The organism is Pseudomonas sp. LBUM1657 (genome assembly GCF_059716075.1).
In genome coordinates this window covers 3047097-3104546 of record NZ_CP166799.1, presented here as the reverse complement: position 1 = coordinate 3104546, position 57450 = coordinate 3047097, and the positions used below count along the sequence as shown (strand labels likewise).

At 59.8% G+C, this 57450-nt stretch carries 50 protein-coding genes and 1 pseudogene (2 of these 51 running past the window's edge); 35 read left to right on the top strand and 16 right to left on the bottom strand.

Going from position 1 to position 57450, the window contains the following annotated elements:
- Positions 1–1227, bottom strand: the 5' portion of a protein-coding gene (locus ACA055_RS14245; RefSeq protein WP_497684413.1) for an MFS transporter. 114 nt of this gene lie to the left of the window's left edge; only the first 1227 of its 1341 coding nucleotides appear in the window; its start codon is at positions 1225–1227; its stop codon lies beyond the left edge, outside the window.
- Positions 1228–1564: 337 nt separating this feature from the next.
- On the opposite strand from ACA055_RS14245, the gene ACA055_RS14240 reads away from it, so the two are divergent.
- The 3 genes from ACA055_RS14240 (at position 1565) to ACA055_RS14230 (ending at position 3318) form a co-directional block, all read left to right on the top strand.
- The gene (locus tag ACA055_RS14240; RefSeq protein WP_497684221.1) at positions 1565–2467 is read left to right on the top strand and encodes a LysR family transcriptional regulator; all 903 of its coding nucleotides are present in this window, start codon (positions 1565–1567) and stop codon (positions 2465–2467) included.
- A 131-nt stretch (positions 2468–2598) separates the two neighbouring features.
- Complete coding sequence (locus tag ACA055_RS14235; protein WP_497684220.1) at positions 2599–2745, top strand: hypothetical protein; 147 nt, start codon at positions 2599–2601, stop codon at positions 2743–2745.
- A 15-nt stretch (positions 2746–2760) separates the two neighbouring features.
- On the top strand, positions 2761–3318 hold the full coding sequence (locus ACA055_RS14230) for an oxidoreductase (RefSeq protein ID WP_497684412.1): 558 nt from the start codon (positions 2761–2763) through the stop codon (positions 3316–3318).
- Between the two features lie 483 nt (positions 3319–3801).
- On the opposite strand, the gene ACA055_RS14225 is transcribed toward ACA055_RS14230, so the two are convergent.
- Entirely contained in the window at positions 3802–4452 is a 651-nt protein-coding gene (locus ACA055_RS14225; protein ID WP_497684411.1) for a methyl-accepting chemotaxis protein, read from the bottom strand.
- 1698 nt (positions 4453–6150) lie between these two features.
- Between ACA055_RS14225 and ACA055_RS14220 the strand changes: the two are divergent.
- From ACA055_RS14220 to ACA055_RS14205, 4 genes and pseudogenes are all read left to right on the top strand, one after another.
- Positions 6151–6274, top strand: a pseudogene (locus ACA055_RS14220) (4-hydroxy-2-oxovalerate aldolase); the annotation flags it as partial.
- A gap of 246 nt (positions 6275–6520) precedes the next feature.
- Entirely contained in the window at positions 6521–8062 is a 1542-nt protein-coding gene (locus ACA055_RS14215) for an efflux transporter outer membrane subunit (RefSeq protein WP_497684219.1), read from the top strand.
- Positions 8055–9200, top strand: coding sequence for an HlyD family secretion protein (locus tag ACA055_RS14210; protein WP_497684218.1), 1146 nt, complete (start codon positions 8055–8057; stop codon positions 9198–9200). The genes ACA055_RS14215 and ACA055_RS14210 overlap by 8 nt, the downstream gene beginning before the upstream one ends.
- A complete protein-coding gene (locus ACA055_RS14205) occupies positions 9190–10218 on the top strand; it encodes a DUF2955 domain-containing protein (RefSeq protein WP_497684217.1) in 1029 nt (342 codons plus the stop codon). Before ACA055_RS14210 ends, ACA055_RS14205 begins: the two co-directional genes overlap by 11 nt.
- On the opposite strand, the gene ACA055_RS14200 is transcribed toward ACA055_RS14205, so the two are convergent.
- Complete coding sequence (locus tag ACA055_RS14200; RefSeq protein ID WP_497684216.1) at positions 10203–10658, bottom strand: hypothetical protein; 456 nt, start codon at positions 10656–10658, stop codon at positions 10203–10205. The genes ACA055_RS14205 and ACA055_RS14200 overlap by 16 nt on opposite strands.
- 183 nt (positions 10659–10841) lie before the next feature.
- On the opposite strand from ACA055_RS14200, the gene ACA055_RS14195 reads away from it, so the two are divergent.
- Positions 10842–13220 carry a DUF3772 domain-containing protein gene (locus tag ACA055_RS14195; RefSeq protein WP_497684215.1) on the top strand — a complete coding sequence of 793 codons (2379 nt, stop codon included), beginning with the start codon at positions 10842–10844 and terminating at the stop codon, positions 13218–13220.
- 1 nt (position 13221) lies between these two features.
- Here the strand turns inward: ACA055_RS14195 and ACA055_RS14190 are convergent, their stop codons facing one another.
- Positions 13222–14124, bottom strand: a complete 903-nt coding sequence (locus tag ACA055_RS14190) for a helix-turn-helix domain-containing protein (RefSeq protein WP_497684214.1) — start codon at positions 14122–14124, stop codon at positions 13222–13224.
- A gap of 161 nt (positions 14125–14285) precedes the next feature.
- Between ACA055_RS14190 and ACA055_RS14185 the strand changes: the two genes are divergently transcribed.
- The 10 genes from ACA055_RS14185 to ACA055_RS14140 all read left to right on the top strand — a co-directional run bounded on the left by ACA055_RS14185 (position 14286) and on the right by ACA055_RS14140 (position 25718).
- Positions 14286–15644, top strand: coding sequence for a glutamine synthetase family protein (locus ACA055_RS14185; protein ID WP_497684213.1), 1359 nt, complete (start codon positions 14286–14288; stop codon positions 15642–15644).
- Between the two features lie 181 nt (positions 15645–15825).
- The gene (locus ACA055_RS14180) at positions 15826–16914 is read left to right on the top strand and encodes a polyamine ABC transporter substrate-binding protein (protein ID WP_497684212.1); all 1089 of its coding nucleotides are present in this window, start codon (positions 15826–15828) and stop codon (positions 16912–16914) included.
- The gene (locus ACA055_RS14175) at positions 16911–18212 is read left to right on the top strand and encodes an NAD(P)/FAD-dependent oxidoreductase (RefSeq protein WP_497684211.1); all 1302 of its coding nucleotides are present in this window, start codon (positions 16911–16913) and stop codon (positions 18210–18212) included. Before ACA055_RS14180 ends, ACA055_RS14175 begins: the two co-directional genes overlap by 4 nt.
- 236 nt (positions 18213–18448) lie before the next feature.
- A complete protein-coding gene (locus tag ACA055_RS14170; protein WP_497684210.1) occupies positions 18449–19045 on the top strand; it encodes a paraquat-inducible protein A in 597 nt (198 codons plus the stop codon).
- Complete coding sequence (locus tag ACA055_RS14165; protein ID WP_497684209.1) at positions 19042–19713, top strand: paraquat-inducible protein A; 672 nt, start codon at positions 19042–19044, stop codon at positions 19711–19713. The genes ACA055_RS14170 and ACA055_RS14165 overlap by 4 nt, the downstream gene beginning before the upstream one ends.
- On the top strand, positions 19694–21349 hold the full coding sequence (locus ACA055_RS14160; protein WP_497684208.1) for a PqiB family protein: 1656 nt from the start codon (positions 19694–19696) through the stop codon (positions 21347–21349). The genes ACA055_RS14165 and ACA055_RS14160 overlap by 20 nt, the downstream gene beginning before the upstream one ends.
- Positions 21350–21366: 17 nt before the next feature.
- The gene (locus ACA055_RS14155; RefSeq protein WP_497684207.1) at positions 21367–21927 is read left to right on the top strand and encodes a PqiC family protein; all 561 of its coding nucleotides are present in this window, start codon (positions 21367–21369) and stop codon (positions 21925–21927) included.
- Between the two features lie 108 nt (positions 21928–22035).
- Positions 22036–23049 (top strand): iron ABC transporter substrate-binding protein, encoded by a 1014-nt coding sequence (locus tag ACA055_RS14150; RefSeq protein WP_497684206.1) that lies wholly within the window; start codon positions 22036–22038, stop codon positions 23047–23049.
- 3 nt (positions 23050–23052) lie between these two features.
- Positions 23053–24651, top strand: a complete 1599-nt coding sequence (locus ACA055_RS14145) for an ABC transporter permease (protein WP_497684205.1) — start codon at positions 23053–23055, stop codon at positions 24649–24651.
- Entirely contained in the window at positions 24648–25718 is a 1071-nt protein-coding gene (locus tag ACA055_RS14140; RefSeq protein ID WP_497684204.1) for an ABC transporter ATP-binding protein, read from the top strand. Before ACA055_RS14145 ends, ACA055_RS14140 begins: the two co-directional genes overlap by 4 nt.
- A 9-nt stretch (positions 25719–25727) precedes the next feature.
- On the opposite strand, the gene ACA055_RS14135 is transcribed toward ACA055_RS14140, so the two are convergent.
- Positions 25728–26573 carry a site-specific integrase gene (locus tag ACA055_RS14135; RefSeq protein ID WP_497684410.1) on the bottom strand — a complete coding sequence of 282 codons (846 nt, stop codon included), beginning with the start codon at positions 26571–26573 and terminating at the stop codon, positions 25728–25730.
- Positions 26574–26981: 408 nt separating this feature from the next.
- Positions 26982–27947 carry a LysR family transcriptional regulator gene (locus ACA055_RS14130; protein ID WP_497684203.1) on the bottom strand — a complete coding sequence of 322 codons (966 nt, stop codon included), beginning with the start codon at positions 27945–27947 and terminating at the stop codon, positions 26982–26984.
- 307 nt (positions 27948–28254) lie between these two features.
- Here ACA055_RS14130 and argH point away from each other — a divergent pair, with 307 nt between their 5' ends.
- From argH to ACA055_RS14075, 11 genes are all read left to right on the top strand, one after another.
- Positions 28255–29682, top strand: a complete 1428-nt coding sequence (gene argH / locus ACA055_RS14125) for an argininosuccinate lyase (RefSeq protein WP_497684202.1) — start codon at positions 28255–28257, stop codon at positions 29680–29682.
- A 156-nt stretch (positions 29683–29838) separates the two neighbouring features.
- Positions 29839–30717, top strand: coding sequence for an amino acid ABC transporter permease (locus tag ACA055_RS14120; protein WP_497684201.1), 879 nt, complete (start codon positions 29839–29841; stop codon positions 30715–30717).
- 10 nt (positions 30718–30727) lie between these two features.
- Positions 30728–31492, top strand: coding sequence for an amino acid ABC transporter ATP-binding protein (locus tag ACA055_RS14115; protein WP_497684200.1), 765 nt, complete (start codon positions 30728–30730; stop codon positions 31490–31492).
- A gap of 53 nt (positions 31493–31545) precedes the next feature.
- Complete coding sequence (locus ACA055_RS14110) at positions 31546–32370, top strand: ABC transporter substrate-binding protein (RefSeq protein ID WP_497684199.1); 825 nt, start codon at positions 31546–31548, stop codon at positions 32368–32370.
- 148 nt (positions 32371–32518) lie between these two features.
- On the top strand, positions 32519–33367 hold the full coding sequence (locus ACA055_RS14105) for a polysaccharide deacetylase family protein (RefSeq protein ID WP_497684198.1): 849 nt from the start codon (positions 32519–32521) through the stop codon (positions 33365–33367).
- Complete coding sequence (locus ACA055_RS14100) at positions 33360–34247, top strand: polysaccharide deacetylase family protein (protein WP_497684197.1); 888 nt, start codon at positions 33360–33362, stop codon at positions 34245–34247. Before ACA055_RS14105 ends, ACA055_RS14100 begins: the two co-directional genes overlap by 8 nt.
- A complete protein-coding gene (locus tag ACA055_RS14095; protein WP_497684196.1) occupies positions 34244–35593 on the top strand; it encodes an MmgE/PrpD family protein in 1350 nt (449 codons plus the stop codon). The genes ACA055_RS14100 and ACA055_RS14095 overlap by 4 nt, the downstream gene beginning before the upstream one ends.
- Positions 35594–35743: 150 nt before the next feature.
- Positions 35744–36922, top strand: a complete 1179-nt coding sequence (locus ACA055_RS14090) for an MFS transporter (protein ID WP_497684195.1) — start codon at positions 35744–35746, stop codon at positions 36920–36922.
- Positions 36923–37081: 159 nt separating this feature from the next.
- The gene (locus ACA055_RS14085; protein ID WP_497684194.1) at positions 37082–37789 is read left to right on the top strand and encodes an HPP family protein; all 708 of its coding nucleotides are present in this window, start codon (positions 37082–37084) and stop codon (positions 37787–37789) included.
- Positions 37790–37942: 153 nt separating this feature from the next.
- Entirely contained in the window at positions 37943–39049 is a 1107-nt protein-coding gene (locus ACA055_RS14080; RefSeq protein ID WP_497684193.1) for an enoyl-CoA hydratase/isomerase family protein, read from the top strand.
- A 3-nt stretch (positions 39050–39052) separates the two neighbouring features.
- A complete protein-coding gene (locus ACA055_RS14075; protein ID WP_497684192.1) occupies positions 39053–40204 on the top strand; it encodes an acyl-CoA dehydrogenase family protein in 1152 nt (383 codons plus the stop codon).
- Positions 40205–40313: 109 nt separating this feature from the next.
- Here the strand turns inward: ACA055_RS14075 and ACA055_RS14070 are convergent, their stop codons facing one another.
- From ACA055_RS14070 to ACA055_RS14045, 6 genes are all read right to left on the bottom strand, one after another.
- On the bottom strand, positions 40314–41087 hold the full coding sequence (locus tag ACA055_RS14070) for an enoyl-CoA hydratase (protein WP_497684191.1): 774 nt from the start codon (positions 41085–41087) through the stop codon (positions 40314–40316).
- Positions 41088–41101: 14 nt separating this feature from the next.
- Positions 41102–42229, bottom strand: coding sequence for an acyl-CoA dehydrogenase (locus ACA055_RS14065; protein ID WP_497684190.1), 1128 nt, complete (start codon positions 42227–42229; stop codon positions 41102–41104).
- 151 nt (positions 42230–42380) lie between these two features.
- A complete protein-coding gene (locus ACA055_RS14060) occupies positions 42381–43574 on the bottom strand; it encodes an acetyl-CoA C-acyltransferase (protein WP_497684189.1) in 1194 nt (397 codons plus the stop codon).
- 12 nt (positions 43575–43586) lie between these two features.
- Entirely contained in the window at positions 43587–44348 is a 762-nt protein-coding gene (locus ACA055_RS14055) for an SDR family NAD(P)-dependent oxidoreductase (protein ID WP_033054749.1), read from the bottom strand.
- A 16-nt stretch (positions 44349–44364) separates the two neighbouring features.
- Entirely contained in the window at positions 44365–46029 is a 1665-nt protein-coding gene (locus tag ACA055_RS14050; RefSeq protein ID WP_497684188.1) for an AMP-binding protein, read from the bottom strand.
- A 258-nt stretch (positions 46030–46287) separates the two neighbouring features.
- The gene (locus ACA055_RS14045; protein WP_497684409.1) at positions 46288–47304 is read right to left on the bottom strand and encodes an AraC family transcriptional regulator; all 1017 of its coding nucleotides are present in this window, start codon (positions 47302–47304) and stop codon (positions 46288–46290) included.
- Between the two features lie 176 nt (positions 47305–47480).
- Here ACA055_RS14045 and ACA055_RS14040 point away from each other — a divergent pair, with 176 nt between their 5' ends.
- Positions 47481–48665, top strand: coding sequence for an MFS transporter (locus ACA055_RS14040; RefSeq protein ID WP_497684187.1), 1185 nt, complete (start codon positions 47481–47483; stop codon positions 48663–48665).
- Positions 48666–48668: 3 nt separating this feature from the next.
- On the opposite strand, the gene pssA is transcribed toward ACA055_RS14040, so the two are convergent.
- A complete protein-coding gene (pssA, locus tag ACA055_RS14035; protein WP_497684186.1) occupies positions 48669–50012 on the bottom strand; it encodes a CDP-diacylglycerol--serine O-phosphatidyltransferase in 1344 nt (447 codons plus the stop codon).
- 216 nt (positions 50013–50228) lie between these two features.
- Here pssA and ACA055_RS14030 point away from each other — a divergent pair, with 216 nt between their 5' ends.
- Together ACA055_RS14030 and ACA055_RS14025 are read left to right on the top strand one after the other, a co-directional pair.
- A complete protein-coding gene (locus tag ACA055_RS14030; protein WP_497684185.1) occupies positions 50229–50792 on the top strand; it encodes a TetR/AcrR family transcriptional regulator in 564 nt (187 codons plus the stop codon).
- A gap of 56 nt (positions 50793–50848) precedes the next feature.
- The gene (locus ACA055_RS14025) at positions 50849–51325 is read left to right on the top strand and encodes a nuclear transport factor 2 family protein (protein ID WP_497684184.1); all 477 of its coding nucleotides are present in this window, start codon (positions 50849–50851) and stop codon (positions 51323–51325) included.
- Between the two features lie 123 nt (positions 51326–51448).
- Here ACA055_RS14025 and sfnG read toward each other — a convergent pair whose 3' ends face one another.
- Positions 51449–52543 (bottom strand): dimethylsulfone monooxygenase SfnG, encoded by a 1095-nt coding sequence (gene sfnG / locus ACA055_RS14020; RefSeq protein ID WP_497684183.1) that lies wholly within the window; start codon positions 52541–52543, stop codon positions 51449–51451.
- Between the two features lie 368 nt (positions 52544–52911).
- Here sfnG and ACA055_RS14015 point away from each other — a divergent pair, with 368 nt between their 5' ends.
- Together ACA055_RS14015 and ACA055_RS14010 are read left to right on the top strand one after the other, a co-directional pair.
- Positions 52912–54150: an acyl-CoA dehydrogenase family protein gene (locus ACA055_RS14015; protein ID WP_497684182.1), complete on the top strand. Its 1239-nt coding sequence runs from the start codon at positions 52912–52914 to the stop codon at positions 54148–54150.
- Between the two features lie 180 nt (positions 54151–54330).
- Positions 54331–55110: a TSUP family transporter gene (locus tag ACA055_RS14010; protein WP_497684181.1), complete on the top strand. Its 780-nt coding sequence runs from the start codon at positions 54331–54333 to the stop codon at positions 55108–55110.
- Here ACA055_RS14010 and nudC read toward each other — a convergent pair.
- Both nudC and ACA055_RS14000 read right to left on the bottom strand, forming a co-directional pair.
- Positions 55078–55908, bottom strand: a complete 831-nt coding sequence (gene nudC / locus ACA055_RS14005) for an NAD(+) diphosphatase (protein ID WP_497684180.1) — start codon at positions 55906–55908, stop codon at positions 55078–55080. The genes ACA055_RS14010 and nudC overlap by 33 nt on opposite strands.
- A gap of 7 nt (positions 55909–55915) precedes the next feature.
- Complete coding sequence (locus tag ACA055_RS14000) at positions 55916–56728, bottom strand: crotonase/enoyl-CoA hydratase family protein (protein ID WP_497684179.1); 813 nt, start codon at positions 56726–56728, stop codon at positions 55916–55918.
- 603 nt (positions 56729–57331) lie between these two features.
- On the opposite strand from ACA055_RS14000, the gene glgA reads away from it, so the two are divergent.
- Positions 57332–57450, top strand: the 5' portion of a protein-coding gene (gene glgA, locus ACA055_RS13995) for a glycogen synthase GlgA (RefSeq protein WP_497684178.1). It continues 1468 nt past the right edge of the window; the window shows 119 of its 1587 coding nt (coding positions 1–119); it begins with the start codon at positions 57332–57334; its stop codon lies beyond the right edge, outside the window.

Here is a 57450-nt window from a genome sequence, read left to right as displayed (position 1 = left end):
GCTCGCCTGCAGCGGCAGTGACGAAGCGTGCAGTGCGCCGCCCAGCAAGGGACCGATGATGGCGCCGGTGCGACCGACACCCATCGCCCAACCAAGCCCTGTAGACCTGATATGCGCGGGGTAATACTGCACCGTGCAGGCGTTGGCCAGGATCTGCGTGCCAATGGTGCACGCCCCCGCGATGGCGATGAGCAGATAAAGAACCGGTAACGGCGCCTTGAGCGCTAACAGGCTCAGGGCTAACGCTCCGCAACTGAAAAACCCGAACAAGACTTTTGCGATGCCAATTCGATCCCCCAGCCATCCTCCGGCCACCGCGCCAATAATCGCGCCGACGTTTAGCGCCAGCAGAAACGCCAGGCTGGAGTTCAATCCATAGCCTGCGGCAGTCATGAGTTTTGGCAGCCAGGAGCTCAGTGCATAAACCATCAGCAAACAACAGAAAAACGCCAGCCACAGCATGAAGGTGTTCAATTTGCGCCCGTCCTGGAACAGCTGTGCAATCGATACAGTCGTGCCTTTGGCGACCATCTGGCTCAACTGGTCATTTGCGGTTGGTTCATAAGACGGCGCGGCTTGTGCCAACAGATTTTGGGCTTTGACGGTCTGCCCAGTGCGCAAAAGGAAATCCATCGACTCTGGCAATTGTCGTATCAGCAATGGCAAGGCCAACAGGGGAATCAGCGCGACATAGAACACGGCTTGCCATCCCCATTGCGGGATCAGCACCATGCCCAGGCTCGCCGATAGCATTCCGCCTAACGAGTAGCCGCTGAACATGATCGCGACCAACGTGCTGCGGGATTTCTTCGGCGCGTACTCGTTCATCAACGCGACAACGTTGGGCATCACCCCGCCGATCCCAAGGCCGGCAATGAACCGGCATAACGCAAACGCCTCGGGGCTCTGGGCCAGGCCGTTGATCGCTGTCACTCCACTGAAGATGGCGACACACATCATGATGGTTTTACGTCGGCCAATACGATCCGACAATGAACCGAAAAACAACGCACCCAGCATCATGCCCACCAGCGCGCAACTGCCCAGGGCTCCAGCCTGCAACGAACTGAGGCCCCACTCGGACATCAATGAGGGCAGCACGACCCCGTAGATGACCAGATCGTAACCGTCGAAAATGATGATCAGCGCGCACCAGAACAGCACGCGCGCATGGAAAGTATTGAAACGTGACCCGTCAATCAGGGCTGATACATCAATCGTACGCATGGCATCGCTCTTCTTGTCATTGTTATAGAGCCGGAAGATCTGACGCCTCCGGTTATTGCGCGGTGCCCAATGGGGTGATGCAGAATGTGCAGCACTGGGCATGGAGTCGATCATGGACAAACGATCAAGCGTGATAAATGCAGCCAGGTGAATAGGCATTATTTCGAACGTGAATAAAGATCGAAGGACAGTAAAAGTCCCATCGATCTCACGATGGACGCCGCTGCCTGGCACTTGTTAGGCTTTGGCTCTTGCAGCGGCGATTTCAGAGCGGTGCAGACCCAACAACGGGCAACAATCTATCGCCCGCATGAGAGCGCAATCTGCACGAGGCGTTATGGAATTACGTGAACTTGATCTCAATCTTCTGCTGGTATTCAACCAGTTGCTGATCGACCGCCGGGTATCGACGGCGGCGGATAATCTCGACCTGACCCAGCCCGCTGTCAGCAATGCGCTGAAGCGATTGCGTGTCACGTTGAACGACGAGCTGTTCGTTCGCACTTATCAAGGAATGGAGCCCACGCCCTATGCCCGGCAGTTGGCTGAACCGGTTGCACTGGCTATTCAGACCTTGCGTGATGCACTGAGCCGACAGGACACGTTCGACCCGCTCAACTGCAATCGCAGATTTACGATGGCAATGACTGACATTGGTGAAATCTACTTCATGCCTCGGCTGATGGACGCGCTGGCTGAACGTGCCCCAGGTTGTTCGATCAGCACACTGCGCAACACCTCCGATACCTTGGCTGAAGGGTTGCAGAACGGTGCGATCGACCTCGCCGTTGGATTACTGCCGCACCTGCAAGCGGGGTTTTTTCAGCAGCGCCTGTTTCACCATCGCTATGTCTGCATGTGCCGCAAGGACCACCCCGCTACCAGGGAACCGTTAACGCTTGAGCGTTTTTGCAGTTACGAGCACGTTCGTGTCGTAGCGGCGAACACGGGGCACGGCGAAGTCGATACCTTTCTGGCACGGGCTGGCATCGAGCGAAACATACGTCTGGAGGTTCCCCACTTCGTCGCAGTCGGCCACATCCTCCAACGCACCGACTTGATGGCAACAGTGCCTGAACGATTCGCCAGCAGTTGCGAACAGCCCTTCGGGCTCGCGGTGCTACCGACTCCGGTGGAACTGCCCAACATCGAAATAAACCTGTTCTGGCACGCACGCTATAACAAGGATCCAGCGAATCGTTGGCTTCGCCAGCTGATGTTTGAGTTGTTCTCGGATTAAGTCACCTGAGCGAGTACCACTGCGACGCCAAAGCAGGGTTCTTCAACGCCTCGGCATGAATGTTCAATACTCATGCCGTCTCTCATTCCATGCTCGAACCTCAAAACAAAAAAAATAATGAGGAGATGGCAATGGCGCACCCAGACATCCGAAATCTTGTGGCTTCAGACAGCCCTGCCGCGGCGCTCTACCAGCCCGGGCGGATCGGCACCCTGCAATTGCGCAACCGTTTTGTGCAAGCGCCGATCTTCACTCAGTTCGCCAGCACCTTCGGCTAGGTTGACGATAAGCTCATCGAATACCATCGGGCCCGCGCCCGTGGAGGAGTTGGTTTAATCATCACCGAGAACACCTCTATCGATTGGGAAGTCGGACGTACAGCGGGCCACCCGATGCGAATCGACCACGACAGGTTCATTGGCGCACTCAGCAATCTGGTCGACGCGGTCCACGGCGAAGGGGCGAAGATTGCAGTGCAATTGCACCACACCGGGCGCCAGAATTCCCAGGGCAATACGGAACGTAACGAGCCGCCACTCGCGCCGACAGCAGGCATCACCAGCGCCTTCGGCACCCCACCGCGAGCAATTGAAGAACATGAAATTCCCGGGCTGATCGACAAGTATCTCCAGGGTGCCCGACGCGCTATGGCTGCTGGCTTTGATGCCGTTGAGCTGCACGGTGCACATGGCTATTTGCTCGGTCAGTTTCTCTCACCTTTTACAAATAAACGCACTGACCGCTGGGGTGGGTCCCTGGAGAACCGTGCCCGTTTTGCACTCGACGTCGTGCGCGGAATTCGCGAACAGGTCGGTGCAGATTTCCCGATCCTGTATCGCCGCACGACCTGACCCCCTTAACTCGGAACACAGTAAAACGCCGGATAACCTTAGGGTTGTCCGGCGTTTTTCGTTAACCGTTCAATGGATTCAGCTTGGCGAGCGTGTGGCGTGGAACGAGCTGGTCTGCCAGCCCTCGGCACCAAGCGCGCAAACCGCTTCTTTGGCTGTGCTCGTGCTGTTGGTGTTCTACGCCCCTAAATTTGGCACACCGACCGCCGCATTCTTAAGCATTATTGCCTCCCTGGTGGTTCCTGGCAGGCAATCCGTTGGGCATAGACAATGCCTACATCGCTCTTTTCACCCCATTAGTGATCATGACAATTGGCCACGTAATGCGACGCGGAACACCGCCTGAGTCGGTTTCGCCAACTGATCTCGACAGTGGTCATCACAAGGCATCGATTGCTGGCCATGCTGGCAGGTGGCGCCTGAACATTTGCTGCTAATGCACAAGAACAAGACTCTGCAGGTGACAGGAGTTCTGGTTCATCCTTAAGCGACCGCAATTTGTTCGTTGTTACTACTCACCTCAAACTGCCCCACTAACTTTTGCAGTTTGTTGGCATTGAGCCTCACGGTTTCCGCACTGCTTTGCAGCACCACCACCGTCTGACGCATCTCTGTGGAGGACTGGTCAACCTGCTTGATCGTCTTGCCATAGTCGAGACTTCGTTTGTTGAGTTGCTGAATGATCGCAAACATACTTTCCACGGATTGATGCAACTGCACGTTCTCTGAAGATGCATCTTCAGCCAGGCGCAGGCTGTTATCGACATCCTTGACGCCCTCCTCCATGAAGCTGACGGCTTTTTGTGTTTCGTTCTGCAGGCCTTCAACCATCTGCCGAATGTCGTCGGCAGCGCGTGATGTGCGTGAGGCGAGACTACGCACCTCATCGGCGACCACCGCAAAGCCTCGTCCATGTTCACCCGCGCGTGCAGCCTCAATGGCAGCATTGAGTGCAAGCAGATTGGTCTGGTTGGTAATGTCGCTGATCAGGCCGGTGATCTTGCCGATCTGGGTCATGCGACTGTCGAGCAACTGTACGCTCGAAGAAGAACGATCGACCACGTCGCGAATGGACTGGGTGCCGGCCTGCACGGCAAGAAACTGTTCGCGGGCACGGGTAACGACTTCATCCATTGCCACCTTCATTTGTTCAGCACTGGCGGAGGCTTGCTGGATCTCGCCCAATTGATCTTCGACGATAATCATCATGCGATGCACCGCTTCAGCAACCTCGGCAGACGTCACGCTGGCCTCCTGACTGCGGCCCAGCATCATCTGATTGGTGGTGCCGACGTTGCGACTGGCCTTCACCACTTGCCCGACAACCGAGTCCAGATTATCGATGAAGCTGTTGATCCAGCGCCCCATGTCGCCGGTCTCATCGTTGGCCATACGCGTAGTATCCAGACGCCGGCGGAGGTTGCCCTCGCCCTCGGCGATGGACCTGATCACACTTGTCATCTCGTCCAACCTGGCCGCAAGACGTTTGGGTCCCAACAGGCTGAACAAGACAGTGGCACACACCATGCTCAAGACTTCGACGATATCGATCAGGTTCTGCGCTAGACCGCTGTAATGCTGGACGATGAAATTGCAGGCAAAGAGGCCAGTCATGATCGCGAGATAAGGCTTCATCAAACCGAAGCTAATAGAGCGCCGGCGGTAGACCTCCTCCAGATCGGCCTCACACATCATGCCCCAGCGGTCAGGTGACCCCGGCAACTGGAAGGTAACGCCCTTGCCGACCACCGGAATGTGCCGGTAGTCCGAGTAGCCGGGATAGGTCACGAACAAGTTGGAGCGCGTGCGGATGGTTTCGCGCACACCCGGGTGCAGTTGCTGCGTCGCCGGGTCGGTAAAGCGCAGTTCCAGTTCGGTGTGTCGCTGGATCTGCACCGACTTCCAGGGGGTGTGCACGCCGCTTTTCAGATTTTCACCGTGGGTGAACGTACCGTCTTCGAAACGTGAGCGCGACAAGGCGGTTCCCGGTGCAATAGCGGGATCAAACCGTGATTGCGCCATGAACAGATAGTTGTCGCCCGACTCGGCAAAAATGTGCCCGGCTTCGCGCTGGATAAGATCGCCTAACACATCGTTGGGGACGCGACCGCAGAGGCAACCAAGGATTTTTCCGTCGGATTTCAAGGGCTGATAGAACATCAACGTGACTTCATCGTGGAAGCGCGAAGACGATGGACCGATTTGCAAGGTCAGTGGATCGCTGTAAGGACCATGGAGAAACGGCGCCCTCAATCCCTCTGCCAATGCACGGGTATTCTCGAGCTGATTTTTACCGCGTGCTTTCCAGGTCGAGACGATGACGGTGCCGCTGGCATCAACGACAAACAACTCCGAAAAGTCTTGAGCCTGGTTGAGCTTGTCCATCAACGAAGAGCTGTCGAGATGAGCGAACTCACGACCGAGATTGTCCGCCAGTTCAGAGAGGTGTTCCCACTGTTCGTGCGTCCAGTTATGCAGCAGTTGCACACGGGTTTCAGCGATGGCCTCAAATGTTTGTTCTATCGCCGGATAAGCCGACTGATTGAGCCAGCAGGACCAGCTCATCGCAATTTTCCCTGTTTTGCCAAACCAGGGTAACCAGCGCTTCTCACTAGAGGACAACCGCATAGAATTACTTGATAGCGACATTCACTTCCCCAACTGCGACATTCAGATGGGAAATTAACAGCAAATACCAGGCCAGTTCGTAAGCACGCTAATTATTGTTAATAGATTTTCTGGCGAAGCTGCACACATTTCCCTTACTTCATCGCACCTGTTGAAAAAACGCGATACCGAATGTTTCAACTTGGTGCGAAATGCACAGCGCGCGCCACTGCCGAGCGTCTGGGTTGGAATCACGGCACTGATTTTTACACCCTGATGCACGCCGCAGATGACATCGTTCCCCCTCCAGGAACGGCCGGCACGGGTGGACCGCGAAATGTTGGCGCTGGTTGTGCCAGTGCCTGCAGTTCACACATATTCAGTTAATCTCGACAGTTGCCCGCAGATCTTGAAGAGCCCATTTCACCTCGACCCTTCATTCTTGCGTCAGCTTTCAATCCGCTGCGAATGCTCGGGAAATTGCTCGTTTTTTAACAACTCGCTGCAGATTGGGTAGCGCTTGAAAAGCTTAGCAGCCGGTTGTTCATTCGGGCGTCTATGCTCCCAGTGATCTTCCTTGACTGGAAAATGCGCAATGCATTCACGTACATCCGGCCAACTCCTGATGCTTGGCGTACTTGCCCTCAGTGGCTGCGTACGCCTGGGTCCGGATTTCCAGTCGCCCGCACAAGCGTGGAGCAAACAGTGGAACACCCCTGCCCTTGAGCAATCCACCCAGCGCAGTCTGAACCCGGACCTGCGTCAGTGGTGGCAGGTGTTCGCCGATCCGGTCCTCGATCGCCTGATCGCCGAGGCGGATGCCCACAACTCGAGCCTGAAAATTGCCGGTCTGCGCGTCATGGAAGCCCGAGCCCAACTGGGTATTGCCCGAAGCGGGCTTTACCCGCAACTGCAACAGGCCAGCGCCGACAGCTTTTATTTCAACCGCAAGCAATCCGGTGGCAGCAACCCGCAGGACAGCCATTTCTGGCAGTACAGTGCCGGGTTTGACGTTGGCTGGGAGCTGGACTTCTGGGGACGTTTCAGTCGCGCCATCGAGTCGTCCGATGCCAGTTACTTTGCCGCCCAGGCCAACTATGAGGACGCGCTCGTACTGCTGCGGGCCCAGGTGGCCGACACCTATTTTTCGCTGCGCACCACCGAAGCGCGTCTAGGCGTCGCCCGGGAAAACGCCAAACAGCAAAAGCGCAACTTCGAGATTACCGAGAAGCTGTTCAACAGCGGCCAGCAAGCGGAGCTCGACCTGCAGCAAGCCAAGACCCAGTACTTGGGCACCCTGAGCACTATTCCTGGCCTTGAAGATCAGTTGCAGCGCACTCGTAATGCCTTGGCCGTGTTGATCGGTCAGCCTCCCGGTGGACTGCCGCAGTTGCTGGAAAATGAAGGCCTGATCCCGCTGGTCGACCGCGCGGTGCTGCAAGAGGTGCCGGCCAATCTGCTGCTGCGCCGCCCCGATGTGCGTGCAGCTGAACTGAATGTCGCGGCCCAGTCGGCCCTGATTGGCGTGGCTGAAAGCGATTTCTATCCGTCGCTGACGTTGCTGGGCAGCATCGTCTGGTCGGCCGACACACTCACGGGCACGTCCAGAAGCCTGGACCTGATCGGTGGGCCCAGTCTGCGCTGGAACCTGTTCGACCATGGCCAGATCAGCAACAACGTGCGCGTACAGGATGCGCGTTTGCAGCAGCTGATCGAGGTCTACCGCGCCAAGGTGCGTCAGGCCGCACGCGAGGCTGACGACGCCGCCAGTGGCTTGATCAAATCACTGGAGCGCGAACGCATCCTGGGTGAGGCCGAAGTTGCCGCCAAACGCTCGCTGGTGTTGGCCAGCGCGCAATACCGGGAAGGTTATTCGGATTTCCAGCGGGTACTGGATGCTCAACGAGCATTGCTCGAACAACAAGACAATTACCTGATCGCCCGCAGCAACGCCGTCGGCAATGTGATTGCCCTGTACAAGGCCTTGGGCGGTGGTTGGTACAGCGCCCTGCCAAGAGTTGATCAAGCCACCCGCCAGCAAATGGAAAAACGCACGGACTGGGGCGGTCTGCTGGATGAGCCTGACGCTGCGCAGCCAGCCTTTCCTGTTTCTGACAAGGTAAACGACCATGAGTGAAACCGCGCAGCCCTCCCCCGACGCGCCCTCCTCCACGGCGCCCGCGCCCGCGCCGGCTGCCGACCCGGCGAAAAAAGGCATCAAGTGGGTGTTGCTGCTGATCCTCTTGAGCCTGGTCTGGTATCTGTTGGCCGACCGTTTCACGCCTTATACCCAGCAGGCTCGGGTGGGCGCCTTTGTGATTCCGGTAGCGGCAGAAGTGGCGGGTCGCGTAACGCGGGTGAACGTGCGCAACAATCAGGACGTCAAGGCTGGCGAGGTCCTGTTCGAGGTGGACCCGCAGCCGTACCAGATTGCGGTCGACCGCGCCCGCGCCGACCTTGAGTCGACACGCCGGCAGATCGGTGCCAGCACCGCCGGCATCGCGTCCGCGCAAGCGTCGTTACGCGCCGCCCAGGCCAACGAACTCAAGGCGCGGCAAGACAATCAGCGTCTTGAAGGGTTGTATCGCGAAGACCCCGGAACCATATCCGTGCGCCTGCTCGAAGTGTCTCGCGCCAACCGCGAACAGGCTGTGAGTCAGGTCGCTCAGGCCCGCGCCGAGGTTCAGCGCGCCCGTGAGCAAGAAGGCGGCAGCGAGGAAGACAATGCCTTGCTGCGCAGCGCCGCCACCGCGCTATCAAAAGCCGAGCTGGACTTGTCCAACACGCAGATACGGGCACGTTCGGCCGGCTTGATCACCGATCTGCGCACCGATGCCGGACAGTTCGCCGCTGCTGGCAGTCCGGTCATGACCCTGATCGCCATCCACGATGTATGGATCAGCGCGGACATGACCGAGAACAACCTCGGTCTGGTCAAGCTCGACACCCCGGTTTCGATCGTCCTGGATGCCCTGCCGGGTGAAGTTTTCGAAGGCCGTGTGCGCAGCGTTGGCTATGGTGTCAGCGTCGGTCAGCCCCCCGCACCTGGCACCTTGCCCAGTGTGCAGAACAGCCGCGACTGGCTGCGACCGGCCCAGCGTTTTCCGGTGATTATCGAGTTTTCCGCGGACTCCATGAACATGCTGCGCAACAGCCGCGCTATCCGTGCCGGTGGGCAGGCCGAAGTCATGGCCTTTCCCTCCGAGGGCAATCCGCTGAACCCGCTGGGCCGCCTGTTCCTGGGGCTGATGAGCTGGCTCTCTTATGTTTACTGAACGCACACCGCGGGCTCAACGCGCACTTCGTCTGGCGACGGGCACGGCACTGTGCCTCGCAGCCAGCTTCGGCCTGGGTTTGCCAATCCCGTTTCTCGCGCCAGTGCTCTGCCTGTTGCTCCTTGCCACACTCAATCAACCGCTGCCATTCAAGGCTGGATTGATGCTCGCACTGGTCGCGATGCTGACCACCGGCATCGGCCTGCTGCTGATCCCGCTCCTGCGTTACTACCCCATCAGCGGCGTGCTATTGATCGGTGCCTGTCTATTCCTGGCCTTCCGTTTTGGTTTGCGCGGCGGTAACAACCTGATCGTGACGTTTCTGGTGATTGGCCTGACGATGATCTCCTCGGCCGGCGTTGCCGATTTCGGTTTGGCGGTGATGGTCATTGGTGCACTGGTCAAGGGCTTGCTGCTCGCCGTTCTGGTGCTGACTTTCAGTCATTGGCTGTTTCCAGATCCGGCCAATGCTCCGTCGCCACCGGCCACCCCAACCCTGTCGACCGAAGAAACCGGGCGAGTGGCGCTACGTGCAACCTTGATCGTGCTGCCGACGTTCCTGCTGGCGCTGATCGATCCGGCCAGCTACCTGCCGATCATTCTGAAAGCGGTCAGCCTCGGTCAGCAGAGCGAGACGACAACCGCTCGCAACGCCGGTCGCGAGCTGCTGGGTTCGACCCTGCTGGGGGGGCTGCTGGCGATCCTGTTCTGGTGCGCCCTCAGTTTGTTCGTGCATCTGTGGATGTTCTTTTTGTGGATGTTGCTGTTCGGCCTGATACTGGCGCGCAAGCTGTATGCCCTGAGCCCGACCCGGTTGAGCCCGGGATTTTGGCTCAACAGCTTCATCACGCTGATTATCCTGCTGGGCCAGTCGGTCCAGGACAGCGCAGCGGGCAAGGACGTTTACACCGCGTTTGCCGTGCGCATGGGGTTGTTCATCCTCGTGACGCTCTATGCCTGCCTGATGGTCTATCTGCTCGAACAACGCCAGAAAAACAATGTTCAAGGGTTAACCTGATACCCCTTCCCTTGCAGGCAGCTTGTGTAAGCCGTCGAGGTGGTCGAGACACTGGTTTTCTGCTGAGCCCGGCGCTCCTGACGCTGGCGTGAGCCTCCGACCACCACGCCCGCCGCTGCCGTCTCTTTGGCGCGGTTCTGCCGATAGTCCTGCTTCACATCATCATCGACGCGCTCATAAAACTCGTCATGCTGACGCCCGCGCACCTGTGCCCCCGCCGCACCGGCGGCAGCGCCCACTGCGGCCCCCTTCAGTCTTCCCCCGGCAGGAGGCGGCGCCGCCTGGGCCGTCTGACTGGCTGCGATGTTGTTGCAATCGGTGATGTCTGTCTGGGTTTGTTGCGAACTCTGCCCTTTCATCGGCACCACCGTTTCAGCCCATCCCTGGACACTGAAAACCGACAATGCGACGCACAGGCCAATGGGCGACAAGCTTTTCATGATGACCTCCCGACGAGCGTGATTCACCCTGAAAGAGTGTAGATCACCCCTCCTCATCTCCCCCTTCCTGCTATCGGGTAACTAATATTCGCGACGGTGCAAGCCATGGCCTAACCTCAATGGTTAAAGCCGCTGGATGAGTAAGTCGTTGCTGAGCGACTAATCACAGAGCCGGGCACCCTTATGCGTCCTGCATTGAAGATAATCCTGTTCATAGTGTTGGTTCTCTCGGGAGCGAACATCGGTGCACTGTCGGCGGACGAGCTGGCAAACACTTCCGAGGCCAGCTCAACCGCGGCCGTGTCAAAGAGCGATCTGGAAGCCCTGCAACTAAGACTGGACGATCTTAAACAGCAGGTATCACTGACCAACAACTACACGCAGTTGGTGGGTTTCCAGGACAACGTTCAATTGCTTTTCAGTGATACCGACAAGTTGGCAACACTGTTACTTCACGAGCAGACGCAATTACAGGCTCAACTCGGCGTCCTGGGGACGACGTCGACGACGGGTCTTGCCATGGAAAAGTCCGACCTGGTCAAACAAAGGTCCTATCTCACCGAACAGAAAGAAAAGGTGGATAACGATCTGAAAATACTGCTGGCCATCAAAGAAAACGCGACCAACCTCATCACCCAGATTGCCAGCATTCGGCGCAGCCAACTGGAGACCGAACTGGCCCAGCGCACCGCCAGCCTCCTCAGTCCTCAGTTCTGGACACCGCTGTTTTCTCTATCGGCGCCGGACAAAAAGCGCCTGACGTTTTTTATCGATCAGATTGAAAGTGTCGTCCAATCCACCTGGCAACCTGGCCAGCGCGGCATCACCGCTTCGTTACTGCTATTGGCGCTGGCTATCTGGACCGTGGGGCGACGACTGGCTGAGCGAGGGCTGACCTGGATCTGCATTCATCGAGTGCCGGAAGGTCGCCTGCGTCGAAGTTCGTTGGCCATCGCGACGGTATTGGCCACGTTGCTGAGCGCAGCCTGCGTGATAGAGCTTATCTTTATCGTGGCTACCCGACTTCAGCCACTGACGCAGACGCTGCAAGGTTTCTTCGACGATGTCGAGAAGGTTGCCTATACCTGCGCGATGATTATCGGACTGAGCCGGGCCTTGCTGTCCAGGCGCAATCCCACCTGGAGATTGCCCGGGATCGCCGATGAAGTGGCGGATTCGATGAGCTCGTTTCCCGCGTTGCTGGCAGGGTCACTCCTGGTGCTGGTGTCGCTGGTACAGATTACCGCCGCAACCGGAATGAGTTCCCAGGCCGTCATCTTCGGCCGGGGCGTCATCGCATTGGTCGTTACCTTGATTGTTGGTGCGCTGTTGCTGCGGACCAGTAAAATTCGTCGCGCCATGGTCATTGCGGGGGAAGCGCCGGAATCAGGCACGACGCTGGCTGGCGTGATTTACTCCGGGGTCAGCATCGCCATGTTGATCTCGGTGTTTGGCCTGTTGGTCGGTTACATCTCCCTGGCCCGCTTCATCACCTACGAAGTGGTCTGGCTCTTTATCGTGATTGCCAGTTTCTATTTACTGACGCAGTTGTTAAAGGACCTGTGTGACTACCTGTTTTCGCCAAAGCATCCGAGTGGCAAAGCCATCAAACAGTTGCTCGGTATCGGCGACGTACGGCTGGAACAGATCGAAGTTGTTGTATCGGGTATCGGCCGGGCAACGTTACTGCTGTTAGCGGTGATCACCCTGTTGGTCGGGGGAATAGGATCAACCTTTGGACAATTGACTGACCGGGTTTCCGCGATACTCGGCGGCGATGGCTTGCGCAAGCTCAATATCATTCCGGAGCATCTGTTAAATGCAGTCCTGGCGCTGTTGTTCGGTATTTACCTGATTCGATCGCTGCGCCGATGGCTGGATAACGAGTTCCTGCCAAAAACCGATATGGACCCCGGCATGGGTGCGTCGTTGAGCACGTTGTTCAGCAATATCGGCTACGTGTTGGTCATTCTGCTTGCGCTGTCGTCATTGGGTGTCAAATGGACGAACTTGGCCTGGATCGTCAGCGCCTTGTCGGTGGGCATCGGTTTCGGCTTGCAGGAGATCGTCAAGAACTTCGTCTCCGGGTTGATCCTGCTGACCGAGCGACCGGTCAAGGTCGGCGATTTGATCAGCATCAGCGGGGTCGAAGGCGATATCCGGCGGATCAACGTCCGGGCCACCGAAATACAACTCAGTGACCGCTCGATCGTGATCGTGCCCAACTCCCAGCTCATTTCGCAGAACCTGCGCAACGTAACCATGGGCGGCAGCGCTCAAGGGGTGGCGATTCTCGAACTGGTATTCCCGCTGGATATCGATCCCGAGCAAGTCAGAAACCTGTTGTATGACACCTACCGTGAACACGAAACCATCCTCGACAACCCCGCGCCCACCGTTCGTTTCAGCAAGCTGACACCCGAAGGCATCACGCTGACGATTACCGGCTACGTCAGCAGCCCGAGGATTGTGGCCATCACCAAGAGCGACCTGCTGTTTGAAATTCTCAAGCGCCTGGGGGCGGCCGGTATCGAACTGGCCAAGCCTGCTCCTGTTGTGTGAACTAGCGTTTGCGCTTGAGCGTTTCGCTCGGCAATTCCTTGAACAGCGCTCGATAACTGCTGGAAAACCGCCCCAGGTGCCAGAACGACCAATGCATCGCCACTTCTGCCACGGTGGTTTCAGTCGCCGAACGGCTGAGCAGTTCACGGTGGGCGCTGTTGAGGCGACGCAGGCGCAGCCAATGGGTCGGCGTCATGCCGGTATAGGCTTTGAACGCGTGTTGCAACTGACGCAGTGAAACCCCGGCGACTTGGGACAATTGCAGCAGATTCAGGGTTTCTTCCGGCGCATCGGCGGCCCATTCGCCGATGCGCTTCATGACGGCTCGCTCTTCGGCGCGACGCTGCAGACCGCCGCGATCCAGACAGACACAGGCGTTGTCGAGGATGAACAAACAGTCCTCCAGCAACTGCTGGGTCAGCGCCTCTTTGCTGGGCGGGTCCAGCGTCTGCGTCAAGCGGGTCAACGTGCCGCTCAGCCAGCGGCTGAACAACGCGTTTTGGCCCGAATTCAGTGGTGCCATGAACAGACCTTCGAGCCGCGCGACATTCAAGCCGTGACGCTGAACGAACGCCGGGCCGAACACCACGGCGATTTCCTGGTAGTTCTCCGGGGTGATCCAGATGTTGCGGCTTTCCCCGTTCAGCACATACAGCGAGTTGTCACTGCGATCGAAACAGAACGCCAGCGAGCCTTCGGGGGCGCTGAAATTCTGCTCGACCCGGGTGTTCATGTGCTCCTCGTAAATCTCCACACCTTGCAGGTCCAGATAGCGCACCAACCCGGCAAAATGCCCCGGCGACATCTGCTGGTAATGCTGTACCCAACCAGGCGTGGCGCGGACTTGATCGGCCACGTCGGCGGTGTTGAAGGCTTGGACTTGCAAGGAGTTGCACGTTGTCATGAAAGACCTTACGCACTCGTTTGGTGCGTTTTGGTGCTGCTGAAAGTGGATAGATGGAACCGCAAGGCTCGCCCAAGATAGTCGTCAACGCGTCTCAGGGGAAGTGTGTGGTGGATGAAGCCACCCTCCCCGGCGTTAATAAAACCAATAACGAGGTCTTTATGAATGTCCCTTTCGATCAGCTGTTCACGTGGCTGAAAGATCACAAGATTACCGAAGTCGAGTGCGTCGTCAGCGACCTGACCGGCATTGCACGCGGCAAAATCGCACCCACCAACAAGTTCCTGCATGAGCGAGGCATGCGCCTGCCGGAAAGTGTGCTGTTGCAAACGGTAACCGGGGACTTTGTCGACGACGACATCTACTACGACCTGCTCGACCCGGCCGACATCGACATGGTCTGCAAACCCGTGGCCGACGCGGTCTACGTGATTCCATGGGCCATCGAGCCGACCGCCATCGTGATCCACGACACCTTCGACAAGTTCGGCAACCCGATTGAGCTGTCGCCGCGCAACGTGCTGAAGAAAGTCCTGCAGCTGTACACCGACAAAGGCTGGAGGCCGATTGTCGCTCCGGAAATGGAGTTTTACCTGACCCAGCGCTGCGAAGACCCGGACTTGCCACTCAAGGCACCGATGGGCCGTTCGGGCCGGGCGGAAAGTGGTCGCCAGTCGTTTTCCATCGACGCGGCCAACGAATTCGACCCGCTGTTCGAAGACGTCTACGACTGGTGTGAATTGCAGGGCCTGGACCTCGACACACTGATCCACGAAGACGGCCCGGCGCAGATGGAAATCAACTTCCGTCACGGCGATGCACTGGACCTGGCGGACCAAATCACCGTGTTCAAACGCACCATGCGTGAGGCGGCGCTCAAGCACAACGTCGCGGCGACGTTCATGGCCAAACCGATTGGCGACGAGCCTGGCAGCGCGATGCACATTCACCAGAGTGTGGTGGATATCGCCACCGGCCAGCCGATCTTCGCCACTGCTGACGGGCAGATGAGCGAGCTGTTCCTGCATCACATCGGCGGCCTGCAAAAATACATCCCCAAAGTGCTGCCGATGTTCGCGCCCAACGTCAATTCGTTCCGCCGCTTCCTGCCGGACACCTCGGCACCGGTGAACGTCGAGTGGGGCGAAGAAAACCGCACGGTCGGCTTGCGCGTGCCGACGTCCACCCCGGACGCCATGCGCGTGGAAAACCGCTTGCCGGGGGCGGATGCCAACCCTTATCTGGCGATCGCGGCCAGTTTGTTGTGCGGGTATCTGGGCATGGTCGAACGCGTTGAACCGAGCGCTGCGGTACAGGGCCGGGCTTATGAACGCCGCAACCTGCGCCTGCCGATCACCATCGAAGATGCCCTGACGCAGATGGAGGAATGCGAAACCGTATCGCGCTATCTGGGCAGCAAATTCGTCCGCGGTTATGTCGCGGTCAAGCGCGCCGAGCACGAGAACTTCAAGCGGGTGATCAGTTCCTGGGAGCGTGAGTTCTTGCTGCTCAGCGTTTAGAAACCTCGCTCCCCCATGGCATCACACATCCCCTGTGGGAGCGGGCTTGCCCGCGAAGAGGCCGGCACATTCAACATCTCCGTTGACTGACAGGCCGCCATCGCGAGCAAGCCCGCTCCCACAGGGATAGTGAACACCAAACAATCACCTGAAAAATCCAATAATTCCAAGAGGTGTCGTTATGCGTCTATTGAAATCCGTGGCTCCGGTCGCGCTGGCCTTGTTGTTCAGCGCCGTTGCGCAGGCCCAGCCCACTGTCAGTGTCTACAACTGGACCGATTACATCGGCGAGACCACCCTCGTCGACTTCCAGGCGAAAACCGGGATCAAGGTGACCTACGACGTATTCGATTCCAACGAAACCCTGGAAGGCAAACTGCTCGCCGGGCGCACCGGGTATGACGTGGTGGTGCCGTCCAACCACTTCCTCGCCCGTCAGGTAAAGGCCGGCGCATTCCTGAAGCTGGATCGCTCGCAGCTGCCCAACTTCAAGAACCTTGACCCGAAACTGCTGGAGTTGCTGGAGAAAAACGATCCAGGTAACGAGCATTCGGTGCCGTACCTGTGGGGCACCAACGGCATCGGCTACAACGTCGACAAGGTCAAGCAAGTGCTGGGCATCGATCGCATCGATTCCTGGGCGGTGTTTTTCGAACCGGAGAATCTGAAAAAACTCAGCCAGTGCGGCGTGTCGATGATGGACTCGGCGGATGAAGTGTTCCCGGCGGTGCTCAACTACATGGGCATGGACCCGCGCAGCGAAAACCCCGAGGACTTCAAGAAGGCTGAAGCCAAGCTACTGACCATCCGTCCTTACATCACCTACTTCCACTCGTCCAAGTACGTCTCGGACCTGGCCAACGGTGACATCTGCGTCGCCTTCGGTTACTCGGGGGATGTGTTCCAGGCCGCGAACCGGGCCAAGGAAGCCAAGAACGGTGTGAACATTGCCTACGCAATTCCCAAGGAAGGCAGCAACCTGTGGTTCGACTTGCTGGCCATTCCCGCCGATGCCGGGAACACCAAAGAAGCTCACGCGTTCATCAATTATCTGCTCGACCCCCAAGTGATTGCCAAGGTCAGCGCCTCGGTCGGTTACGCCAACCCGAACCCGGCGTCCAAGCAGTACATGGACGCCGAACTGGTGAACAATCCCGAGGTTTATCCACCTCAGGAAGTCCTCGACAAACTCTACATTTCGACCACCCCGCCCCAGGCGATCATGCGTCTGATGACCCGTTCCTGGAGCAAAGTGAAGTCCAACAAATGAATCAGTACGGCAACGAACATACTCAGTCCTATTACGCCGCGTCGGCCAGCGCAATGACGCCCTACCCCACACTGGCAGCGGACCTGGTGGCCGATGTCTGCGTGATCGGCGGCGGTTTCACCGGGGTGAACACCGCCATTGAACTTGCTCAGCGCGGACTTTCGGTGATTCTGTTGGAGGCCCGGCGGATTGGCTGGGGCGCCAGCGGGCGCAATGGCGGGCAGTTGATCCGCGGCATTGGCCATGACGTCAGCGGTTTCACCCGGCATGTCGGTGAGGAAGGCGTGCGCTATCTCGAGCGCGCGGGGATCGAATCGGTGGAGGTCGTGGGCAATCGCATCCGTGAGCACGACATTGATTGCGACCTGCGCTGGGGCTTCTGCGAGCTGGCCAACACCCCGGCGCAGTTCGCTGCGTTCAAGGTCGAGCAGCAAGGCTTGGCCGAGTCGGGCTACGCCCACGAAACCCGGCTGGTCGGGCCTGAGCAGATCCGACAGCAAGTGGTGGACTCCGGCGTCTATGCCGGCGGCCTGATCGACATGGGCTCGGGTCACTTGCACCCACTCAATCTGGTGCTCGGCGAAGCGCGGCTCGCGCAATCGTTGGGTGTGCAGATATTCGAGCAGAGCCCGGTGCTGGAGTTGATCCATGGCAGTACCGTGCAGGTGCGGTGTGCCGGTGGCACGGTGCGCGCCGGCAGCCTGGTACTGGCCTGCAACGCCCATCTGGAAGAACTCGAACCGCACCTGAGCGGCAAGGTGCTTCCGGCGGGCAGCTACATCATTGCCACCGAACCTCTGGCGCCCGAAGTTGCAGCGCAATTGATCCCGCAGAACCTGGCGCTGTGCGACCAGAAAGTCGGCCTGGATTACTACCGGCTATCGGCGGACCGACGCTTGTTGTTCGGCGGCGCCTGCCATTATTCCGGGCGCGATCCGGCGGACATCGGCGCCTACATGCGGCCACAGATGCTCAAGGTCTTCCCGCAACTGGCCAATGTACGCATCGACTATCAATGGGGCGGCAAGATCGGCATCTCTGCCAATCGCTTCCCGCAGGTCGGACGCCTGAGCCAGCATCCGAACGTGTTCTACGCCCAGGGCTACTCCGGCCATGGCCTGAACGTGACCCACTGGTGCGCAAAGCTGTTGGCGGAAGCGATCCATGCCGGGCACAGCCAAGGGTTCGACGTATTCAGCGCCGTGCCGCACATGACCTTTCCCGGTGGTCGTGCGTTGCGTTCGCCATTGCTGGCCCTGGGCATGTTCTGGTATCGCTTGCGCGAGTTGCTGGGTTGATCAGGAAGTCTTTGGCTGTCTGACAGGACGCCTTCGCGAGCAAGCCCGCTCCCACATTGGATCTGCGTCGTTCACAAAGACTGTGTTCGCTGAAAATCCAGTGTGGGAGCGGGCTTGCTCGCGAAGAGTGATAACGCGGTCGATCAGTCGTTTGTTCCTTTCGATTTGCTCAATCGCGAGGCACTTCTATATTGAGGGAGTGCTCATCACTTCCTGCCTCCTGTCGAGCTCGGCCCATGGCAACGACTGAACAGCTGATCATCTGCGAGCACTGCGACTGCGTGTATGAAAAAGTCACGCTCGCCAAACATCAGAAAACCCTGTGTACACGCTGCGGCGGCGTGCTTCAGCGTTACAACGGCTTGTCGGTGGAACAGCGCCTGGCGTTGACGTATACGGCGGCGGTGTTGTGGACGTTCGCCAATTTCTATCCGGTCATGAGCATCAGCCTCAAAGGCCTGAAAAACAGCGCCACGCTCTGGGATTCGGTGCTGGCCCTGAGTCATGGGCCCATCACGTTCATTGCGATGGTGGCGGCTATTTCCATCATCATCGCGCCGTTTTTCCAGCTGGTGCTGCTGATCTGGGTCCTGAGCTTCGCCCTCGCCCGCCAGCGCTCGCCGGGCTTTCGGTTCTGCATGCGCTGGCTGGAAACCCTGCGCCCCTGGAGCATGCTGGAAGTCTGCCTGCTGGGTGCCATGGTGGCGGTGTTCAAACTCGCCGGCCTGCTGGACGTGCTGCCGGGTATCGGCCTGTTTGCCCTGGCCGTCCTCAGCCTTATGATGATCCGAATCGCCGGGCGCGATATCCGTGATCTGTGGGACCTCCAATGAATACGCCACCGGTGGCCAGCGATCTGAACCTGTGCCTGTGTCACAGCTGCGGCCTGGCTTGTGACATGACCGATGAGCCGCACGAATGTGAGCGTTGCGGTGCGCCGTTGCATCGACGCAAAACGGATTCACTGACCCGAACCTGGGCCTACCTGCTGGCGTCGTTGGTGTTTTATGTCCCGGCCAATCTGCTGCCGGTGATGAACACCACCATGCTCGGCAGTGGCGCCGACAGCACCATCATGGGCGGTGTGCTGGAGTTCTGGCAGCACGGCGCCTGGGACATCGCCCTGATTATTTTCATCGCCAGCATCGCGGTGCCGGGCATCAAGTTCGTCGCCCTGACGCTGCTGCTGGTCACCGTGCAGCGCGGCAGCTCATGGGCGCGCAAAGAGCGCTCCAAGCTCTATCGTTTCGTCGAGCTCATCGGTTATTGGTCGATGCTGGATGTGATTGTCGTCGCCCTGGTGGCGGCGCTGGTCAAGTTCCAGGCCCTGGGCGATATCGAGCCACGTTCGGGGATTCTGTTCTTTGGCCTGGTGGTGGTGTTCACCATGCTGTCGGCGATGAGTTTCGATCCGCGGCTGATCTGGGAAAAAGAGCGGGATGGAACGCGGGATAAAAAACCACCAAACGAGGAGGTCATGGATGAAGTCGCAAGCCACTGACGGGCCGCAAGCCCCCGGGCAGGCCCCAATCAAGACCCGCCGTTTCAGTGTTTCATTGGTGTGGATCGTGCCCATTGTGGCCGTACTGGTAGGCATCTCGCTGGTCATCCACAGCATCATGCAGGAAGGCCCGACCATCACCGTCACCTTCAAGACCGGTAGTGGCCTGACCGCCAACAAGACCGAGGTCAAATACCGCAACGTGGTGATCGGCCAGGTGTCGGACGTGGAACTGAGCGACGATCAGAAGAGCGTCAACGCCACCATCAAACTGGCTAAACAGGCGGAAAGCTTTACCCGCGAAGACTCGCAATTCTGGGTCGTGCGCCCGCGTATCGGCGCGGGCGGGGTTTCCGGTATCGATACCCTGCTGTCCGGGGATTACATCGGCGCCGATATCGGCCAGTCCGATGCTCGCGCGAAGAACTTCACCGGTCTGGAAAACCCGCCACCCATTACTTATGGCGAACCGGGCAAGCGCTTCACCCTGCATACCCAGGACCTGGGTTCGCTGGATATCGGCTCCCCGGTCTACTACCGCAAGATTCCGGTCGGTCAGGTCGTGTCTTATGCCCTGAACGCCGACGGTAAAGGGGTGAACATCGAAGTGTTCATCCACGCGCCCAACGATGCCTTCGTCACTGAAAACACCCGGTTCTGGAATGCCAGCGGGATCGACGTGAATGTCGGTGCCAACGGGTTTTCGGTGAAAACCGAGTCGCTGTCATCGATCCTGGTGGGCGGTATTGCCTTCCGCGCCCCGGAATACAGCCCCAACGATCAACTGGCCTCCGAGGAAAAAAACTTCGACCTGTTCGAAGATCAGCAAACCGCTCTCGCCCCGCCTGCCGGCAAGCCGCAATACTTGAGTTTGCGTTTCGATCAGGCCTTGCGTGGGCTCAGGGTCGGTGCGCCGGTCGAATTCCTTGGCATCGAGTTCGGCCGGGTCGTGTCGGTCGTTCTGGATTTCGACGCAAAAAAACGCAGTTTCCCGGTCAATGTCGGCATCGTGATCTATCCGCAACGGCTCGGACAGGCCCACATCAAAATGCTCCAGGTCCTGAAACATGACCCTGAAGACGAAGCCGCGGGCGTACGCCTGATCGGCACCTTCATCGACAACGGTCTGCGGGCCCAGGCCCGTAGCGGCAACCTGTTGACCGGTCAGCTGTACATCGCGCTCGACTTCTATCCCAAAGCGGAGAAAGTCGTGTTCGATCCAACCGCCCGCCCGGTTTCTATTCCAACCATTCCTGGCAGCCTCGAGCAGTTGCAGGAAAAACTGGAGGGCATGGTCGACAAGATCAACCAACTGCCGATCGAGCGCATCGCCGGCAACCTCGACAGCAACCTCGTCGAACTGCGCAAAGGCTTGGCGCAATTCAACGCCAAGACCCTGCCCGGCGTACAGACCACCCTGGCGGACGTCAGCAAAACCCTGCAATCGGCCAGTTCGACCTTGGCCGAAGACTCTCCGCAACGGGAACAGTTAACCCAGACCCTAGACGAACTCGGACGCATGTCACGCTCCTTGCGTGAGCTCTCGGATTATCTCGGACGGCATCCAGAATCGCTGATCCGCGGGCGTCCCAACAACGCCGCGCCAATGGATCTGCAGGCGCCACCGCGCAACTGACCACAGGAGCAATACTCATGGCTTTTCCGCAAAAGATCATGTTGGTCACCGCGCTGTTACTGCTCACCGCTTGCCGCAGTGATCCGATTCAATTCCACACCCTGGTCCCGACCCAACTGGCCGGCCATTCAAAGTCCGCTGTTGCGGATATCCAGATCGAGGCGATCAGTGTGCCGCCCCAGGTTGATCGTCCGCAGATCGTTATTCGTCAGGGCAACAGCGGTCTGGCGATCCTTGAAACCGAGTGGTGGGCCGCGAGTCTGGTGGATGAGCTGCGCAGCGCCCTGGTCGATCAACTGGTCAACAGCAACCCGCAGCGCAAAATCTCCGTGCGCCTGGATGTGCAGCGTTTTGATTCCATTCCCGGGCAATACGGGTTGATCGACGTCAAATGGCGCCTGCGCGATCTGGGCCAAAGTGACAACTCGCTGGTCTCGTGCCGCAGCACCTTGCAGACGCCGTCGGGGCCGAGCATCGATGACCTGGTGGCGGCACAACAGAACAACGTCAAACGGCTGGCCGCGTTGATCAGCCAAGCAGCGGGCGGAACACAAAGAGGGTGTCCGTCAGCCCAGTGATTGGCCGCGCCTCAAACCTGCAAATGATTCGTATTGGCCTACAATAATTGACGACCGTCCCGGTCGAGTCTGTGAGCACGATTCTAAAAAATCAGGAGCTGCCCCAGCATGATTCCCCGCATCCCTTATTTTCTCAAACAGGCAGTGCTGGTGACGGCACTGTTAAGCGCCGGCCAGGTGTATGCAGACCATGGCGAAGCCATCGTGGTCTATAACGCCCAGCATGAAAGCCTGACTAAAGCCTGGGTCAAGGGTTTTACCAAGGAAACCGGCATCAAGGTCACCGTGCGCAACGGCGACGATACCGAGATGGGCAATCAGATCGTGCAGGAAGGCGCCGCGTCCCCGGCCGACGTGTTCCTGACCGAGAACTCACCGGCCATGGTGCTGGTCGACAATGCCGGGCTGTTTGCACCGGTGGCGCCGGCCACGCTGGAACAGGTCGATGCGGCTTACCGCCCGGCCCATGGCAAATGGGTGGGCATTGCGGCGCGCTCCACCGTATTCGTCTACAACCCGAGCAAGCTGCCCGAAGCCGAGCTGCCCAAGTCGCTGATGGACCTCGCTGGCCCGAACTGGAAAGGTCGCTGGGGCGCTTCGCCCGCCGGTGCCGATTTCCAGGCGATTGTCGCTGCCGTGCTGGAACTCAAGGGCGAAGCCGCCACCCTCGAGTGGCTCAAAGGGATGAAAACCAACTTCACTGCCTACCGTGGCAACAGCACCGTGCTTAAAGCGGTCAATGCTGGTCAGATCGACAGCGGCGTGATCTATCACTATTACCGCTTCGTCGATCAGGCCAAGACCGGCGAAAACAGCAAGAACACTGCATTGCACTACTTCAAACACCAGGACCCCGGCGCCTTCGTCAGCATCTCGGGCGGTGGCGTTCTGGCGTCCAGCAAACACAAGGACCAAGCCCAGGCGTTCATCAAGTGGGTGACCGGCAAAGACGGCCAGGCCATCCTCAAGACAGGCAACTCCTTTGAATACGCCGTGGGCAAAAACGCTGAATCCAACCCGAAACTGACGCCTTTGCAGCAGCTTGACGCGCCGAAAGTCGACGCCTCAAAACTCGACAGTAAAAAAGCCGTGGAGCTGATGACTCAGGCCGGATTGCTCTAATTGATGCCTGAAACCCTACCGGCGGGTGTTGCCGAGGCGATACCCGCGAACTTGCGGCGACGGTCCCGTGGTGTTTTTGCGGGACGTGGCGGCGCGTGGGTGATCGGTTCGGCACTGCTGGTTTCATTGCTGGCGCTGCTGCCGATTGCCTTCGTTATCGGCGTGTCCTTCGAGACCGGCTGGGCCACCCTTGTACCGCTGGTGTTCCGGCCACGGGTCGGCGAGTTGCTGATCAACACCGTGTTGCTGGTGGTGATCACAATTCCCCTGTGCGTCGCCCTCGGCGTGGCGCTGGCATGGCTGACCGAGCGCACCGATGTGCCGGGGCGCCGCTGGTGGTCGTTGCTGGCGACCGCGCCTTTGGCCGTGCCGGCCTTCGTTCACAGCTATGCCTGGGTCAGCCTGGTGCCGCCGATTCATGGGTTGTTTGCCGGGGTGCTGGTCTCGGTTATCGCCTATTTTCCATTTCTTTACTTGCCGATTGCCGCGACCCTGCGCCGGCTCGATCCAGCCATTGAAGATGTCGCTGTATCTTTGGGCCTGAAGCCCTGGGCGGTATTTTGTCGCGTGGTGCTGCCGCAATTGCGCCTGGCGATCTGCGGCGGCGCGTTGCTGGTGGGCCTGCACTTGCTGGCCGAATATGGCTTGTACGCAATGATCCGCTTCGACACCTTCACCACGGCGATCTTCGATCAGTTCAAATCCACCTTCAACGGCCCTGCCGCCCACATGCTGGCCGGTGTGCTCGCACTGTGCTGCCTGATGATGTTGACCGTCGAATCCGCCGCACGCGGTAACGCGCGTTATGCCCGGGTCGGTTCGGGAAGTGCCCGAGAGCAGCGGATCGTGCACCTGAAGGCGGGGGCATCCGTACTCGCGTTGACGTTGCTGGTCGTCACCTGCGCACTGGCGCTGGGTGTGCCGTTGATCACCCTGAGTAAATGGCTGATTGCCGGTGGCACCCACGTCTGGCAACTGAATGAGCTGTTGCCGGCGCTGGAACAGACTCTGCTGTTCGGCATCTCGGGGGCGCTCCTGACTACCCTGGCGGCCATCCCGATTGCCTGGCTGTCGATTCGCTCACCGGGACGTCTGCAACGGATACTGGAAAGCTGTAACTACATCACCAGTTCGTTACCGGGGATTGTCGTGGCCCTGGCGTTGGTGACGATCACGATCCAGTTCGCCCGGCCGATCTACCAGACCACGATCACGGTGCTGCTGGCCTATCTGCTGATGTTCCTGCCCCGCGCCCTGGTGAGTTTGCGCGCCGGTATCGCCCAGGCACCGGTGGAACTGGAACACATGGCCCGCAGCCTCGGTCGCTCACCCGCTCGGGCATTGTGGTTGATCACCCTGCGCCTGGCCGCACCCGGCGCCGCAGCAGGGGCCGCGCTGGTGTTTCTGGCGATCACCAACGAATTGACCGCTACCCTGCTGCTAGCCCCCAACGGCACGCGCACCCTGGCCACCGGGTTCTGGGCGATGACCAGCGAAATCGATTACGCCGCCGCGGCACCCTATGCCCTGCTGATGATTTTGCTGTCGCTTCCGTTGACCGGGCTTCTTTATCACCAATCCAAACGAACGGCTGGCCGATGAACGCGCTCGAACTGCACTCGATCTGTAAGACCTACGGTTCCCAACGAGCCCTGGAAGACATCAGCCTGTCGGTGCCGACCGGCAGTCGAACGGTGATCGTCGGTCCCTCCGGCTCGGGCAAGACCACCTTGCTACGAATGATCGCCGGCTTCGAATTCCCGGACTCCGGCCGCCTGACGCTCAATGGCCAGACACTCGTCGACAGCACCCATGAGGTGCCGGCGCATCAGCGATTGATTGGTTATGTGCCCCAGGACGGCGCCCTCTTCCCGCACATGACCGTGGGCGCCAACATCGGCTTCGGGCTGTCGACCAAGGGCCTGGAAAAACAACAGCGCATCGCCGAATTGATGGACAGCGTTGCGCTGGATTCGAACATGGCCGGGCGCTGGCCCCACGAGCTATCCGGCGGTCAGCAACAACGCGTGGCGCTGGCGCGAGCCCTGGCGCAACAGCCCCGCCTGATGTTGCTGGACGAACCGTTTTCGGCACTTGATACCGGCCTGCGCGCCGCCATGCGCAAACTGGTCGCGCGGCTGCTGGCCGACGCAGGTGTCACCACCATCCTGGTCACCCATGACCAGAGCGAAGCGTTGTCGTTCGCCGATCAGTTGGCGGTAATGCGCCAGGGCCGGCTCGTGCAGTCGGGGCATCCGCTGGACCTGTACCGCTACCCCGACGACGAACAAACCGCCTTGTTTCTCGGTGAAGCGGTGGTCATGCCCGCCAGAATCGAAGCGGGCTGGGCCCATTGCGATCTGGGGCGGATACCGGTCAACAATCACAGGAACAACAAATCAGCGCAGATCATGTTGCGGCCGGAACAGTTGCAGCTGGTCAGTATCCAGCCCGGTCCCGCCGAGGCTGTCGGGTGTCGCGCCGTGGTGACCGAGCGGGATTTCAGCGGCAATAGCTGCACGTTGACCGTGGAGTTGGAGTCGCTGGTTTCCGGGGCGCCGCCAGGTCGATCACTGATGGTGCGCAGTTCGGGCATGTATGCGCCACCCACGGGGAGCGCGGTTCATGTCTCGACAATCGGCCATGCGCATGTCCTGAGCGAAGCCTGAACCCATCCGTCAAAGATCGAAGCGGTCGACAGCCCGCCGCCGCTCGTTGTCATCGCGCACGTCGTAGTTGGCCGTCGTCTGGATATTGCTGTGATGAGCGAGTTTTTGCGCGATCGACAGGTCGTGTTCCTCGATCACCCGGGTAATGAACGAGCGCCGGAAATCATGCGGCATGATTTTCACCCCGACCTGCGCCCCCCGTTGCCGTGCGATGTAGTAGATCGCATGTTTGGTGATGCGCTCGCGGGTGATGTGACTACCGCGGCGGATACGGTTGAACAGGAACGGGTCGTCGACTTCGCCCTCCTTCAATTGCGAGCGGCGCAACTCCAGCCAGGCGTCCAGTTTGGCGAACGCCCAGGCCGGTGCGTACTTGATCAGTTGCTTGTTGCCCTTGGCGGTGACCTGCAGGCTGCGCTCGGTGAAATCGACCTGGTTCAGATCCAGGTTGACCGATTCGGACTTGCGCATCCCCGAACCGTACAAAATACCGATGATCGCGGCATCCCGTAATCCTTGTGGCCGGGGATCGGCGGCACAGACCTCCATCAATTCCTGGATCAAACTGCGCCGCAAATTGCGCCCCTGTGACAACCGCGTGCCGGCAATGCCCTTGACCGAGCGCATTTTCAGCAAGTGCTCCTGACTGATCAGGCTCATGCGCCAGGCTTCGTTCATCACCCCGCGCACCGCGTTGACGTACAGCGAAGAGGTGTTCGGCGCGTAGCCGTCGGTGCGCAGCGTTGCCACCAGCGCGATCACATCCTCGGGCTGCAACTCGTGCCAGGGAATCTCCTCGATGTTCATGTCGTCGAAACCCAACCGGTCGGCGGCGTCCTGCAACACGTAACGCATGGTCAGTTGGCTGGACGGCGCCAACCGCGCCAGATACAGAGTCAACGGGTTGGGTTTTGGCGTATTTGCAACAACAGCGGGTAAGTCAGTCAAACGAAACGGCCTTGAATAAAAATACAAAAGGAAGGCAAAACGAAAGGTAAAGAATTGATCGGCCGTTACGCTGCCGTTCATGGCGGGGAAAGTCAATTGTCATGCCGAGCGCGGCGATAGATGAACTGAAACATGGCCCGGCTGATCTTGGAGTTGCTATTAAGAGGCATTGAATTCGTGATGCATTAGCGATCCCATGCGAAGAACCTGTGGGAGCGGGCTTGCTCGCGAAGAGGCCCTAAAAGCCAACATCAATGTTGAATATCAGTCCGTCTTCGCGAGCAAGCCCGCTCCCACAGGGGATGTATTAAGCCATCAGGCCGTCGCCTTCAAATCGACCCCCAACGCCTGGGCAAACGCCTTGACGAGGGGGCTACGCACAGTGTTGTGGCGCAGGATCAGATTGAACGGCGTGACGATGTTGATCAGGTCCGGACGCACTGCGCGAAACTGCCCCTGGGCGACCAGGTTAGCCGCATAGTGCTGCGGCAGGAAACCTACGAACCGGCCGGTCTTGACCAGCAGCGCCACGGCTTCCACCTGGGTCGCCGAGGCGGAAAAGCTGTCGTAGCGGGCATAGTTCAGTTTGTCGCGATGGATCGCGTAGCGATGGTTGATGCACTCGTAATCCCGCAGCACGTCACTACTCATTTCGTCATCCGGCACGTCGAACAGCGGGTGACCCACCGCGCAATAAACCTCGGAGCGTTCTTCGTACAGCGCGTAGTAATCAAACTCTTCACGTTTTTGATAAACCGGCACAATGCCGGCGACCAGGCGTCCTTCAACTACGCCGCGCTCTACTTCATCTAACTGAGACGCCTGTAGTTGAAACCTTACTTTCGGCGATTCGTCATTCATCCTTCTAAGCGCAGCAACTAACGGTGAATTTGAATCGGAGATCGTATTATCAATAACTCCCACTCCAAGATCACCGATTAGTTCATTCTGCGCTGAACTAAGGCGATCACGAAAGTTATCGACCGAGGCAAACAGGTCGATCGACGCCTGATACACCAGACGCCCCTCTTCAGTCAGGTGAAAGCCTTCGCGCCCACGGGTACACAAGCGCATGCCGATGCGAATCTCGAGGTCGGAGATCTGTTTGCTGATGGCTGCCAGCCCCACATTCAGCTCGTTCTGCGCCGCACTGAAACCACCTGCCTCGACCACGGCCTTGAACACTTTGAGCAGTTTGAAATCCAGACCACTGAGCGTCAGCGGGGCTCGATGTGCCGTTTTCGGCGGCGGGTTTCCGGAATTGGAAAGTGGGGTTTCCATAATGCTTATTTACCTCTGGCGCCCTATTCAACACTCTGTGTCCAACAACAAAAACATAGCTGGCCAATAATAATGAACACAGAAAACCAGGCTTGGCAACCGTTAATAAATCCCGCACATCAGTGCCAACTCACTGATTTCGAACTATTAAAAGCTGACACTTCGATCAGCTCTCGCAACGATGCAACTGCGCTATTCCCCTGCCCTTGAATATTGATTAGGCCGAACCACGCCCGAATGATTTGCGGCGAGTGTTCCAGGCCCGGCACACCGATTTCCGTTCGCTTCACCGACGAGGAAAACAACAATGTCTCAAACCACCGACCGTCTCTGGGGTGCTCGCTTCAAAAGCGGCCCGTCCGAAGCCCTGGCGGCCCTGTCCCGTTGCCCCGAGCGCTACTTTCGCCTGACCCCGTACGACCTCGCCGGTTCCAAGGCCCATGCCCGCGAACTGCAGCGCGCCGGGCTGTTGAGCGAGCAAGAAACCCAGACCATGCTCGACGCCCTGGAGCGCATCGGCGTTGATTTCCGCGCTGGCAGCATCGCCCCGACCCTCGACGACGAAGACGTCCACACTTTCATCGAGCGCCTGCTGACCGAACGCCTCGGTGCCCTGGGCGGCAAACTGCGCGCCGGTCGTTCACGCAACGACCAGACCGCCAATGACCTGCGCCTGTTCCTGCGTGATCACGTCCGTACCCTGGCGGTGGAAGTACTCGCGTTGCAACAAGCGCTGGTGGATCAGGCCGAGCAACACATCGAGACCATCTGCCCCGGCTTCACCCACCTGCAGCAGGCTCAGCCGATCGTATTCGCCCACCACTTGCTGGCCCACGCCCAATCGATGCTGCGTGATGTGCAACGCCTGGTGGATTGGGATGTACGCACCTCGCTGTCGCCACTGGGCGCGGCGGCCATGGCCGGTTCCGCCATCGCTCGCCTGCCTCAGCAGTCGGCCAAGGAAATGGGCTACAGCGGCGTGTGCGAAAACTCTATCGACGCCGTGGCCAGCCGCGATCACGTCGCCGAATTCCTGTTTATCGCCAGCATGCTCGGGATCAACATTTCCCGTCTCGCCGAAGAGTTTTGCCTGTGGTCGTCGCGGCAATTTCGCTGGGTCGCGCTGGACGATGCCTACGCCACCGGTAGCTCGATCATGCCGCAGAAGAAAAACCCGGACATCGCCGAACTGGCACGAGGCAAGGCCGGCCGCCTGATAGGCAACTTGACCGGCCTGCTGTCCACCCTCAAATCCCTGCCGCTGTCCTACAACCGCGACTTGAGCGAAGACAAGAACGGCGTGCTCGACAGCGTCGACACCTTGCTCCTGGTGCTGCCGGCCATGGCCGGGATGGTGGCGACCATGAAGGTCAACGTCGAAGAGCTGCGTCGTCAGGCGCCGCTCGGTTTCACCCTCGCCACCGAAGTCGCCGACTGGCTGGCCATGCGCGGCGTGCCGTTCAAGGAAGCTCACGAAATCACCGGCGCACTGGTCCAGGCCTGCGAGAAACACGACATCGAGTTGTGGGAAGCCTCCCCGGCGCTGCTGGCCGAGATTGATCCACGCCTGACCTCGCAAGTGCGCGAAAGCCTGACCCTCGAAGCCGCCATCGCTGCCCGCAGTGGCTGGGGTGGTACGGCACCGCAACAGGTGCGCGAGCAGATCGGCCGCTTGAAGACCGCCCTCGCCGCCCAACAGCAATGGACCGAGAACTATCAGGGCTTTCGCCTTTGATACATGGGGCACCGCAATACCAATGTGGGAGCGGGCTTGCTCGCGAAGAGGCCCGGTCAGTCGACATCAATGTTGCCTGACCCAGCGCTTTCGCGAGCAAACCCGCTCCCACAGGGATTGAGTTGGACCTGAAATACCAGCGTACGGAGAAAAAACATGAGCCAGACTCAGGCAGAACGACTCCAGGCGGAGCGCAAACTGGCGGACAACCAGTTCGATATCACCCAGTATCACCACGTGCCACGGCGTTACTACGGGCGGATTTTCTTCGCCACCGTGATCGTCATCGCGATTTTCGGCCTGTTGCGGGCCTTCGCCGAAGGCAAGATCGAATGGTCGTACATCGGCCAGTTCCTCACCTCCCAGGCAATCATGTGGGGTTTGCTCAACACGATCGTCATGGCCGTTCTGGCGATGGCCCTGGGCATCGTCTTCGGGGTGATTACCGCTGTCATGCGCATGTCGGCCAACCCGATCCTGCGTTATGTGGCGGTGACCTACACCTGGCTGTTTCGCGGTACGCCGCTGATTCTGCAACTGCTGTTGTGGTTCAACCTGGCGCTGATCTTCCCCACCATCGGCATTCCCGGCCTGTTCGAAATGGACACCGTGAGCCTGATGACGCCATTCGTGGCCGCTCTCCTCGGCTTGAGCATCAACCAGGGCGCCTACACCGCCGAAGTGGTCCGCGCCGGCCTGCTGTCGGTGGACACCGGGCAGTACGAAGCCGCCAAGTCGATCGGCATGCCGCGCCTGCAAGCGCTGCGCCGGATCATCCTGCCCCAGGCCATGCGGGTGATCATTCCGCCCGTCGGCAACGAGTTCATCGGCATGGTGAAAATGACCTCCCTGGCGAGCGTCATCCAGTACTCGGAACTGCTCTACAACGCACAGAACATCTACTACGCCAACGCCCGGGTCATGGAGCTTTTGATCGTCGCCGGTATCTGGTACCTGGCCACGGTCACCGTCCTGTCCTTCGGTCAAAGCCGTCTTGAGCGTCGTTTCGCTCGCGGCGCCGGCAAGCGTTCTTGAGGAGTCCGACATGAGAAGCATCGTCAAGGCCGTGAGCCTGAACAAGTACTACGACCATTTCCACGCCCTCAAGGACGTCAACATCGAAGTCGATCAAGGCGAAGTGCTGTGCATCATCGGCCCGTCCGGCTCCGGCAAAAGTACCTTGCTGCGCTGCGTCAACCAGTTGGAAAAGATCGACAAGGGCGGCCTCTGGGTCGACGGCGAACTGGTGGGTTACCGGGTCGTCGGCAACAAACTGCACGAACTCAACGAGTCGCAGATTGCCCGCCAGCGCCTGGCCACCGGCATGGTGTTCCAGCGTTTCAACCTGTTCCCGCACATGACTGTGCTGCAAAACATCATCGAAGGGCCGTGCCAGGTGCTCAAGCGTTCGCCGAAAGAGGCGCATGAAGAAGCCGTGGAATTGCTCGCTCGCGTCGGCCTGGCCGACAAGCGCAACAGCTACCCGATCGAACTCTCGGGTGGTCAGCAACAACGCGTCGCCATTGCCCGTGCGTTGGCCATGCGGCCCAAGCTGATGTTGTTCGATGAACCCACTTCGGCACTCGACCCGGAACTGGTCGGTGAGGTGCTGTCGGTGATGCGCGATCTGGCGCAAACCGGCATGACCATGATCGTCGTCACCCATGAACTGGGCTTCGCTCGCGAGGTTTCCAACCGCATGGTGTTCATGGACGGCGGGCAGATCGTGGAGGCTGGAAGCCCCGAAGAAATACTAATAAGTCCGCAAAACCCACGCACCCAAAGCTTCATTTCTGCCGTTCGAACCTAAGCGCCAGTCTCCGAAACCAAGAGCTGCGTAATAACACTCATAAGAGAACGACCATGAAGAACATAGTTATCCCAGCAGTACTCGCAGGCGTTATGGCTTCCGGCTTCACCTTCGCGGCCGAACTGCCGGCCAGCATCAAGGCCAAAGGCGAGATCGTGGTTGCGATCATGCCGAACTACCCGCCAATGGATTTCAAGGACCCGGCCACCAACACCCTCACCGGCCTGGACGTTGACTTGGGCAATGCCCTGGCCGAGCGTCTGGGCGTGAAGATCAAATGGCAGGAAACCGGCTTCGAGCAAATGATCAACGCCTTGACCACTGACCGAGTGGACATGGTGCTGTCGGGCATGACCGATACCGCCGAACGTCAGGCCAGCGTGACCTTCGTCGACTACTTCACCAGCGGTCCGCAGTTCTACACCTTGCAGAAGAACAAGGATTTCAACGAGATCATCGACCTGTGCGGCAAGAAAGTCGGCACCAGCCGTCGCACGACGTTCCCGGCGGAAATCGCCGAGTGGAGCAAAGCCAACTGCGAAGCCGCCGGCAAACCTGCGATCAACGTGATCGGCACCGAAGGCTCGGCCGATGCCCGCGCGCAATTGCGTCAGAGCCGTATCGATGCCGCCATGCAGGGCAGCGAGACCTTGTCGTACCTGAAGACTCAGGAAAAAGACATGTACAAAACCGTGGGCCTGCCGATCTCCGAGCAGTTCACCGGGCTGGGCGTGAGCAAGAAAAAACCTGAGCTGAGTGAAGCGGTGAAAGTGGCGTTGCAGAGCATGATCGATGACGGCAGCTATCAGACCATCCTGAAGAAGTGGGACCTGGAATTGGGCGCGATCAAGACAGTGACCATCAACGCTGGCAAGTAAGCACCTGAGTGATGCCCATTGTGGGAGCGGGCTTGCTCGCGAAGGGGTCTTGTCAGCCAGCATTGATGTTGAATGACACACCGCATTCGCGAGCAAGCCCGCTCCCACAGGTTTTGTGTTTTACCTATGAATTCATGGAGTGCCACTGATGTCCTCCTCACCCCCACCCACCTGGCCCGACCAGCACAAGGCCTGTCTCGCCCTGGCCTTCGATCTCGATGGCCCGACCGGCGATGCCATGCTCAATGGCTCGATCTGGCGCAAGCCCGAGTACTTCGGTTTCGGTGGTTACGGGCCGTACCGGGCCCTGCCGCGGATTCTCGATTTGCTCGATGACTTTCGCATCCCGACGACGTTCTTCGTGCCGGCCTGGGTTGTGGAGAACTGGCCGAAACAATGCCAGGCGATTGTCGAGCGCGGGCATGAAGTGGCCTATCACGGCTACAAACACGAATCCTTTTACGCCCTGACGCTGGAACAGCAAAAGGACGTGATGAACACATCCCGCGAGGTGTTCTGGAAGCATCTGAATATCCGCGCCGAAGGTTTTCGCACCCCGTCCGGCGATTGGCGAGCCGAGACGCCGGCGATGCTGGTGGAAGCCGGCGTCACGTACTCCAGCAGCATGCGCGGCGATGACCGGCCGTACCTGGTGAATGTGCCGGGCTTTGATACGCCGCTGGTGGAAATCCCCGGCCGCTGGGAAATGGATGACTACGCCTCCATCGCCTACACCCGCGCACCGGACTTTCCTTCAGGACTGGACCGCACCGCCAGCTATGAACTGACCCTCGACAACTGGTGCCGCGAGTACGACGGCGCCATGAATGAAGGGTTGTGCCTGACCACCCTGTTCCACCCCAAGATCACCGGCAAACCGGGACGCATCCTGTTGCTGGAAAAACTCTTCGAACACATGCGCCAGCGTGACGACGTGTGGTTCGCCACGTGCCGCGATGTCGCCCAGTGGTGGCTGAAGGAGCATCACCATGGCTGATTCCACTGTCTGGCCCAAAGGCTATCGCTGTGCGGTGGTGCTGACCGTCGATTACAACGACATCCACGGCATTCTGACTCAAGCGCCGGAAGTCGCCGGGCGCGACAAGACCTTGTCCGTGTGGCGCTACGGGACCCAACGCGGTGTTGATCGGTTGCTGGGTTTGTTCGCAGAACTGGGGGTGTCCAGCACCTGGTGCATTCCCGGCATCGTCGCCGAGGAAAATCCCGAGCACATCCGCGCAATTCAGGCCGGTGGGCACGAGATTGCCTGCGCCGGTTATCGCCACCAGAACTACGACACCCTCAATCTGGCCGAACAGAGCGCCGAGATCGCTAAGGGTTGCGCAGCCTTGACCGCGTTGACTGGCCAGCGTCCGACGGGGTTTCGCCTCCCGGCCGGTAACGGTGCGCCGGGTTTCATCGAGGCGCTGAAGGACCACGGCATTCGCTGGTCTTCGTCATGGCGCGGCGACGATTTACCGTTCGCGCATCCCACGGCGCCCGATGTGATCGAACTGCCGTTGCACTACGAACTGGAAGACGAACCCTACTTCGCCTTCAACCTAAGCCCGGCCGTGCCGCCGGCACAATCGCGGATCGCCTCCTACAGCCACACGCTAGGCAACCTGCAAATGGACTTCGCCGGGTTTCACCGGTTTGGCCTTTGCTACGTGCTACGGCTGCACCCGGAAATCATCGCGACGCCGGGACGGATTGGCGTGTTGCGCGAATTGCTTCAGGGCATTCAGCAGCACGATGACGTATGGATCGCCACGGCTGGCGAGGTCGCGCAATGGTGGGCGGATTCGGCGGCGCAAGTGCCCGAGGACCATCCAGCATCAGTGTATGAACGCCATTACCGGGATTACCTGTCATGACGGAACGCATGCAGCGACTGGCGCAGTTCTGCGTCGATACGCGATTCGAAGACTTGCCTCCAACGTTGGTGGCGCAAGCGAAACGGCACATTCTCGACACCTTCGGCGCGACCCTGGCCGGGGCTGGCAGCGATATCGCCAAACAGGCGCGCCTGATATTCGAGGGTGAAGCGGGCAACACATTGGTCTGGGGCACCGATCTGCGGGTCGGCGCGGCTCAGGCCGCGATGCTCAACGGTATCGCAGCCCATGCGCTGGAACTCGACGACACCGGTGGCTGCGATCATTCCGGGGCGGTGGTGCTGCCGGCGGTCATGGCCGCTGTATCGATGTCGGCACAACCTGTTAGCGGTCGTGAATTGATCACGGCGGTGGTGATCGGCTACGAAATCGGTCGTCGGGTGCTTGAAGCCTGTGGCAGCTACTCCGCTCATAACGGCGCCGGTTGGCATTCCACCGCAACCTGCGGGGTGTTCGGCGCGGCGGCGGCCAGTGCACGGATTCTCGGACTGGATGCCGGGCAAACTCTGTCGGCGCTAGGCATTGCGGGCAGCTTCAGTGGCGGTCTGTGGGCTTTTATCCACGACGGTTCGCAAAGCAAAAAACTTCACAGCGGCCGCGCCGCGGAAGGCGGATTGCTCGCGGCGCGGTTTGCCCAACACGGCATCACTGGACCGACAAAGCTGTTCGATGATGTCTGGGGCGGGTTCCTCAAGACCCTGGCGGCTGAGACGGCACAACCTGAAGCGCTGGATGCCGACTTGGGCGTCGTATGGAAACTCGCCCGCTGCTCGATCAAGCCTTATGCCTCATGCCGCGGGACTCATTCGGCAATCGACGCATTGGACCTGTTGCTGGATCAACTGCGGGTCAACGCGGATCAGGTCGAAGACATTCAGGTGTCGCTGTGCGGTTTTCTACGGGACATGTGCGGCGGCCAGGAGGTGAACTCGCTGGCGGCGGCGCAGATGAGTTTGCCGTATGCCCTCGCCGCGCGGCTGGTCCATGGCCATTGCGGGCTACAGGCCTATGACGAAGCGCAGCGCAGCCATCCGCAGATTGCCCAATGGATGGCGCGCATTCGCCTTGAAGTGGACCCGCAACTGTCAGAGGATGGCGAGCCCGTCCTGAGCCTGCGGACCGTGGACGGTCGACAGGCGAGCCTTTGCGTTGAGGTGCCATTGGGGGCGCCGGGCAATCCGCTGAGTGATGCGGCGCTGGAATTGAAGTTTTTTAGCCTGGCGACACGGGTGATGCCGCGGCACCAGACTGAAGAGTTGCTCGGGCGGTTGTGGCAGTTGGAAACGCTTGAATCGGTTCATTCGCTTGATCGGTGGCTGAGTTGAGAATTGCGCTGTCAGTGCGGGCCTCTTCGCGAGCAAGCCCGCTCCCACAGTTGATCGCATTTCCCTGTGGGAGCGGGCTTGCTCGCGAATGGCAGCGCCACGGTCTCCCGCCGAACACTACAGAATCTGAATAAGGACATTTGCATTACCGTGGCCACTTACTCGCTCGTTATCCGCCGGTTGATGATCTGCTCGCTGACCATCGTCGTCAGCCGCGCCATCACCAGCCCGTTGCTCACGTTGTTCCTGAGCAACAAACTCGGCCTCAACCAACAGGACGTTGGCTTGCTGCTGGGCATCGCGGTGTTCATCGCCACCCTGCTCGCACTCTATGGCGGCTACATCATTGACCGTCTCGAGAAGCGCCGGCTGCTGATCCTCGCCATGCTCTCCAGCGCCATCGGCTTTGTGCTGCTGACCTTCGCCGAAAACCTCTACCTGACCACCCTCACCCTGGTAATTACCGAGACCGCCTCGGCGCTGTTCCTGATCGGCTCGAAAGCGATCCTCAGCGAAAACCTGCCCGTGGGCCAACGGGCCAAGGCCTTTTCCCTGCGCTACACCCTGACCAACATCGGCTACGCCACCGGCCCGATGCTGGGTGTGGTGATTGCTGGCGTGTATCCGATTGCGCCGTTCCTGATCGCTGGTGGCATCGCGTTTTTCAGTATCTTCTTGATGAGCGGGATCCCGAAAGACGCCGCCCCGGTGCCCGCCATCGGCCAACCGCAAAGCTTTCTCAAGACCCTGATCACCCTGAAAAACGACCGCACCCTGATCATGTTCACCTGCGGTTGCTTGCTCAGCACCGTGGTTCACGGCCGGTTTACCCTGTATCTGTCGCAATACCTGCTGGTGACCGAGGACTCCAAGCGAGCCCTGGAAACCATGGCCGCCCTGCTCGCCTGCAACGCCATCAGCGTGATCCTGCTGCAATACCAGATCGGCCGTTTCCTCAAACGCGAACAACTGCGCTACTGGATCGCTGGCGGCACCAGTCTGTTCATTGTCGGGCTGATCGGATTCAGCCTGGCCGACAGCCTGGTGTCCTGGTGCGTGGCCATGTTCATCTTCACCCTGGGTGAAATGATCATTTACCCCGCCGAGTTTCTCTTCGTTGACACCCTGGCTCCGGAAGAACTACGCGGCAGTTACTACGGCGCGCAGAACCTCGCGGCCCTCGGCGGTGCCCTGAGCCCGGTGATTTGCGGCTTCCTGTTGATGCACACACCCGCACCCACCATGTTCTATGCCCTGAGCGGGCTGACCGCCCTGGGTGGTTTCCTGTGTTTCATGAGCGGACGCCGAGTGGCCATACAGCAAAATTAATGCACTAAAGGTGCATTAATATGAATTTGTCAGTATCGGGAATGAACGGCACACTGTGCCCCGTTCCTCCCCCAATAGTTGGAACAACTTCAAGGGCTTTCTGGGTTTCCCAGCTAAGCCTTTTTTTTGCCTCAATTTTTTCAACGGATCGTTCGCCTCATGCTCGCTCGCTGGTTACCTGCCGCCATCAACACCCGCCCCTCGGAATGGAGCCGCGCCGCCATCGGCATGTCCCTGGGCACGATGTTCAGCGTCTGGCTGTGCAGTCAGGTGTTCGGCATTGAAGTGGCGCAGCACCTGATCGGCCCGCTGGGTGCCTCGGCGGTGCTGCTGTTCGCCGTGTCCTCCGGCGCACTCGCCCAGCCGTGGTCGATTCTGGGCGGCTACTTGAGCGCCGGCGTGATCTCGCTGTTGGTGGCTCACGTCCTCGGCCGGACGCTGGGCAGCGCTTGCCTGGCGGCCGGCATGGCGCTGATTCTGATGTGCTGGCTGCGTTGCCTGCACCCGCCAGCGGGGGCGTTGGCGTTGCTTTTGGTCTTGGCGGACCCGGCGACCATTGCCCTGGACTGGAAAGCTCTCGGCCCGGTGATGCTCAGCGCATTCACCATGCTGCTCAGCGCCCTGGCCTACAACAATCTGACGCGCATTCGTTACCCCAAACGCGCCAGCGAGCCGGTTGCCGTGGTGCCCGCCGACCACCCGCCCATAGACAGCCAGGCGATCACCGCCCAGGACCTGAAACTGGCCCTCGCGGATCTGGAGGCCTTCTTCGACGTCACCACCGAAGACCTCGAACAGCTGATCCACGCCAGCGAACTGCACGCCAAACGGCGCAGTATTGGTGAGGTGCTGGGCCGCAAAGTCTGACGTCCCTCTCCACAAGTAACGCAATCATCATGCAAATGTGCAGTCTGGACCTGCACATATCCCGGTTGTACATGGCAAATTTGCACTGGTACGATCCAGCATCGCTCGCGCGCGAGCTTCTCTATAAAGAACAATAAAAGCAGGGAGTTAGTGATGACTGCTCAGGTTTCTTCTCCGCGGACCCAGTCCATGGATGCCACGCAAAACGAAGTGCTGGCCGAGGTTCGCAACCACATCGGTCACCTGACCCTCAATCGCCCCGCCGGCCTCAACGCCATTACCCTGGACATGGTCCGCCAGTTGCAGCGTCAGCTCGATGCCTGGGCTGAAGATTCGCAGGTGCACGCGGTGGTGTTACGCGGTGCTGGTGAGAAAGCCTTTTGTGCCGGCGGCGACATTCGCTCGCTGTATGACAGCTTCAAAAACGGCGACACGCTGCACGAAGATTTCTTCGTCGAGGAATACGCCCTCGACCTCGCGATTCACCACTACCGCAAACCGCTCCTGGCGCTGATGGACGGTTTTGTCCTGGGCGGTGGCATGGGCCTGGTGCAAGGCGCGGACTTGCGGGTGGTCACCGAGAAAAGCCGTCTGGCAATGCCGGAAGTGGCCATCGGTTATTTCCCGGATGTCGGTGGCAGCCACTTCCTGCCGCGCGTACCCGGTGAACTGGGGATCTACCTCGGCGTCAGCGGCGTGCAGATCCGCGCCGCCGATGCGCTCTATTGCGGTCTGGCCGACTGGTACCTGGAAAGCGAAAAACTGGGCGTCCTCGACGAGCAACTCGATCAGCTGCAATGGCACGAGACACCGCTCAAGGACCTGCAAGGCCTGCTGGCGAAGCTCGCCGTGCAACAACTGCCCGATGCGCCCTTAAAAGCGCTGCGTCCGGCCATCGATCACTTCTTCGCCCTGCCCGACGTGGCGAGTATTGTTGAGCAACTGCGTGAAGTCACCGTCGCCGACAGCCATGAGTGGGCCACGACCACCGCCGACCTGCTGGAAACCCGCTCCCCGCTGGCCATGGGGGTGACCCTGGAAATGCTGCGACGCGGTCGCCACTTGAGTCTGGAAGACTGCTTCGCCCTTGAGCTGCACCTGGACCGTCAGTGGTTCGAGCGCGGCGACCTGATCGAAGGCGTGCGCGCCTTGCTGATCGACAAAGACAAGAGCCCGCGCTGGAACCCGCCGACCTTGCAGGCGCTGGACGCCGAGCACGTCGCGAGTTTCTTCACCGGGTTTGACCAGAGCGGGAACTGAGCCATGCACGATATCGAATTGAGCGAAGAGCAAGTCATGATCCGCGACATGGCCCGGGACTTCGCCCGCGGTGAAATCGCACCCCACGCCCAGGCTTGGGAAAAAGCTGGCTGGATCGACGACGGTCTGGTGGCGAAGATGGGCGAACTGGGCCTGCTGGGCATGGTAGTGCCCGAGGAATGGGGCGGCACCTATGTCGATTACGTCGCCTACGCCCTGGCGGTGGAAGAGATTTCCGCCGGTGACGGCGCCACGGGCGCGCTGATGAGCATCCACAACTCCGTGGGATGCGGGCCGGTGCTCAACTACGGCACCGAAGAACAGAAACAGACCTGGTTGCCAGATTTGGCCAGCGGTCAGGCCATTGGCTGCTTCTGCCTGACCGAACCCCAGGCCGGTTCCGAAGCCCACAACCTGCGTACCCGTGCCGAACTGCGTGACGGCCAGTGGGTCATCAACGGCGCCAAACAATTCGTCAGCAACGGCAAACGGGCGAAATTGGCGATCGTGTTTGCGGTGACCGATCCGGATCTGGGCAAAAAAGGCATCTCGGCCTTCCTGGTGCCGACGGACACGGCAGGTTTCATCGTCGACCGCACCGAACACAAGATGGGCATCCGCGCATCCGACACCTGCGCGGTGACCTTGAGCAACTGCACCGTTCCCGAAGCCAATCTGCTGGGTGATCGCGGCAAAGGCCTGGCGATTGCCTTGTCCAACCTCGAAGGCGGCCGCATCGGCATCGCGGCGCAAGCATTGGGTATTGCTCGTGCAGCGTTTGAAGCAGCGTTGGCCTACTCCCGGGATCGGGTGCAGTTCGACAAGCCGATCATCGAGCACCAGAGCATCGCCAATATGCTGGCAGACATGCACACCCGCCTGAACGCGGCACGACTGCTGATCCTGCATGCCGCACGGTTGCGCAGCGCGGGCAAGCCGTGTCTGTCGGAGGCCTCACAGGCCAAGCTGTTTGCCTCGGAGATGGCCGAGAAAGTGTGTTCGTCGGCGATGCAGATCCACGGTGGGTACGGGTATCTCGAGGATTACCCGGTGGAGCGGTATTACCGGGATGCGCGGATTACGCAGATTTACGAAGGGTCGAGCGAGATACAGCGGATGGTGATTGCCCGGGAACTCAAGCATTACCTGGTATGAAGCCTTAAAAGCTTCGCGAGCAAGCCCGCTCCCACAATGGATCTCATGAACACCGGAGATCAAATGTGGGAGCGGGCTTGCTCGCGAAAGCACCCGCAAGAACGCTACATCACTTGCCTTGGAACTGCGCCTCACGCTTGGCAACAAACGCCGCCATCCCTTCCTTCTGATCCTGCGTCGCAAACGCCGCATGGAACACCCGACGTTCAAACCGCACACCTTCCGACAGGCTCACTTCGAATGCGCGATTCACGCTTTCCTTGACCATCATCGCAATCGGCAACGACTTCTTGGCGATCAACGCCGCGACTTTCAACGCCTCTTCCAGCAGTTCATCCGCCGGAACAATCCGCGCCACAATCCCGCAACGTTCCGCTTCCACCGCGTCAATCAAACGCCCGCTCAGGCACATTTCCATGGCCTTGGCCTTGCCTACGGCACGAGTCAGGCGCTGGGTGCCGCCCATGCCTGGCAGTACGCCGAGGTTGATTTCCGGTTGACCGAACTTGGCGTTGTCACCGGCCAGGATGAAGTCGCACATCAACGCCAGTTCACAGCCACCGCCCAAGGCGAACCCGTTGACCGCCGCAATGATCGGCTTGCGACGGTTGGCCACGCGATCGCTGTCGCTGAACAGGTCGTCGAGGTAGATTTGCGGGTAGGTCAGCTCGGCCATTTCCTTGATGTCCGCACCGGCGGCGAAGGCTTTTTTCGAGCCGGTCAGCACGATGCAGCCGATATTGGAATCGGCTTCCAGGCCATCGAGGGCGTGGTTCAGTTCGCTGACGATCTGCGCGTTCAACGCGTTCAAGGCTTGCGGACGGTTGAGGGTAATCAGGCCGACGCGGCCATGGGTTTCCAGCAAAATCGTTTCGTAGCTCACAAGTACGTTCCTTCTCAAAGATTGCGCGAAATAACCATGCGCTGAATATCGCTGGTGCCTTCGTAGATCTGGCAGACACGCACGTCGCGGTAGATCCGCTCCAGCGGGAAATCGTTCAAGTATCCGTAACCGCCGAGGGTTTGCAACGCCGAGGAGCAAACCTTCTCGGCCATTTCCGAGGCGAACAGCTTGGCCATCGACGCTTCGACCAATGCCGGCTTGCCGCTGTCACGCAGGGCCGCAGCGTAATGCACCATCTGCCGGGCCACGGCGATCTGGGTCGCCATGTCCGCCAGACGGAACGCGACCGCCTGGTGTTCGATGATCGGCTTGCCGAAGCTTTCGCGCTCTCGGGCGTAATCACGGGCCGCTTCGAACGCGGCACGGGCCATGCCCACGGATTGCGAAGCGATGCCGACACGACCGCCTTCGAGGTTGGCCAAGGCAATTCGGTAGCCTTCGCCCTCCTCGCCCAACCGATTGGCCAGCGGGACTTTCACGTCCTCGAACAGAATCTGGCAGGTGTCGGACGCATGCTGGCCGAGTTTGTCTTCGACCCGCGCGACTTTGTAGCCCGGCGAATCGGTCGGCACGATGAACGCGCTGATGCCACGTTTGCCGGCGGCTGGATCAGTGACTGCGAACACAATCACCACCCCGGCGTTCTGCCCGGAGGTGATGAACTGCTTGCAGCCGTTGAGCACATAGTGATCGCCGTTCAGTTTGGCTCGGGTCTTCAGACCGCTGGCGTCGGAGCCGGCCTGGGGTTCAGTCAGCGCAAAGGCGCCGAGCATCGCGCCGCTGGCCAGCGGCTTGAGGAAGCGCTCTTTCTGATCGTCGGTGCCGTACTTGAGGATCGGCACGCAACCCACCGAGTTGTGCACGCTCATGATGGTCGAGCAGGAACCGTCGCCGGCGGCGATTTCTTCCAGGGCCATGGCATAAGCCAGGTAACCGGTGTCGCAACCGCCCCACTGCTCCGGCACCAACATGCCGAAGAAGCCCAGCTCGGCCATTTCGCCGATGGCTTCCTTGGGGAAGCGGTGCTCGCGGTCCCACTCGGCGGCGAACGGTTTCAGCCGTTCCTGGGCAAACTGCCGGGCCGCGTCGCTGATCTGAAGTTGTTCGTCATTGGGAATCATGCCAAATCCTTAAAATTAAGCCGTCGGTTAAAACGCAGGACCTGTGGGAGCGGGCTTGCTCGCGAAGACGGTGTGTCATTCAACATTTAGGTCGACTGACACGGCCCTTCGCGAGCAAGCCCGCTCCCACACAGGTCGCGCACCATTAGCCTTAGTACAGGCACTCCACGGCCATCGCCGTGGCTTCACCGCCGCCGATGCAGATGGCTGCAACGCCGCGTTTCAGGCCTTTCTGGCGCAGGGCCGAGAGCAGGGTCACCAGGATCCGCGCGCCGGACGCGCCAATCGGGTGGCCCAGGGCGCAAGCACCGCCGTGCACGTTGATCTTCTCGTGGGGGATTTCCAGTTTGGTCATGGTGACCAGGCTGACCACCGCAAAAGCCTCGTTGACTTCGACCAGATCAACTTCATCCAGGGACCAGCCGGTTTTCTTCATCAGTTTCTTGATCGCGCCAACCGGTGCCACCGGGAACAAGCCTGGGGTATCAGCAAACGCGGCGTGACCGTGAATCACGGCCAGCGGTTTCAGACCGCGCTTTTCCGCTTCCGAACGGCGCATCAATACCAGTGCCGCCGCGCCATCGGAGATCGAACTGGAGTTCGCCGCCGTGACGGTGCCGCCCTCGCGGAACGCCGGTTTCAGCGACGCGATCTTGTCCAACTTGGCTTTCGGCGGCTGTTCGTCGTGGCTGATCAGCACCTGCTCTTTGCCGACGGTTACGGTCAGCGGCACGATCTCGTCTTTGAAGCTGCCGTCCTTGATCGCTTGCTGCGCGCGGGTGGTCGAGGCGATGGCAAACGCGTCCTGGGCTTCGCGGGTGAAGCCGTTGGTTTCGGCGCAATCCTCGGCGAAGGTGCCCATCAAGCGGCCCTTGTCGTAAGCGTCTTCCAGACCGTCGAGGAACATCGAATCGAGTACCCGGCCGTGGCCCATGCGGTAACCGCTGCGAGCACGGTCCAGCAGGTACGGCGCGTTGGACATGCTTTCCATGCCGCCCGCGACCACCACGTCGGCGCTGCCGGCAACCAGCATGTCGTGAGCGAGAATCGCAGCTTCCATACCCGAGCCGCACATCTTGTTCAGGGTGGTGCAGCGGGTGGATTTATCCAGCCCGGCGCCAAGGGCAGCCTGACGTGCCGGGGCCTGACCCAGACCTGCGGGCAATACGCAGCCGAACAGCACTTCTTCAACTGCATCCGGCGCAATACCGGCGCGTTCAACCGCTGCGCGAATCGCGGCAGCGCCCAGTTGCGGCGCGGTCAGGCTTTTCAGTTCGCCCTGGAAACCGCCCATCGGGGTGCGGACGGCACTGACGATAACGATTGGATCGTTGGCAATAGTCATGACAAATCCTCCTTACTTGGCGGCCATGCGCAAGGCACCGTCGAGACGGATCACCTCGCCGTTGAGCATGCTGTTTTCAATGATATGCCTGACCAGCCCGGCATACTCGCCTGGTTTGCCCAGACGCGGCGGGAATGGCACGCCGGCGGCCAGGGACGCGCGGACTTCCGGGGTCATGCCGGCCATCATCGGGGTTTCGAAAATGCCGGGGGCGATGGTCATTACACGGATGCCGAAGCGCGCCAGTTCACGGGCGGCGGGCAGCGTCAGGCTGACGATCGCGCCTTTGGAGGCCGCGTAAGCCGCTTGGCCGATCTGGCCGTCATACGCTGCGGCGGAGGCGGTGTTGATGATCACCCCACGCTCGCCATCAGCATCGGCTTCGGTTTCGGCGATGGCCGCAGCCGCCAGACGCAGCATGTTGAAACTGCCGATCAGGTTGACGTTGATCACCTGACTGAAATTGGCCAACACGTGGGGGCCATTCTTGCCGAGGATCTTCTCGCCACGGACGATGCCGGCGCAGTTCACCAGACCGTTGAGGCCGCCAAAGGCTTTGACCGTCGCCTGCACCGCCGCTTCCGCCGCAGCTTCGTTGCTGATATCGGCCACTACGCTTTGCGCGCCGAGGCGTTCAGCCTGGGCCGCGACGGCTTCGGCATTCATGTCCACCAGCATCACCTTTGCGCCGGCAGCCACCAGCATTTCTGCAGTGGCGGCACCGAGGCCGGACGCACCGCCGGTGACGAGAAAAACCTTGTTTTCGATCTGCATCATTGATTCCTTGGATTCAAGCTGAAACGTTCTTCGCGGCGGCCTCTTGAGCCTTGGCGATTTCCTGGTTGCGCAAGATAAAGCGCTGCAATTTGCCGCTCGGGGTTTTCGGCAACTCGCTGACAAATTCAATTTCACGGGGATACGAGTGCGCGGCCAGGCGCTTGCGCACGTGTTGGCGCAACTCTTCGGCCAATTCAGGCTCGGCACGGTATTGCGGGCTGAGCACGACGAAGGCTTTCACCAGTTCGGTGCGTTCCGGATCGGGTTTGCCGACCACTGCCGCTTCGACCACCGCCGGGTGTTCGATCAATGCGCTTTCGACGTCAAACGGACCGACACGGTAGCCAGACGTGGTGATCACATCGTCACTGCGGCCGACGAAGCTGATGCTGCCGTCAGGGTTCCATTCGACGGTGTCGCCGCTCAGGTAATAGTTGCCGACGAAGGCCTTGGTCGGCGCACCTTCGTAGCCACCGAACCAGCACATCGGCGATTGGGTGCGGTCGATGGCCAGGATGCCGGGCTCGCCGACGCCCAGTTCCTTGTACTCGTCGTCGAGCACCACAATGCGGTGGCCCGGCGAGGCAAAACCGGCGGCGCCGACATGCACCGGGTGTTCCAGTGCATGGTGATTGCACAGCACCATGCCCAGTTCGGTCTGGCCGTAATGGTCGTGGATGACCACACCGAGGTTGTCGGCGAACCAACGGATCACTTCCGGGTTCAGCGGCTCGCCGGCGCTGCTGACGATGCGCAGCTTGCCTTTGATCGACCTGGCGAATTCGTCGCCGCCGGCAATCAGCAGGCGATAGGCCGTCGGTGACCCGGTGAGATTGGTGATCCCGTATTTGTTGATCACCCGGCAGGTGCTTTCGAGGGTGAACGGGCCATCGTAAAAGGTGATTGGGTGCCCCATGGCCATGGGACCGGTGACGCCGAAATAGATGCCATAGGCCCAGCCCGGATCGGCCACGTTCCAGAACGCGTCTTCGGGGCGCAAGTCCACGGCGTCACGGGTGTAGCTCTGGAACGCAACGATGGCCTTGAGCGGCACCGACAGCGCTTTCGACGGGCCGGTGGTGCCCGAGGTGAACATCAGCAGGAACGGGTCTTCGCCGGTCAGCAGCACCGGTTCGCACTCGGGGGAGTAATTGGCCAGTTCGGCCCAGAAACTGAAATCGCCACGGACGATGCCCTGCCCCTTGGGGCCGGCAACAGTGACGATGGTCGGGCAGTCGGCGACTTCAGCGAGTTTCGAGCGATTGACGGCGTCAGTCACCACCACTTTGGCGCCAGAGCTGCTGAGGCGGTGCTCGATGGCTTTGGGGCCGAAGGCGGTGAACAACGGCTGATAGACCGCACCGATGCGCCAAGTGGCGAACACAGTGATGAGCAATTCGATGTTGCGTGGCAGGAGGCCGGCGACCTTGTCGCCCTTTTTCACGCCCTGGGCCAGCAGGAAATTGGCGAAGCGCGCCGCCTTGTCCTGCAAGTCGCTGAAGGTGTACGCCGCGCTGGCGCCGTCGCGGCCTTCCCAGAACAACGCGATGCGACCCGGCAACGCGTGGCGGTCGCAACACTCCACGCAGGCGTTGAGGGCAGTCAAATCGCCGGCGAGTGCAGCGTCGACGGTGTGCTGATAGTTGAACTGTGACGTGGCAGACAAGTACTCGCGCATTGCTAGAATCCCTCGGTATTTTTATTAGGGTTGGGGAACCATAACTAACAGGGAAATACTCGCTCCGCGCGGGGTGCGGGACAATGGTCAAAGCTATCAAGTTGTGTGACTGGTTTGGCCAAGATCCGAAAGGTGTGGCGTCTGTGAATGCCTCTTCGCGAGCAAGCCCGCTCCCACATTGAAAGTGTGTTCACATCAATCCAATGTGGGAGCGGGCTTGCTCGCGAAGAGGCCGGACCAATCAACACAAAGTCCGGATCAGTCAGCCTCATTCAAAATCAAACTCCGGTAATGCCCCGGATTGGACCCCGACCACTTGCGAAACGCCTTGTAAAACGAACTGGTATCGGCAAACCCCAGCCGTGTGGCGATCTCGGCGAAGCTGATGGCCGGCTCGGCGAGCCAGATGATGGCCAGTTCCTTGCGCACGCTGTCCTTGAGTCCTTGGTAAGTCTGGCCTTCTTCGGCCAGACGCCGGCGCAGGGTCGAGGCGGACATGCACAACTGCTGTGCCAAGGCCTCGGTTTCCGGCCAGTGTTCGGCGGGCAGTTGCCGTAAATCATGCTTGATCCGGCTGGCCAGGCTCTGCGGGTCGCGGTACTTGACCAGAATATTGGCCGGCGCATGGGCCAGGAAACGCTTCAGTTCTTCAGGGCTGCGCTTGATCGGCAAGTCCAGGCAATCGGCGGAAAAAATCATCCGGGTACGCGGGCGGTCGAAACGCAGGTTTTCGGAAAACATCACCTGGTAGTCATCACAAAAATCCGGCGCCGGGCATCGCAACTCGATGGCCAGGATCGGAATTCGCCGCCCCGCCAGCCAGCAAGCGACGCCATGAACAATCATCCAGTAAGTGAAATACGTGAAGGCGCGACGCGGCTCCGTGTCGTCCTCCAGCAGAACGATTTCCGCCAGGCTTTGCTGGCGAACCAATTGGGCCGGCAGGTGTTCGAGCATCAACGACAGAAAGCTCAGGCCCGAGGTCAGGCCGCCAGCCAGGCTCGGCTGGACCATGGAACAGCGACAGAGAAACGCCAGGCTGCCGGATTTAAGCTTGCGCGGGTCCATGCCAAAAAATTCATCGTCATGACGCCGGGCCAGTAAACGCCACAAGCGAGCATAAGCCGTGGCCGGGACGCGGGCATGGGTGGTATTCAACAGCGCGGGGTCGATACCGACCTTGTTCAACACTTCGTTTGTGGCAGCCCCCGGGGCGCAGCTTTGCAACAGCGCTTCACGCACCAGTTGAATGGCGATGGTGTCTTTTTCCGACATTGAGTGTTGCAAGCCCTGTTCTTGTTTGAGTGGTGGGCATATTAGCGCAGCCCGCCTGAGCAAAGGAGTTCCTTGTGGGAGCGGGCTTGCTCGCGAAGGCATTCTCAGCAGCCACACCTCCACCATGCCATGTTGAGCTAACATCCCTCACCCCCACTCAAACTGATGGACCCGCAATGCTCAAGGAAGACACCGCAACCAGCCCTTTCGACCTGCGCCCCCTGATGATCGCCAACATGGCCTGCACCATGGCGATGATGGCGTTCGTCTCGTTGATCGGGCCGATCGCGCGGGTATTGGGCCTGGCCACTTGGCAGGCTGGCGCGGCGGTGACGGTGTCCGGGGTGATCTGGATGGTGCTGGCGCGCCCCTGGGGCCAGGCCAGTGACCGCTTCGGTCGACGGCGGATTCTGCTGCTCGGCACCGGCGGCTTCACCCTTGCCTATTGGGCCTTGTGCCTGTTCATCGACGCGTCATTGCGGCTACTGCCGTCGGCGCTGCTGGCGTTTGTCGGGCTGATGCTCGGGCGTGGTTTGATCGGGGTTTTCTACGCGGCGATTCCCGTGGGTTGTAATGCACTGATCGCCGACAATATTGAACCACAACACCGCGCCAAGGCCATGGCCGCACTGGGCGCCGCCAACGCTTGCGGGCTGGTGATCGGCCCGGCGATTGCAGCCTTGCTATCGCGGTACAGCCTGAGCCTGCCGTTCTACGCCATGGCCTTTTTACCGCTGATGGCGTTTCTGGTGCTGCGCTTCAAACTCAAGGGCCAGGAGCTGCACCTGCGCCAGGCCCCGCGCAAGGTTCACCTGAACGATCCGCGGCTGCGCCGGCCGATGGCGGTGGCGTTTGTGGCGATGCTCTGTGTGTCCATCGCGCAGATCACCGTCGGCTTCTTCGCCCTCGACCGACTCGGCATGAACCCGGCCGAGGCCGCGCAAACGGCCGGGATTGCCCTGACCATGGTCGGTTTCGCGTTGATCTGTTCACAACTGGTGGTGCGCCGGCTGGATTGGCCGCCGTTGCGGTTGATCCGCGCTGGCGCGCTGGTGGCGGCGACAGGATTTGCCGGCAGCATGCTTGCCGACACCGCATGGGGTTTGTGGCTGTGTTTCTTTGTCTCCGCGGGCGGGATGGGCCTGATTTTCCCGTCCTTCGCGGCGCTTGCCGCCAACGCAGTGGAGGCCTCGGAGCAAGGCGCCACTGCGGGTTCCATCGGTGCCGCTCAAGGGTTTGGCGTGGTCATCGGGCCGTTGGCCGCGACGTTGATCTACGGCATCGAACCCCGTCTGCCCTATCTGATGGCGGCTGCGCTGTTGTTGCTGGTCGCCCTGTGGCCGGCTCCGCGCCAGCGTTAAGCCTTAAAGAATGCGATAGAGCAAGCGCTCGATCCGCACGCGGCTGACGCGCTTGAGAAACTTGGCCACCGCCGCCGGGTAGTCCAACAGTGTGTCCAGGTCCTGATATCGCGCGATGCGGCTGGTGTGCTGGAAAATCTCCTCCAGCTCTTTGCGCCGCGGCTCGAGTAGCTCGCCTTTGGGATCATCGATCAGCAACGCGTTTTCCAGATCCAGACGGAACGCCCGCGGATTGAGGTTATTGCCGGTCAGCAAGGTGTAGCGCTGATCGATCCACATCCCCTTGAGGTGATAGGTGTTATCGCCTTCCTTCCACAGGTGCAGGTTCAACTTGCCGCTGTCGATGCTGCGATGATGCCGCTTGGCAAAGCGTCGCAGGCTGATTTCGTACAGGTATGGCAGCGCCGCGATGATCTTGAACGGCTCGCTCGGCGGGATGTAGAAGTCGTTGGCGGTCTTGTCGCCGACCACGATGTCGATCTTCACCCCCCGCGCCAAGGCCCGGTTGATTTCCCGGGTCACCGCCAGCGGCAGGTTGAAGTACGGCGTGCAGATCGTCAGTTGATACTGGGTCGTGGCGATCAACTCGCAAATCACCCGGCTCAATGGATTGTTCTTGCCCACCCCCAGCAATGGGCTGACCGTCAGACCGCCCTTGGCCGTGGTGCCCGTCGTGGTGTCGTAGGTCGCGTGCTTGAGGCGGCTGCGCAGATCGCCAATGTCATTGCGCAGGCTGCGGGTGGTCGGCAGGTTCGGTAAATCGAGACGGTGCACGGCTTTGGAGGCGATCAGGCCGTGCTGGATCAGGTGCTGCATCGAATCGGCCAGCGCACGGTTGTGCAGCAGGTGATAGCGGTCGTACCGGTACTTGTCGAATTTGTGCAGATAGACGTTGTTCAGGCTCGCACCGCTGTAGATCACGCAGTCGTCGATGACAAAGCCTTTCAAATGCAGGACGCCAAACAGCTCGCGGGTCTGCACGGGCACGCCGTACACCGGCACAACGCTTTCGTGGGTGCGAGTCATTTCCTGATACCAGGCCGAGTTGCCCGGCTGCTTGCCGGCACCGATCAAGCCGCGCTGGGCACGCAACCAGTCGACCACCACAACCACGTCCAGCTCGGGACGCGCCAGTTTGGCCGCGTGCAAGGCATCGAGAATGTCCTGGCCGGCTTCGTCCTGTTGCAGGTACAGCGCGACGATATAGATGCGTTGGGTGGCGCTGGCGATTTTTTCCAGCAGGCAACGGCGAAACTCGGCAGGGCCAGAAAGGATGGTGACGGCATCGGCGGTCAGCGGAAAACTGCGCAGTTTGGGCAGCAGAGGGCGTTTGAAAAGCGACGGCATAGGGCTCGCAATGGGTCGAATCCGAAGAGTTTGAGAGCTTACACCATGCATTGCCTTGGGTCTTCCCGGTGTCGGTGATGGCCTCTTCGCGAGCAAGCCCGCTCCCACAGGAGAACGCATTTCAAATGTGGGAGCGGGCTTGCTCGCGAAGGCGATTTTTCAGCCAACACAAATATTAACTTGACCAAGGAGAACGATCATTCTACTGTTTGCCTCATGAACGAAATCACTAGCAACGACACACGCGACATCATTCTGGATGTCACCGAAAAGTTGATCTACAAAAGTGGCATCGCAGCCACCGGCATGGATCTTCTGGTGAAAACCGCCGGCGTCTCCAGAAAGAGCATTTACCGCTACTTCGCCAACAAGGAGGAGCTCACCGTCGCGGCCCTGCAACGCCGCGACCTGCGCTGGATGCACTGGTACAGAAGCGAAGTCGACCAGGCCGAAACCCCGGCGGATCGACTGCTCAACCTGTTTACGGTGCTCAAGTCCTGGTTTGCCTCCGAAGGCTTCCGCGGCTGCGCATTCATTAACACCAGCGGTGAGACGGGCGACCCGCAAGACCCGGTCCGCCTGGTCGCCAAAGAACACAAACAGAAGCTGCTCGCCTACGTGCGCGAGCTCTGTACCGAACATGGTGCCCAAGACCCGGAGACGCTGGCCAAACAGCTGCTGATCCTGATCGACGGTGCCATTACCGTGGCGCTTGTCATGGGTGATCACAGTGCCGCCGATAATGCGCAATGCATGGCGCGAAAGTTATTGGACCTGTAACACTTTAAATAAGCCCGACAACTTGCTTGAACTTTAATTTGAGAGGGAGACTGTAAATGTCTAACGCCGAAGTTCGTCCGCCATTGCCGCCATTCACCCGTGAATCGGCCATCGAAAAAGTTCGCCTGGCCGAAGACGGCTGGAACTCACGCGACCCGGAACGTGTGTCCCTGGCCTACACCCTGGACACCAAATGGCGTAACCGTGCCGAGTTCGCCAACAACCGCGAAGAAGCCAAAGGCTTCCTGACCCGCAAATGGGCCAAGGAACTGGATTATCGGTTGATCAAAGAACTCTGGGTCCATTCCGACACCCGCATCGCCGTGCGTTATGCCTACGAATGGCACGACGATTCGGGCAACTGGTTCCGCTCCTACGGCAACGAAAACTGGGAGTTCGACGAGAACGGCCTGATGTTCAACCGGTATGCCTGCATCAACGACATGCCGATCAAGGAAAGCGACCGCAAGTTCCACTGGCCGCTGGGTCGCCGGCCGGATGATCATCCGGGGTTGTCTGATCTCGGTCTGTAAATTCACATAAATCAAAAATGTGGGACCGGGCTTGCTCGCGAAGGCGGTGTGCCAGTCAACATTGATGTTGAATTTCAAGGCCCCTTCGCGAGCAAACCCGCTCCCACAATGGAGTTGTGTGGTTCAGGCCACCGCAGCGGCTTGCTTCAACTGCGCCCTGGCCTCCAACTCCCGCACCAACGGCAACACTCGCGTGCCGAAATACTCCACCTCTTCCTGAAAGTGCAGAAACCCCGCCAGCACCAGATCCACGCCCACCGCCTTCAGCGCCATGATCCTTTCAGCAATCTGCTGCGGCGTGCCGATCAGGTTGGTCTTGAAGCCATCGTTGTATTGCACCAGATCCTCGAATGTTGACTTCGCCCAATTGCCCTCACCTTCTGGCGATGCCCTGCCCGCCTGTTTCGCTGCATCGCCAAACGCATTCACGGCTTCCGGATCGGCCTGATCGATGATTTGTGCCAAGACAGCTCGCGCTTCTTCTTCGGTGTCGCGGGCAATGACAAACGCATTCACCCCGACCTTCACCGAATGATTGTTCAGCGCAGCCTTGGCGCGAATGTCATCGACTTGCGCCTTGATGCCTTCCGGGGTGTTGCCGTTGGTGAAGTACCAGTCCGACACCCGCGCCGCCATGTCTCGGGCTGCGCGGGAACTGCCGCCCTGGAAGATTTCCGGCTGGCCCAGTGGTTTGGGTTTGAGGCTGTAGTTGTCGAAGCGATAGAAGTCACCGCGAAAGGTGAAGTTGTCCTGGGACCAGATGCCCTTGAGCGAGCGGATGAACTCTTCGGAGCGGCGATAACGCTCATCGTGCTCCAGCCAGTGCTCGCCGATGGCCAGGAATTCGCCCTTGAACCAGCCGCTGACGATGTTGACCGCCACCCTGCCGTTAGTCAGCTGGTCGATGGTCGCCAATTGCTTGGCCGCCAGCGCTGGTTGCCACGGGCCCGGCAGGATCGCGGCGATCACTTTCAGTGTGGTTGTCGCGGCAAGCAGCGCATGGCTGAAGGCGACCGACTCGTGCTGGTACTCGGCGCCGTAACCGGCGGTGAAACGGATCTGCGTCAGGGCGTATTCGAACCCCGCCGCTTCGGCCAGTTGCGCCAGCTTGCGGTTGTAGTCGATGCCCCAGTGGGTGCGTTGCTCGATCTTGCTGACCACCAGCCCGCCGCTGACGTTCGGCACCCAGTAGGCAAATTTGACGGCTTGCTGACTCATTGGCGTGTCCTCGGGACTTTAGGGAAGTCCTTGGGTAAGAGCAGCAACCGTGCCAGCGCTGAATCGTGGCTTGTGACACAACGGTCTTGAGCCGAGCGAAGTACCTGTGGGAGCGGGCTTGCTCTCGAAAGCGGTTAAACCTTCAACATCTTTGTTGGCCGACACACCGCCTTCGCGAGCAAGCCCGCTCCCACATTAATCCGGGTGTATCTGATGCAATTTGCTGCTGCGCTGTTGGCACAGCAACAGTTCAAGCCACGCCGACATCCACATCCTCCAATAAACCATGGCCGGCCCGCGTCGGCATGGACCGTGCAATCGCTCCTGACAGACGCAATGCCTTTACTGCCGACCTCAGGAGCTGTCCCATGACTGAACACCAGGTAATCAACCCGCTGTCCACCGGCACTGACTACGAAGCGCTGGCCGCCAGGTTCCGGCCTATTTTCCAGCGCATTGCCGCCGGTGCGGTTGAACGCGAACAAACCCGCAGCCTGCCACATGAGCCGATTCAGTGGCTCAAGGACGCCGGCTTCGGCGCGGTGCGGGTGCCGATCGAATACGGTGGTGGCGGTGCTTCTCTGCCACAGTTGTTCGAACTGCTGATCGAGCTGGCCGAAGCCGATTCCAATGTGCCTCAGGCGTTGCGCGGGCATTTCGCCTTTGCCGAGGATCGTCTTAACGCAGCGCCTGGCCCGGGCCGGGATCTGTGGTTCAAGCGTTTTGTCGACGGTGACATTGTCGGCTGTGCCTGGACCGAGATTGGCAGCGTGGCGATCGGCGACGTCATCACTAAGGTCTCGCCTCACGGCGATCAGTGGCGGCTCAACGGAGAAAAGTTCTACAGCACTGGCAGCCTGTTTTCCGACTGGATCGACGTCTACGCCCAGCGCAGCGACACCGGTGGCGACGTGATTGCTGCGGTCCGCACTCGCCAACCCGGGATCGTCCAAAGCGATGACTGGGACGGTTTTGGCCAGCGCACCACAGGCAGCGGCACCTCGCGGTTTATCGATGCGCAAGTGGATGCGGAAAACATCATCGACTTCGCCACCCGGTTCAAATACCAGACGGCGTTTTATCAACTGGTGTTGCTGGCGACCCTGGCCGGAATCGGCCGCGCGGCGTTGCGTGATGTGTCCCATCAGGTGCGCGAACGCAAACGCATCTATAGCCATGGCAATGCCCAACACGTCAGCCAGGATTCGCAGGTGCAGCAAGTGGTGGGTGAGATTGCCGCGTGGGTGTATGCGGCCGAGGCCAGCGCATTAAAAGCGGCGCAACCGGCGCAGCGAGCATATCTGGCACGGTTCTCGGGTGATGAGGTGCTGGAACGGTCCGCAAACGTGGCGGCGGAAATCGAATCGGCCAAGGCTCAGGTGGTGGTCTCGGAATTGATCCAGCGGGCGACCACGCTGCTGTTCAATGCCCTGGGCGCTTCGGATATTCGCGAAGGCAAATCTCTGGATCGACATTGGCGCAATGCGCGGACCGTGTCGTCGCACAATCCGGTGATCTACAAGGCGCGGATTGTCGGCGACTGGGCAATCAATGGGACCGAACCGCCGTTTGTGTGGCAGATCGGGAATGGGGCCCAGCATAAGTAATGGGTTGTCAGGACGGACGTCTTCGCGAGCAAGCCCGCTCCCACAGGAGAATGCATTTCAAATGTGGGAGCGGGCTTGCTCGCGAAGGGGCCAGACGGGTCGCCGCAAAGTTTGGATGTAGGTAAGATACCGGCCCTTCCCAGCAGCCCCATTCTGCTTCCTGCCAAATAAGCCGATTCCATGCCCTTCGAACTCAGTGTTGACCTCACCACCCTGGCCATTCTGGTCATCGTCGCTTTCATTGCCGGTTTCATCGATGCGATTGCCGGCGGTGGCGGTCTGTTGACCACCCCGGCACTGCTGACCGCCGGCCTGCCGCCGCACCTGGTATTGGGCACCAACAAACTCAGTTCGACCTTCGGCTCGGCCACCGCCAGTTTCACCTTCTACCGACGCAAGCTGTTCCATCCGAAACAGTGGACGCACGCCATCGTCGGTACGCTGGTCGGCGCGCTGACCGGTGCAGTGGTCGCGCATTACCTGCCGGCGGAATGGCTGAACAAGATGCTCCCCGTGATCGTTTTTGCCTGCGGCCTTTACCTGTTGTTCGGCGGTACGCCAAAAGCGCCGCTGGACAGCGACGCACCGATCAAGAAAAAGTGGCAATCGACCCAAGGCTTCAGCCTCGGCTTTTATGACGGTGTGGCCGGCCCCGGCACTGGCGCGTTCTGGACGGTCAGCAGTCTGCTGATGTACCCCATCGATTTGGTGAAGGCCAGCGGCGTGGCACGCAGCATGAACTTCGTCAGCAATATTGCGGCGCTGTCGGTGTTCGTGTTTTCCGGGCAAGTGGACTGGATTATCGGCCTGAGCATGGGCCTGTCGGTGATGGTCGGGGCCTTCTTCGGCGCGCGCACCGCCATCAGCGGCGGCGCGAAGTTCATTCGTCCGGTATTCATCACCGTGGTGCTGGGCTTGACCGTGCGGTTAGCCTGGCAGCACTGGTTCAGCGTGGCCTAAGCGTCGCGCCACGTAGACGTCGATCAGATAACGGGCAATCGAGCGTGACGCCGGCAACGGCGGCAGCTCGTGCACGTTGAACCACTGGGCGTCTTCGATTTCGTCTTCCTGGCACACGATCTCGCCCCCGGCGTATTCGGCGTGAAAGCCGAGCATCATCGAGTGCGGGAACGGCCAGCATTGGCTGCCCATGTACTGAATATTCTTGACCTCGATCTGCACCTCTTCGCGGACCTCGCGAATCAGGCAGTCCTCCGCCGATTCACCCGGCTCGGCAAACCCGGCCAGCGTGCTGTAGACCCCAGTGACAAACCGCGGTGAGCGCGCCAACAGGACCTCATCGCCACGGGTGATCAGCACGATCATGCTGGGCGAAATCCGTGGGTAATAGCGCAGATCGCAAGGCTCGCAATACATCGCCCGCTCGCGCACCACCTGGTTCGTCGCCTGCCCGCAGTTACCGCAAAAGCGATGCTCACGGGCCCAGGTGCCGATCTGCGCGGCATAACCGAGCATCTTGAAAACCGTATGATCCCCCTCGAGCATGAACGCCCGCAGGCCTTTCCAGTTGCAGCCTGGCACGTCGCTGTGACTGCGCAGTTCCAGCAGATAGACCGGTTCGCCATCGAGATGGCCGATGCCATGTTCGGCGAAAATCGACAGGTCCTGGCGCTTGAGCCAGTCGCGCGGGAACAAGGCGCCATTGTCATCGAACAGAAAGCCCTCGGGGCTGCGCGCCACGGCCCAGCCGCCAGGTTGCTCGGTGTCCAGTACTGCAGTGGTCCAGCGTGAAGTCATTTTTCAATCAATCCAGAAATTCGGGTTTCTGTTTGCTCATATGGGCGGCCATGGCCACGCGCAGATCGGTCGATTGCAGCATGGCGGCGTTCCAGGTGGCGACGTATTCGAGGCCGTCGTCGATACGATGATCGCGCATGTAGCTGATCATCTCTTTAGTGCCGGTGATCGCGATCGGCGACTTGCCGGCGATTTCGCGGGCAATGCCCATGACACCTTCGAGCAGGCTGGCGGTGTCGCTGTAGACGCGATTGACCAGGCCCATGCCACGCGCTTCTTCGGCACCGAAAGAGCGACCAGTGTAAGCCAGTTCACGCAGCATGCCGTCACCGATGATCCGCGGCAAGCGTTGAAGCGTGCCAACGTCCGCGGCCATGCCGATGTCGATTTCCTTGATCGAGAACTGCGCGTCTTCGGCTGCATAACGCATGTCGCAGGCGGCAATCAGGTCGATGGCGCCACCCAGGCAATATCCCTGAATCGCTGCCAGCACCGGCTTGCGACAATTATCGACGGCGTTGAAGGACGCTTGCAACGCGAGGATCTTGCGTCGCAGCAGGCGAGCGTTGCGACCGACGTCCTTGCCCAGTTCATTGGCCACGCCGGCCAGCATCATCAGGTCGATCCCGGAAGAAAAGTGTTTGCCAGCGCCACTGAGCACCACGACCCGCACTTCCTCGGTGTCGTCGACCCACTGGAAAATCTCGATGATCTCGCTCCAGAACGCAGCATTCATCGAATTGATCTTTTCCGGACGATTGATCTGCACATGGGCGATTTTATCGGCCAGTTCGACGGTGAACGCTGTGTACTGAGACATGGTGGTGATCCTTTTACCGGGCAAAAATGAGGCCCGAACTATAACAAGGCATTGTGGGGAGCAGTAAGGCAGTGGTTCAGCCAAAAGCGGGACTTGTGCAGGACTGCGGAGAATAAGGACGTTACTGATTTTGTGTCTAAATGCTGCGCACCACAACAGTGCAATCCCCACCTACAAGCCGCCCGGTTTCGTGACTCGCAAGTCACTTTTTGATTCGCCGCCAAAAATAAACCTGCCCTTCGTCGGTGCGTTTCCCCCTCAAAGCTCTACGCCCGTACCCTCTTGAAACAGATTGTCGAACAATTTCGCCATCTGGCCTGCCCCGCTCTAAGTTCTGGCCTAGACTCATTTTCGCGAGACGAAACCGGTCGGTCACAAAGCGGCAAAAAAGTCGAAACTTTTGCTGACCGTGACGGGTCAGGTGAAAGGGAGGTGCGTTACGACTGGTGCAATCCTTGCAACGTCCACTTCGGCCTTTCTGCTTCAGCGCATGGGCAGCGTTTGCTTCCCGATGCGTGGCGCGTTTGCGCCCGGCCACAGGAATTGGCCATGAACACCGCTTGTGCCAGACCTAGAATTAGATCAACAACACAGGAGATTCATATGATCAGTGCGGCTTTAGACATTCAGGGAGAACGTGCTCATCAGCAGGTCGGCGAATCGAGCGCCGTGAGTGCTCCCAGTGCCCAATCGATCAGCGTCCCTGGCACCAAGACGCTGGC

Bases quoted from the DNA above. Each gene is read 5' to 3' on its own strand.
- ACA055_RS14240 (WP_497684221.1), top strand. From the start codon at position 1,565: ATGGAATTACGTGAACTTGATCTCAATCTTCTGCTGGTATTCAACCAG.
- ACA055_RS14235 (WP_497684220.1), top strand. From the start codon at position 2,599: ATGGCGCACCCAGACATCCGAAATCTTGTGGCTTCAGACAGCCCTGCC.
- ACA055_RS14225 (WP_497684411.1), bottom strand. From the start codon at position 4,452: ATGGATGAAGTCGTTACCCGTGCCCGCGAACAGTTTCTTGCCGTGCAG.
- ACA055_RS14215 (WP_497684219.1), top strand. From the start codon at position 6,521: ATGCATTCACGTACATCCGGCCAACTCCTGATGCTTGGCGTACTTGCC.
- ACA055_RS14210 (WP_497684218.1), top strand. From the start codon at position 8,055: ATGAGTGAAACCGCGCAGCCCTCCCCCGACGCGCCCTCCTCCACGGCG.
- ACA055_RS14205 (WP_497684217.1), top strand. From the start codon at position 9,190: ATGTTTACTGAACGCACACCGCGGGCTCAACGCGCACTTCGTCTGGCG.
- ACA055_RS14200 (WP_497684216.1), bottom strand. From the start codon at position 10,658: ATGAAAAGCTTGTCGCCCATTGGCCTGTGCGTCGCATTGTCGGTTTTC.
- ACA055_RS14195 (WP_497684215.1), top strand. From the start codon at position 10,842: ATGCGTCCTGCATTGAAGATAATCCTGTTCATAGTGTTGGTTCTCTCG.
- ACA055_RS14190 (WP_497684214.1), bottom strand. From the start codon at position 14,124: ATGACAACGTGCAACTCCTTGCAAGTCCAAGCCTTCAACACCGCCGAC.
- ACA055_RS14185 (WP_497684213.1), top strand. From the start codon at position 14,286: ATGAATGTCCCTTTCGATCAGCTGTTCACGTGGCTGAAAGATCACAAG.
- ACA055_RS14180 (WP_497684212.1), top strand. From the start codon at position 15,826: ATGCGTCTATTGAAATCCGTGGCTCCGGTCGCGCTGGCCTTGTTGTTC.
- ACA055_RS14175 (WP_497684211.1), top strand. From the start codon at position 16,911: ATGAATCAGTACGGCAACGAACATACTCAGTCCTATTACGCCGCGTCG.
- ACA055_RS14170 (WP_497684210.1), top strand. From the start codon at position 18,449: ATGGCAACGACTGAACAGCTGATCATCTGCGAGCACTGCGACTGCGTG.
- ACA055_RS14165 (WP_497684209.1), top strand. From the start codon at position 19,042: ATGAATACGCCACCGGTGGCCAGCGATCTGAACCTGTGCCTGTGTCAC.
- ACA055_RS14160 (WP_497684208.1), top strand. From the start codon at position 19,694: ATGAAGTCGCAAGCCACTGACGGGCCGCAAGCCCCCGGGCAGGCCCCA.
- ACA055_RS14155 (WP_497684207.1), top strand. From the start codon at position 21,367: ATGGCTTTTCCGCAAAAGATCATGTTGGTCACCGCGCTGTTACTGCTC.
- ACA055_RS14150 (WP_497684206.1), top strand. From the start codon at position 22,036: ATGATTCCCCGCATCCCTTATTTTCTCAAACAGGCAGTGCTGGTGACG.
- ACA055_RS14145 (WP_497684205.1), top strand. From the start codon at position 23,053: ATGCCTGAAACCCTACCGGCGGGTGTTGCCGAGGCGATACCCGCGAAC.
- ACA055_RS14140 (WP_497684204.1), top strand. From the start codon at position 24,648: ATGAACGCGCTCGAACTGCACTCGATCTGTAAGACCTACGGTTCCCAA.
- ACA055_RS14135 (WP_497684410.1), bottom strand. From the start codon at position 26,573: ATGCGTTACGTGTTGCAGGACGCCGCCGACCGGTTGGGTTTCGACGAC.
- ACA055_RS14130 (WP_497684203.1), bottom strand. From the start codon at position 27,947: ATGGAAACCCCACTTTCCAATTCCGGAAACCCGCCGCCGAAAACGGCA.
- argH (WP_497684202.1), top strand. From the start codon at position 28,255: ATGTCTCAAACCACCGACCGTCTCTGGGGTGCTCGCTTCAAAAGCGGC.
- ACA055_RS14120 (WP_497684201.1), top strand. From the start codon at position 29,839: ATGAGCCAGACTCAGGCAGAACGACTCCAGGCGGAGCGCAAACTGGCG.
- ACA055_RS14115 (WP_497684200.1), top strand. From the start codon at position 30,728: ATGAGAAGCATCGTCAAGGCCGTGAGCCTGAACAAGTACTACGACCAT.
- ACA055_RS14110 (WP_497684199.1), top strand. From the start codon at position 31,546: ATGAAGAACATAGTTATCCCAGCAGTACTCGCAGGCGTTATGGCTTCC.
- ACA055_RS14105 (WP_497684198.1), top strand. From the start codon at position 32,519: ATGTCCTCCTCACCCCCACCCACCTGGCCCGACCAGCACAAGGCCTGT.
- ACA055_RS14100 (WP_497684197.1), top strand. From the start codon at position 33,360: ATGGCTGATTCCACTGTCTGGCCCAAAGGCTATCGCTGTGCGGTGGTG.
- ACA055_RS14095 (WP_497684196.1), top strand. From the start codon at position 34,244: ATGACGGAACGCATGCAGCGACTGGCGCAGTTCTGCGTCGATACGCGA.
- ACA055_RS14085 (WP_497684194.1), top strand. From the start codon at position 37,082: ATGCTCGCTCGCTGGTTACCTGCCGCCATCAACACCCGCCCCTCGGAA.
- ACA055_RS14080 (WP_497684193.1), top strand. From the start codon at position 37,943: ATGACTGCTCAGGTTTCTTCTCCGCGGACCCAGTCCATGGATGCCACG.
- ACA055_RS14075 (WP_497684192.1), top strand. From the start codon at position 39,053: ATGCACGATATCGAATTGAGCGAAGAGCAAGTCATGATCCGCGACATG.
- ACA055_RS14065 (WP_497684190.1), bottom strand. From the start codon at position 42,229: ATGATTCCCAATGACGAACAACTTCAGATCAGCGACGCGGCCCGGCAG.
- ACA055_RS14060 (WP_497684189.1), bottom strand. From the start codon at position 43,574: ATGACTATTGCCAACGATCCAATCGTTATCGTCAGTGCCGTCCGCACC.
- ACA055_RS14055 (WP_033054749.1), bottom strand. From the start codon at position 44,348: ATGCAGATCGAAAACAAGGTTTTTCTCGTCACCGGCGGTGCGTCCGGC.
- ACA055_RS14050 (WP_497684188.1), bottom strand. From the start codon at position 46,029: ATGCGCGAGTACTTGTCTGCCACGTCACAGTTCAACTATCAGCACACC.
- ACA055_RS14045 (WP_497684409.1), bottom strand. From the start codon at position 47,304: ATGTCGGAAAAAGACACCATCGCCATTCAACTGGTGCGTGAAGCGCTG.
- ACA055_RS14040 (WP_497684187.1), top strand. From the start codon at position 47,481: ATGCTCAAGGAAGACACCGCAACCAGCCCTTTCGACCTGCGCCCCCTG.
- pssA (WP_497684186.1), bottom strand. From the start codon at position 50,012: ATGCCGTCGCTTTTCAAACGCCCTCTGCTGCCCAAACTGCGCAGTTTT.
- ACA055_RS14030 (WP_497684185.1), top strand. From the start codon at position 50,229: ATGAACGAAATCACTAGCAACGACACACGCGACATCATTCTGGATGTC.
- ACA055_RS14025 (WP_497684184.1), top strand. From the start codon at position 50,849: ATGTCTAACGCCGAAGTTCGTCCGCCATTGCCGCCATTCACCCGTGAA.
- sfnG (WP_497684183.1), bottom strand. From the start codon at position 52,543: ATGAGTCAGCAAGCCGTCAAATTTGCCTACTGGGTGCCGAACGTCAGC.
- ACA055_RS14015 (WP_497684182.1), top strand. From the start codon at position 52,912: ATGACTGAACACCAGGTAATCAACCCGCTGTCCACCGGCACTGACTAC.
- ACA055_RS14010 (WP_497684181.1), top strand. From the start codon at position 54,331: ATGCCCTTCGAACTCAGTGTTGACCTCACCACCCTGGCCATTCTGGTC.
- nudC (WP_497684180.1), bottom strand. From the start codon at position 55,908: ATGACTTCACGCTGGACCACTGCAGTACTGGACACCGAGCAACCTGGC.
- ACA055_RS14000 (WP_497684179.1), bottom strand. From the start codon at position 56,728: ATGTCTCAGTACACAGCGTTCACCGTCGAACTGGCCGATAAAATCGCC.